Origin of the sequence: Pseudomonas sp. GW460-12-10-14-TSB1, from assembly GCF_017349775.1 — a bacterium.
In the GTDB taxonomy this organism is placed as follows: domain Bacteria; phylum Pseudomonadota; class Gammaproteobacteria; order Pseudomonadales; family Pseudomonadaceae; genus Aquipseudomonas; species Aquipseudomonas piscium.
The window spans coordinates 1-55,976 of record NZ_JACNAC010000034.1; the positions used below are offsets into that span (position 1 = coordinate 1).

Consider the following 55,976-nt stretch of genomic DNA (forward strand, 5'->3'; position numbering starts at 1 on the left):
GGCCCTTCGAGCCACCGTGTTTTGCTGGCGGACGACAGCTGGCAGGAGCGGCTCGACATCGACGGCTGGGCCCTGACCCTGATCAACCATGGCCAGACCCTGAGCCACTGCGAGCAATGCCTTTCACCGGATGGCCGGGTCGAGACACTCGACGCCTGGCAGCGCTACGGTACCGACCCGGTCAAACTCCTGAGCATCTGGGAACACCAGCAGTTGCAGCGCCTGCTGCAGGCGTTGTGAAGCCACGACTCCTGTACTGCACCCATCAATAGAGCCACGCCAATCCCCCGTCCGTCCGCACAAGCAAGCAAAAACCATGTCGTTCATCGGGATAATCGGAATCGGCCATGGCGTTTTTGCCAGGCTTCTATACTCAGTTCCGGAGAGGCGCGTACCAGCACTGCGGGTCTCATGAGCGCAGTTCCGCCGTGAACATGAAGTCGCCAGCGGCAAAGGATTGCGAGGGGTGTGGCGCCACACGCGCCACCCGGCCTGATGCTGCAAGGGAGGTGCATTCATGAACACGATTCGACAGGATGTGGCAACACTCGGCTCCGGATGGAACAACAAAGTCTTGCTCAACTACGCGCTGGCCATGCGCGAACTGGACAAACTACCGATCACCAACCGCAACAGCTGGAAGTTCCTCGGCGCCATCCACGGCTTCGATCGGCAGTTGTGGGTCGAGGTGAATGTCCTGGGCGATTCCGATCCGGTTCCCAAGGACCTGACCAACTTCACCTACGGCAGCCAGTGCCAGCACGGCAGCTGGTACTTCCTGTCCTGGCACCGCGGTTACCTGGCGGCCTTCGAGGCGATTGTCGCGGCCAAGGTGAAGGAACTGACGGGCGACGACTGGGCGCTTCCGTACTGGAACTACCTCAATGACAAAAACCCGGAAGCGCGGCGAGCCCCGGAGGCGTTCCTGGCAAACACCCTGCCTGACGGCAGCCCCAACCCGCTGAAGAAATACCCTCGCCGGCAGGGCTTTACCACGCTGCGGCCGAACTCCCTCGATGCCTTCAGCCTGGCGGCGATGCAGGAGAACGATTTCCAGGTCGGCAATGACGGCAGCATCGGCTTCGGTGGCGGGGTCACCGGCAATTTCGCCCAGTTCGCCCGCTGGACCGGCGACCTGGAGAACAACCCGCACAACACCGTGCATCGCCTGATCGGCGGTGGTGAAGGTTTCATGGCCGACCCGTACCTCGCCGCACTGGACCCGATCTTCTGGTTGCACCATTGCAACGTCGACCGGCTCTGGGAGGCCTGGATGAACACCCCGGGCAAGACCATGGTCCGCGATCCGCGCTGGCTCGACGGTCCGGCCGACCGCCGTTTCATCATGCCGGCGGTCGGTGGCAGTGACCCTGGCATGAAATTCACCGGCCGCGACACGTTGAAGGATGGCAAATTGCACCCGAGCTATGCCGACTTGAGCATCGGCACGGGCGTGAAACCAGGAGTAGAGGCTGTGACACGGGTCAAGATGGGTGCGCCGGAACAACAGAACATCGAACCTATCGGTGCCAACCGTTCAGTGGTCACGGTCGGCGGCGCGCCGGTGCGCACCCAGGTCGACCTCGACCGCCAGGCCACCAGCACCGGCATCGCCGCGATGGGCGCCACGGACCTGGGCCAGCCGGTGACCCGGCTGTACCTGGCGCTGGAATCGGTGCGCGGCTCCGCGCCCTCGCCGCAGCTTGCGGTCTACATCAACCTGCCGAAAGACAGCGATCCGCAGCAGCATCCCGAGTGCCATGCCGGCAGTCTGACGCTGTTCGGGCTGAACGTCGCCTCGCGCCCAGACGGTGGCCACGGCGGCCACGGGCTCGGCTATACCATCGACATCACCGACCTGGCCCAGCGCCTGACCGATGCTGGAGATTTCGATCCGGACTATCTGCGGGTGACCCTGGTCCCGGGCGAGCAGGTATCGGCGGATAAACCGGTGACCGTGGAGCGGATCAGCGTGCTCAAGCGCAGTGGTATCGTCAGCTGAGTAACGCCTCATGCAACCCGGACCGCTCTTGCTCAGCTTCACCCGGGCGCCCTGGCCGTTGCTGTTCGCGACGGCCGGGCTGGGCCTGGCCCTGTGCCTCTACACCACCGGGCACAGCACCCTTCCCGCCTTCTGCAGCGCTGTGGGTGGGCTGTCCATCGTCACCAGTTGGCCCACCGCGCTGAAAGCGGAGTTGGCCCTGAACCCGGCGCAGCACATGCTCGCGGACTGGGCCTTGATGCTGCTGGCGATGATGCCGCCCCTGCTGGCGATGCCGCTCCTGCATGTCTGGCACTCCAGCCTGCCGCGCCGGCGCATCCGTGCGGCGCTCGTGTTCCTGCTCGGCTACACCGCCTTATGGATGGCCGCCGGGCCGCTGCTGATGGTGCTCGCCTTGCTGCTGCAACTGAGCGTCGCCGGCGCGGCGCTGGCCACGGCCCTGCTGGTTGCCCTGCTGTGGAGTGCCAGCCCGTGGCAACGCGCGGCGCTCAACCGTGGCCACCGCATGCGCCGGATCGGTCTGTTCGGCTGGGCCGCCGACCGCGATTGCCTGGTGTTCGGCGCCACCCACGGGGCCTTGTGCATCGCTTCGTGCTGGGCCTGGATGCTGGTGCCGCTGCTGGGCGGAGCCTGGCACATTCCACTGATGCTGGTGGCCGGGGCAATCATGCTGGTCGAACGCCTGGCACCGGGCGATCGGCCGCGCTGGCACTGGCCAGTGATTCTCCCTCGACTCGATCTCTGGCTCCTTATTACGCGCAAGGTGGCGCACTCCCATGACTAGACGGACCTGCCTGACGATCGGCGTGAGCACGCTGACGCCGCTGCCAAACCAGACGTTGCGTTTCGCCTACCTGGACGGCGCCGTGCTCGCCGCCCGTTCGATCGGCGACTGGGCGTTGCGCTCGGGCTTCGGCGCCGACAACGTCAGGATCGTCGACGACGGCCCCATAGACGGCCAGGGCAATCCGGTCACCCGCGAGCGGGTGCAACAAGCGGTGGACGAGCTGTTCCCCTCGGGGGCCGAAGTGGTCGAGCAATTGATCCTGGCGTTTTGCGGCCATGGCCTGACCGACGCGAATATCGGCTCGATCTCCTGGCTGTTCAGCGATTCGCTGCGCCAGAAATACCGCGTCCTGGCCGACTCGTTCTACACCGAGTTGCTGCTGCATGGCGTACAGCGCATCACCCTGATTACCGATGCCTGCCGCGAAGCGCCGAAGAGTCTCGATCTGACGCGACTGGATCCGGTGCGCGGGATCGTCGTGCAAGGCACCCAAGTGGAAAACCCCAAGTTCGATCGCCTGGCCGCCTGCCAGGACGGGCAGCTGGGTTACATGGTCTCCGAGCCGATGTCTGGCGCTCCGGGCAAATGCGTGTTCTCCGGGGTGATCGCCGATGCGCTGTGGGGCATCGAGCCGACCGCCATCAGCAATGGCCTGATCACCACCGCGACCCTCGGCATGTGCGTGCGCTCGCGCACCACCGAGCGGGCGAAAGAGTATCGCCTCAAGCTCAATCCGCAGTGCCTGGTCGATCCGGAACCGGCCGTGCTCTACAACACCGCCCAGCCGTTGCCGGGCCCCGCCGGGTTGCAGCCCTGGCCAGCCGCGGGCAACGCCGCCACTATGGGCCCGTCCACGGCGGCCGGCCCGGTGGATTCCGCCGAGCATAACCTTGAGCGGGTACACAGCGACGCGGCCTTTCGCGAGCACATGCTCGGCGCCGATTTCGGGCTCAAGCAGCATGACCTGACGGTTCCCGCCGACCAGATGATCACCATTCCCGACTCCAGCAAGGAGCTGCTGCAGGATCTGGTGGTGCTTCGCCAGCAGAGCCCGCGTTTTCCCGAGAAGAAGCAAAAGGTCAAGGCACTGGTCCAGCAGCTGGAAGCGGATGCCGCCGCCGATATGCGTAAGTCCGCGGCCACCGAGGTTCGCCGCCGGATGAAACAGATCGGCGACCCGGGCGAGGCCAACCTGATCGTCTACGGCGAGGGCGCGAAGCTCCTGTCCCGGGCCCCGATCGAGCGACTGGACAGCACCTCGCTGTTCGAGACGTTCCGCGCCATCAGCGATCCCCAGGGGATGCCGGTCCTGGTGGCGCTAGCCGATGGCACCTTCACGCCGGTGGTGCCTTATGCGGGTCAGTACGCCGTGGTGATGCCCAGCCCCCTCGGCGATATTTTCCAGGCCTATGGAATGCCCAAGGCCCCCGACAGATACCTGGCGATGCTCGGCGCGATCGACGATTTCGCCGCTGGCCGGCTACAGGCCGAAGACATCGACCAGTTCGCCGCCGGCGTATGCCATAAAAAGCATGCCGACCCCATGCTGGGCGTGATCTGCGCCTACCTGTACCGCGCCGTTGCCGACTACGACAGCATCCGGCGCCTGGCGTATTTCTATGCCGCCCAGGGTCAGCCGGTGCCTTTCGACATTGCCTTGCTCGGGGCCATGCGGGTGACCCGGGAGGCAGACGGCACCCCAAGCTTGCAGATACCGGCCGTCAAGGCGCGCGCGCTCCGGCCCAAGGCGACCAAGGCCCCCGACTATATTCGGCGCGCGACACCCGCGGTACAGGCCTGGATCGGTGGACGCTGCCCCTGGCTGGGGCTGGGCTGGGACTATGTCAACGACCCGCGGCCGGAATGGGCTGCACTGGTCGACGGGCTTGCCGAGCATGCCAAGGCCGTGCGGCACAGCGGATCCACGGTGCTGCCAGGCAAGGTGGCGCGCAAGCTGGCAAAAGCCTGGCGCCTGCAGGCATCGGCCCGCGAAGACCTGACGCGACCCGCGGTAGCCCGCCAGGCGCCCGCCAAGGAAACGAACCGCCCCTCGCAGCGGTCTGAACAGTGATGGCATTGAGAATGGGGCAGCGCCACAAAGCCCCGACATTCACAATGGAGGTCTCACCATGAGCGCCCTGACGATCGAAGGCTGGTGCAAGTCCAGCGATGGGCAAAAATCCATGCCGCTGGGAGAGATCCATTTCTACGTCGATGGCCCCCTGCACCTGCGCCTGGAAGAAGCCGAGGAACGCCTGCAGAAAACCCATGAACAGGAGGCCATGGTCGATGTCGACATGGACACCATGGAGCTGATCATGCCCGAGGAGTACACCCCCCTGTCCGACTGCCGGATGCGCGTCTACCTGCAGCACGGCCGCGGCCAGTTCCACCTGGTGGGGCACCGAGCCAGCGATGGCAGCCTGATCTATAGCAATGCGGTGTTGATCGACCAACTGCTGTAGAGGCCCTCCCCGCCAGTGGCTTTACCCGGAGGCGCCGTGCCCTGGCGCCTCCCGGCCATTACCAGAGGCCGGGGAACAGTCGCCAGCGCACCCGTTGGCAATAGTCGGCATAGCCGGGCAACTCGGCCTGCAACAGCTGGTCCTCCCATGATGTGCGCAGGACCAGCAGCGCTGCGGCCAGCGCGGCGGGAACCAGCGCCCAGAACGAAGCCAGCGCCAATGCCATGCCGAAGAACAGGCACAGCGCCGCGAGATACCCGGGATGCCGCACAAAACGGTAAGGCCCGCTATCGATGACCCGCTGGTGCCGCTCGGACTGGATCCGCACACCCGGCTCGAAGAACGGGTTCACCGCCTGCGCCCAGCCGGTCACCGCGATGCCCGCCAGCATCGCGAGATACCCCACCAGCACCACCCAGGCCGGAACAGCCGAGCCATGCAGCCGCCCGGCATCGAGTGCGGCGACCGGCAGCACGGCCGCCATCGCCGGCAGGAGGATCGCCAGCAGTTTTTTGTCCCAGCTATTGGTGCCCGCCTGGAAGCGGCTGCGCGCGCGGTAGATCACCGGATTGACCCGGGCGAGCACCAGGGCCGAAACGCCAAAGCCCAGGGTCATGACGGCGAGGAATATCCAGCCGGGCCACCAGGCGATCGTGCCGGCCGGCAGGAAGATCAATCCCAGCAGCGCCAGCGGCAGGCCGATCGCATAGGCGATGGCCGTGCCGCGCGACATCGGGTCCGGATCCCGAGGTGTGGAAGGGGTTTGCATAACGTTCACCCATAGGCAGAGAGATGAAGCCTGGCCCGGTGAACCTCATGGATAGGCCTGGCATCTTCGAGCTGCGCTGAACCTGAAGCATAGAACACAAGCGCAGATCCCCTGCCCAACCCGGCGCCGACACACGCAGCTTGGCAACGCTCCTTCATATCCGTATATTCGGATAACCATATATTCACACCAATGACGCCTGTTCAGCGTCTTGGCCCAACCCTTCTGCCCGGAAACCTCGATGAAAATCCTCTTCATGTGCACCGCCAACAGCTGCCGCAGCGTTCTTTCCGAAGCCCTGTTCAACCATCTGGCGCCGGCCGCTCATCACGCAGTGAGCTCGGGCAGCTTCCCCAGCGGCACGCTCAACGCCCGCGCCCTGGCCACCCTGGAGCAAGCCGGCGTCAGCACCGCAGGCCTGTACAGCAAAGGTTCGGAAGCCTTCGCCGACAACCCGCCCGATATCGTCATCACCGTCTGCGACAAGGCCGGCGGCGAGCCCTGCCCGGTGTATTTCGGCCCGGCGCTGAAAAGCCATTGGGGGCTGGAAGATCCTTCGGAGGTCCAAGGCGATGAGCAAGCGATCCAGGCCGCCTTCGAGCAGACTGTGCAGAAAATCCGCCAACGCTTCGCCGTCTTCTTCGCCCTGGACCTCGACCACCTCTCGCCCACCGAGCTGAAAAACGCCCTCGACCGCATCGGAGCGCTGTGATGAACGACGACCAGAAGCGCAGCGAAGAACAGCTGTCCGCCCTCGATCTCGAACTGCTGCAAGCCTTGGCGCCGGAGCATCTGGAGACCCCGGCAACAGCCGCGCACAAACCGCGCATCCTGCTGCTCTACGGCTCCACCCGCGAGCGTTCGTTCAGCCGCCTGCTGACCCGGGAAGCGGCGCGCATTCTCGAATTCCTCGGCGCCGAAACCTATATCTTCGACCCCAGCGGCCTGCCGCTGCCGGACGATGCGCCAGTGGATCACCCCAAGGTCCAGGAACTGCGCGAACGGGTGCTGTGGTCCGAGGGCCAGGTCTGGTGCTCGCCGGAACGCCATGGCGCGATGTCGGCGGTGTTCAAGGCGCAGATCGACTGGATCCCCCTGACCCTCGGCGCGGTACGCCCGACCCAGGGCAAGACCCTGGCGGTGATGCAGGTCTGCGGCGGCTCGCAGTCGTTCAACACGGTCAATCAGCTGCGCGTGCTGGGTCGCTGGATGCGCATGTTCACCATCCCCAACCAGTCCTCGGTGCCCAAGGCCTTTCTCGAGTTCGATGACGACGATCGCATGAAGGCCTCGCCCTACTACGACCGGGTGGTGGATGTGATGGAAGAACTGATGAAGTTCACCCTGCTCCTGCGCGGCCGCGCCGACCTGCTGGTGGACCGTTATTCGGAACGCAAGGAAAGCGCCGCGGCGCTGTCCAGCCGGGTCAATCAGCGTTCGATCTAGCTCAGGGAATTCCAGCGCAAGAGACCGAGTGCAGCGTCGGGCATTGCTGGTTAATCTCTGGCGACGCCCTTGGTCCAGGACTTTCCATGCCCGATCCGTTTCTTGAGGCCCGTGCCTTTCTGGCCGGGCTCGACCCTGACTGGGCCCGTCACGTCGAGGCGGTCGGCCCGTGCCTGCACCAGGCCAAACCGACCCGCGAGCCCTATGAGGCGCTGGTGCGGGCGATTGCCTATCAGCAGCTGCACGCCCGCGCTGGCGATGCGATTCTCGGGCGTTTTCTTGGGTTGTATGGCCCGGCGTCCTTCCCCTCCCCCGAACAGATCCTCGCCACTGACTTCGAGCCATTGCGCGCCTGTGGTTTTTCCGCCGGCAAGATCGCCACAATCCGTGGCATTGCCGAGGCGACCCTGAGTGGTGTAGTGCCGGACTATGAAGCGGCCCGGGCCATGGACGACGAGGCACTGATCGAACGCCTGACCAGCCTGCGCGGCATCGGTCGCTGGACCGTGGAGATGCTGCTGATCTACAGCCTGGAACGCCTGGACATCCTGCCCGCCGACGACTTCGGCGTGCGCGAAGGCTATCGCCGCCTGAAGGGTCTGGAGCAGCAGCCGACGCGCAAGCAGATGATCGAGATCGGCCTGTCCTTGCGCCCGCATCGCACGGTGGCGGCCTGGTATCTGTGGCGGGTGCCGGCGCGTTGATCGAGGGTTGATCGCGGCAAGCCTGGCGCCCACAGAAGCGTGTCCATCTCGATTCCACGCCTCGCCCCCGTAGGAGCGAGGCTTGCCCGCGATGACGATCTCAAGAACAGCATCGCCCTCAAGGGCCCCATCGCCAGCAATCGAGCGTCGACCGGCTGCTCCTACAGAAGCGTATTGCGTCAGTTCATCCCCAGCCAGTTCGGCAGCGCCAGGGAAATGAACGGCACGTAGGTCACCAGGATCAGGAACGCCAGCAGGATCATCAGCCACGGCAGCGCCGCGCGGATGGTCTGGCCCAGGCTCAGGCCGGTCACCGCCGAGGTGACGAACAGGTTCAGGCCCACCGGCGGATGCACCAGGCCGATTTCCATGTTGACCACCATGACGATCCCCAGGTGGATCGGGTCGATGCCCAGCTTCATGGCGATCGGAAAGAAGATCGGCGCCAGGATCAGCACGATGGCCGAGGGTTCCATGAAGCTGCCCGCCACCAGCAGCACCACGTTGACCATCAGCAGGAAGCCGATGGGCGACAGCCCGGCATCCATGACGAAGGTGGTGATCTGCTGCGGGATCTGCTCGGTGGTCAGCACATGGGCGAAGAGCATGGCGTTGGCGATGATGAACATCAGCATGATCGACAGCCGGCCCGACTCCACCAGCACTTTCGGGCAGTCGCGCAGGCGCATGTCCTTGTAGACGAACAGCGCGACGAAGGCCGAATACACCGCCGCCACGGCCGCCGCTTCGGTCGGGGTGAACAGGCCGCTGTAGATGCCGCCGAGGATGATCACCAGCAACAGCAGGCCCCAGAAGGCCCGGCGCGCGGTGCTCAGCCATTCGCGGAACGACACCCGCGGTTGCGCCGGCAGCTTCTTGATCCGCGCGACGATGTAGATCACCACCATCAGGATCACGCCCAGCAGCAGCCCCGGGACGACCCCGGCCATGAACAGCTTGCCCACCGAGGTTTCGGTGGCCGCCGAGTACACCACCATGACGATCGACGGCGGGATCAGGATGCCCAGGGTCCCGGCGTTGCAGATGATCCCGGCGCCGAACTCCCGCGGATAACCGGAACGCACCATGCCGGCCACGGCAATCGAGCCCACCGCCGCCACCGTTGCCGGCGACGAACCCGACAGCGCGGCGAACAGCATGCACGCCAGCACCGCGGCAATCGCCAGGCCGCCGCGGATGTGCCCGACGCAGGCGTTGGCGAAATCGATCAGGCGCTGCGCCACGCCGCCGGTGGTCATGAAGGCCCCGGACAGCAGGAAGAACGGGATCGCCAGCAAGGTGTAGGCCTCGGAGGTTTCGAACAGCTTGATCGCCAGGGAACTCAGGGAGTCCGGGCTGAACAGCAGGATCGACGTGGCGCCGGCCAGCCCCAGGGAAATGGCGATCGGCACGCCAAGGAACATGAAGACGAACAGCATCAGAAACAGGCAGAGAATGGCCATCAGTGCTGATCCTCGTGGTGACTGGCAAGCTTGCTGGCCTCGGCCGCCTCATCGGCCAGGCCCAGGTTGATCTGCCCGCGCATGAGGATGCGCCACATGATTTCCAGGTAGCGGATCAGCACCAGGGCAAAACCGAAGGGCACGATCATCGCGATATGCGACAGGTGAATGCCGAACTGGTCCAGGTCCTCGGCTTCGATGCCGGCCTGGATCAGCGCCATCAGCCACTTGAAGCTGGCGACCATGAACAGCCCGGCGTAGACCATGCAGCACAGGCAGGCGATCACCGCCAGCAGGCGCTGGGCCGGGCGCGAGGCCAGCTTGACCAGCGCGTCCACCCCCAGGTGCCCGGCGGTGCGCACGCCGTAGGAAATGCCGAAGAAGATCAGCCAGCCAAACAGCACCTTGGTCAGCGCCACGCTCCAGACCATTTCCTGGGCCAGCTCCATGAGGAAGTCGCCGATCCCCAGGAACAGCGCGCTGCCCCCTTCCCAGGCATCACCGATGGAGTAGAACAGCGGGTAGAGGTTGTTGAGCACCACGTAGACGAAAGTCACCAGCGTCATGGCCGCCAGCAGGAAGGCGATGAACGCCTCTTCAAAATGTTCCCAGAACCGCCTCAGCCTGTGCATTGAGGTTCTCCGCGAGAATGCCAGTGGAGTGCAGCCCGATAACGGCTGCCGATGGGCCGCTGCGAGCGCAGCGGCCGGGATACAGGTCGTTATTGCGCCTGGTTGGCAGCTTCGGCGGCCTGGATCAAGTCGGCGCCGATATCGCCCTCGAACTTCTTCCACACCGGGCGCATGGCTTCGCGCCACTCGTTACGCTGCTCGGGAGTCAGGGCGACGATTTCGCTGGTCTTGGCGTCGATGATCTTCTGCCGGGACGTCTGGTTCAGGGCTTCGGCCTGTTTGTTCACTTCCACCGAGACCTCGGCCATGATTTTTTCCAGCTCGCCGCGCACATCCGGCGGCAGGCCGGTCCAGAACTTGGCGTTGGTGATCACCATGTAGTCGATCAGGCCGTGGTCGGTCTCGGTGAAGTACCTCTGCACCTCGTGGACCTTCTGGCTTTCATAGTTCGACCAGGTGTTCTCGGTGCCATTGACCACGCCAGTCTGCAGGCCCTGGTAGACCTCGGCGAAGCTCATCTTGCGCGGGTTGGCGCGCACCGCCTTGAACTGTTCCTCCAGCACGCTGGAGGCCTGCACGCGGAACTTCAGGCCACGGGCGTCCTTGGGTTCCACCAGTTTCTTGTTGGCCGACAGCTGCTTGAGGCCGTTGTGCCAATAGGCCAGGCCGAGGATGCCCTTGTCCTGCATGGCGGTCAGCAGTTGCTTGCCCTCGGCGTGCTGGAAACGGTCGACGGCGGCGAGGTTGTCGAAGAGGAATGGCAGGTCGTAGATCTGGATCTTCTTGGTGTACTGCTCGAACTTGGCCAGGGACGGTGCGAGCAACTGCACATCGCCCAGCAGCAGCGCCTCCATTTCCTTGCCGTCACCGAACAGCGAGGAGTTCGGGTACACCTCGACCTTGACCCGGCCCGGCAGGCGCTCCTCGGCGAGCTTCTTGAACAACAGGGCGCCCTGGCCCTTGGGGGTGTTTTCCGCCACCACGTGGGCGAACTTGATCACGATAGGGTCGGCGGCCTGCGCGAGACCGGCGCCCAGCAATGCGGCGGCACAGAACAACGCCCGAGAGAGCTTGAACATGGACTTCACCTTCTTATTGTTGTGGTTGATCGCAGAGTGCCTAAGGGCACGTGTATTGAGAATTTCGAATTTTTGATACCCGCGTTCGCCTCAGCCGAACGCCGCGCGCGCTCGGCAATCCCCCTCTGAAATTCCATTTCCCCTACGACGGAATCAGCACCTGCCCAGCCTCTTGCAGATTCCTCCTAAATCCATCGCCCGCCATTCCCAGTACGGTTTCCAGCGCCCCTTTCGCCTGAACCAGGACCACCCATGGCCAGCAACGGACCCGGGCCAATGCCCAGCCTTCTTCGGCCCGCCAACCCCAACCAGCACTCTGCTGAACGCTCCGCCGAGACCGAACAACCCAGCTACGGCGAACAGCTCTGGGCCCAATATGAGAAATACGCCAAGGAACCTGCGCCACCGCCTGAAAAGGTCCAGGTGGCGCTACGTATCGGAGTGTTCTTCGACGGCACCGGCAATAACGCCAGCAACTCGGCCATGGGCCAGATTTGCGGGGCGCAGAATCCTATCGAAGCCAGGGATATCGATGGCAGTTGCAAGCCGTATATGAGGGATCCGGAGAGTAGTTATGGGAATGATGTGAGCAATGTTAAGCGGTTGAGTGATTTGTACTTTTCCGAACAGGAATCTGAAGGTAAGGGCCTACAAAGACAGGCCTTTCGCTCCATCTATATCGAAGGTATCGGCACGCAAGCTGGCGAAAAAGATAGCGTGATCACCTCGGGAACGGGGCGTGGCGGTACGGGAATATCAGGATGTGTGCAGAAGGCATTTATCGAGATCAAGCAACGTCTTGGTATTTTCTTCGAGCAGAACCCTGACAGCGAAATTACCTCTCTGACCTTCGATGCCTTCGGCTTTAGCCGAGGCGCCGCAGCAGCCCGGCACTTTGCCAATGAAGTCGTGCGCTGGCTAGGGCCACTCGAGCTGATTCTGCACGACCACTCCAAGGCCTTCAGTCGCCGCTTCAACCGACAGTACGGCAACGACCTAGACATGGGCTTTATCGGCCTGTTCGATACGGTGCCGTCAGTTGCCGGGCTGAGCAATCTGGGCAACGTGCGCAGCGCCATTGCCCCAGGTATCAAGCTGCACCTCGACCGTCGCTACTTTCGCTCAGTGGTCCAACTGGTCGCCCGCGACGAGTACCGCGCCAACTTTGCCCTGAGCCGGGTCAAACCCGACCACATGGAGATCACCCTGCCCGGTGCACACTCGGATATCGGTGGTGGTTATCTGGATGAGGTGCAGGAGTGTGTACTGGTCAGTCCGATGCAGGCGCTGGAGGTGCCGCTCAATACTGATGTGACCCACACCCCGATTTACCGAGACGCGGTACAGGCAAAATCGCGCTGGCTGGACAAGGGCTGGCCCGCACAATGGCTGGAGATCGTCACACCGGAGCCTATGGTTCTGCCGCAAGATCCGCAGGACCGTCTCGGCTTACGACAAAAACGAGTGTATGCGGGCTTGCAGCTCAAGAGGCCAATGAGCAACAAGCTGTCGCGGGTATGTCTACGAGTCATGTATGAGCTCGCTAAACAACACGGTGTACGCTTTCAGGACATCCCAGACATACCCGAACATGAGATTCCGACCGAACTTCAATCGCTTTGTGACAGGTTTGTCGCAGGTGACTACAGTACGACTCCAACCGAGGAGACCATGCTCAAGCTGCGTTATATCCATCTCTCAGCTCACTGGAACCACCCACTTGGCAAACAGGATGGCGGCAGCCTTAAAGTTGTCTATATCAATGCCCCCACGGTGGATGCCGTGCGTGCGCAACATCCTCACGTACCTGACTGGACGCTTTGGTAATGAGAGTATTCATCGCCCTACTGGGCGCACTACTGCTAAGTGGCTGTCTGGCCAGCGATCCGCTATCCGCAAAAAACGATCCCAAAAACCCCTGGTGGGAGCTTGGCTTTACCGAACCCTACTACATGAAAGTCTGGGTCGAAGACAGCGCAGTAGAAGATATCAACGGAATGCTGTTTCGACGCACCGGTGGTGGAACTGCATCAGGCGGCAACCTCGGTTACCAAAAGGAATGGGCCAGAGGCTGGAGCGAAGTTGGTGGTGATGGCAAATCGGTGATCGGTGCCGACCTGCCCAAACGCATTTTCGTTCGCTGGCAATCGGTGGTTGAACCGCAAACCTATCGGGTATGGATCGACATCCCGGAAGAGGCCCGACAGATCATGCGCAAGACCACGGCCCGTCGGTGCCCGGAAACGCCACAGCAAACCGCCAGCTATATGGCCTCAGTCAATCTAGGGCTGGCACCGGGAGGCATTGTCCAGGTCTGGGTAAGAGATGAATGTCATCACCCAATCAAAGTCACCCGCGTCCAAGCTGAAGTTGAGCCTTTAGGGCCGAGCCAAGGCAAAACCAATGGCCGTTACGCCTACCAGATCAGTGAAGGGTCCAAACGCTACATAGAGAAATATGGCATTCCCTATGGCAGTTGGTAACGCGCAGACCAGGTTGCGGCTGTCACGGGTTCAGCGCCAGCAGTCGCTGCGCTCGCAGCAATACCGGCGCATCGACCATCTGGCCGTCGATCTGGTAGGCGCCGGCGCCGTGGCTGCCGGCGTCCACCACCCGTTGCGCCCAAGCCAGGTCCTCGGCGCTGGGGGCCAGGGCCTGGTGGATCACCGGCACCTGTTTCGGGTGGATGCACAGGGCGCCGCCGAAGCCCATTTCGTAGGCGTGACGGATGGAGCTGCGCAGACCTTGCGGATCGTCGATGGCCGGGTGCACGCCATCCAGCGGCGCGACCAGCCCGGCGGCGCGCGAATGCAAGATCAGCGCCAGCCGCGCCTGGTCCAGGGCGAACTGCGCCGCCGCCGAACCGCTGCTGAGGTTCAGGTCCAGCGCCAGGTCCAGGCCGCCGAAAGACAGGCGCTGCACCGCAGGAGCCCGGGCGATTTCCGCCAGGGCCAGTAGCCCGCGAGCGCTTTCGATGATCGGCCAGATCTGCTTGCCGGTGGCCGCTACCGTCGCCACCTGGGCGGCACTTTCGACCTTGGGCAGCAGGATGCCGACGACCCCGGCGTGACCTTTGCAGAACGCCAGGTCGGCGGCATGTTCGGCATGCTCCGGAGCATTGACCCGCACCCACAGCCTGACCTCGGGTTGGCTGTCGAGGAACTGGCCGAGGTTGTCCCTGGCCTGGCGCTTGAACGGCTCTTCCACGGCGTCCTCGAAATCGACGATCACCGCATCGGCGCCACTGGCCAGGGCCTTGCCGAAACGCTCGGGACGACTGCCCGGCACGAACAAGGCAGAGCGGACAATAGGGTTGGACATGTTGAATTCCTTGTAATGAACGCCAGGTCCACAGACCGTGTTATCGCGCCCCGGACACCAGGCCACGACAGATTCCCTCGTAGGAGCGAGCGGGCGGCGATCCGACTTGCCTGCGATGAGGCCCGCAAGATCGATGCAACCCCCAAGGGCCCCATCGCCAGCAAGCTTGGCTCCTACAGAAGCCGTGCAAGCCTGCGAATCTCAGATCACGCCATTGGCCTGCAACTGTTCGATGGCCTCGGTGGACAGGCCCAGTTCGGCGAGGATCGCGCCGCTGTGCTGGCCCAGTCCCGGGACGCCGTCCATGCGCGGTTCGAACGCGGCATTGCGCGCCGGCGGCAGCAGCGACGGCAGCTTGCCGGCCGGGCTGTCCACCTCGCGCCAGCCGTCGCGGGCCTTGAGTTGCGGGTGCTGCCACACGCCCTGCATGTCGTTGACCCGGGCGCTGGCGATCTGCGCCTGTTCCAGCCGGGCGATCACCTCCTCCACCGTCAGCCGGGCGAAGCTGTCGACAATGATCTGGCGTAGCGCCTCGCGATTGGCCGAGCGCTTGAAGTTGGCCGAGAAGCGCTCGTCGCCGGCCAGTTCCGGCAGCAACAGCACCTTGTCGCAGAACGCCGCCCACTCGCGTTCGTTCTGCAAGCCAAGCATCACCGTACCGCCGTCCCCCGCCGGAAACGGCCCGTAGGGGTAGATGGTCGAGTGCGCCGCGCCGGCCCGTGGCGGTGGCGGCGCGCCGTCGAAGGCGTAGTACATCGGGTAGCCCATCCACTCCACCAGGCTTTCCAGCATGCTCACGTCGATGCGGCTGCCCTGCCCGGTCCTGCCGCGCAGCAACAGCGCCGAGAGGATGCCGCTGTAGGCGTACATGCCGGCGGCGATGTCGGCGATCGAGCAGCCGGCCTTGGCCAGTTGCTCCTCGCCCGGGCCGCCGGTCACCGACAGGAACCCGCCCTCGCTCTGGATCAGCAGGTCGTAGGCCTTTTTCTTCTCATAGGGGCCGCCCTCGCCATAACCGGAAATGTCGCAGACGATCAGCCGCGGAAAACGCTGGTGCAGCGCCTCGAACGACAGGCCCATGCGCGCCGCCGCCCCCGGTGCGAGGTTCTGTACCAGCACGTCGGCCTGGGCCAGCAGGCTTTGCAGAATGTCGTCGGCGGCGTCCTGCTTGAGGTCCAGGGTCAGGCTCTCCTTGGAGCGGTTGGTCCAGACGAAATGCGAGGCCAGGCCGCGCACGCGTTCGTCGTAACCGCGGGCAAAATCGCCGCTGCCGGGGCGCTCGATCTTGATCACCCGGGCGCCCAGGTCGGCCAGTTGGCGGGTGCAGAACGGTGCGGCGATGGCGTGTTCCAGGCTGACCACGGTGATGCCGTCCAGCGGCCGGGGTTGTGCGGTATTGAGTGTCATAAGGCGTCCTCGGGCTGGTTCAGAGCAATTCGTTCAGTTGCGCGGTGTCGCGCAGGTGCCACACCTGGTGGATCAGGGCCTCGCCCTGCTCTGGCGTGCGTGCGCCGGAGAAGCGCAGCAGGCGCTGGAACTTGTCCGCAAGCTCCGCCCGCGACAGGCCATTGCCCGGATCGCCCTTGGGCTCGTCGATAGCGCCGTGCAAGGTACGGCCGTCGTCGGTGCTGACCACTACCCGGCCAAGCCAACGCTGCGGGTAGGCGCGGTCCACCTCGGGGTCGAGGACCATCGATACCTTGTCGCGAAACGCCGCCACCGCCGGATCCTTCAGCGCCAGCTCATGGAACTCCGGCAGCCCGGCCTTGCCATGCACGGCGATCAGGCCGAGCACAGTGCCCATGGAGAACTTGGCCTGGTGCACGGTCTGCGGCACCTTCACCCGCCCCAGCACATCGATGGCGCCCTGATGCACACGGGTTTCCACCCGGGCGATTTGTTCATGGCCCAGACCTTCGCGCTGCATCAGCGCCAGCAAGGCATCGGCGGCCGGGTGGGTATGGCGGCAGGAGGCGTGGTACTTGAACGAGGTTTCCAGCAAGGCCCAACGCGAACCGAGCCGATCGGACAGCCTGCTCGGCTCGGCATCCCAGGACATGCCCGCAGCCATGCCCTGCTCGCCTTCGAGAATATTGCGCGCGCCAGTCAGCCCGTCCCGGGTCAGGTAGGCGGCGAGCAAACCATCGGCCGCGGCCTTGGCCGTGTGCAACTGCTTGGAATCCGCGGCGTCGCGCAGGAACTCCCAGAGCCCGGCGGCCTGGGTCCCGGCGCTGCCCAGCAGGTTGATGAACTGCGCCTGGTCGAAGTCCATCAGCTTGCCCACCGCCACCGCCGCGGCGAGGGTGCCGACGGTGGCCGTGGTGTGGAAGATCCGGTAGTGGGAACGGCCCATGAACTCGCCGATGCGAATCCCCGCCTCATAGCCGGCCACCGCCGCCAGCAGCAACTCGCGGCCGGACTTGCCCAGGTCCTGGGCCGCCGCCAGGGCCGCCGGGAACACTACGGTGGCCGGGTGCAATACCGAACTGTTGTGCAGGTCGTCCTGCTCCACCAGATGGGAAGACGCGGCGTTCACCAGGGCAGCGAAATAGGCCGAGCTGCCGCGGCCGTTGACCAGGATCCGCGCCGGGCCATCGGCCGGGCCCATCTGTTGGGCGTAACGCTCGAACAATGGGATCGGATGCGCGCCCTGGCTGGCCAGGGCGGAGCCGAGCCAGTCGAGGAACAGCTCTTCGGTACGCGCCAGCACGCTGTCGGGCAGTTGCTGGTAACTCAGGCCGGCAAGGAACCCGGCCAAGGCTTGGGTATGGCTCATGCTCGGTTCCTCAGAAGCTGCGCGGCAGTTCGAGCAGGTGCTCGGCGACGTAGGACAGGATCAGGTTGGTGGAGATCGGCGCCACCTGGTACAGGCGGGTCTCGCGGAACTTGCGCTCGACGTCGTATTCGCAGGCGAAACCGAAACCGCCGTGGGTCTGCAGGCAGGCGTTGGCCGCCTCCCAGGAGGCCTTGGCCGCCAGGTACTTGGCCATGTTGGCGCTGGCCCCGGCGTTGCCGCCGCTGTCGTATTCCTCACAGGCGCGCCAGCGCATCAGGTCGGCGGCCTCGATTTCGACATGGGCTTCGGCGATGGGGAACTGCACGCCCTGGTTCTGCCCGATGGGCCGGCCGAACACCACGCGGTCGCGGGCGTACTGGCTGGCCTTTTCGATAAACCAGCGGCCATCGCCGATGCACTCGGCGGCAATCAGGGTGCGCTCGGCGTTAAGGCCGTCGAGGATGTACTTGAAACCCTTGCCCTCCTCGCCGATCAGGCTGTCGGCGGGGATTTCCAGGTTGTCGAAGAACAGCTCGTTGGTCTCGTGGTTGACCATGTTGGCGATCGGCTGCACGGTCAGGCCGTTGCCGATGGCCTCGCGCAAATCGACCAGGAAGATCGACATGCCTTCGGACTTCTTCTTGACCTCGGCCAGCGGCGTGGTGCGCGCCAGCAGGATCATCAGGTCGGAATGCTGGATGCGCGAGATCCACACCTTCTGCCCGTTGATCAGGTACTTGTCGCCGCGCCTGATGGCGGTGGTCTTGATCTTGGTGGTGTCGGTGCCGGTGGTGGGCTCGGTGACGCCCATCGATTGCAGGCGCAGTTCGCCGCTGGCGAGCTTCGGCAGGTAGAAGCGCTTCTGCGCCTCGCTGCCGTGCCGCAGCAGGGTAAACATGTTGTACATCTGCCCGTGCACGGTGCCGGAGTTGCCGCCGCAGCGGTTCACCTCCTCGAGGATCACCGAGGCTTCGGCCAGGCCCAGGCCCGAGCCGCCGTATTCGGCCGGGATCATCGCCGCCAGCCAGCCGGCGTCGGTCAGGGCCTTGACGAAGCTTTCCGGGAAACCTTTTTCCTCGTCGATCCGGCGCCAGTAGGCGGCATCGAACTCGGCGCACAACGCCCGCACGCCTTCACGGATGGCATTCAATTCTTCGTTGCTGTTGGGGTTCATCGAACGGCTCTCCGCCTGTGGTTATTGTTGTGGGATCGGGTCGAACAGCACTTCGCCGCGCTGGGCCAGGCCGGCGTCGTTGCCAGCCCAGAGTTCGGCGACGCCGGGACGGACGAGGCGCCCACCGACCTCGAACGGCTGCGGCGCGATCAACGGCCGCAGGCCGCGATAGGAGAAGCGCCGCAACCGGGCCCCGGGATGGGAGCGGCAGAACGCCCGCAGGCTGAGGGTGGCGATCAGCGGGCCGTGCACCACCAGCCCCGGATACCCTTCGGTCTCGGTGACGTAGGGAAAGTCGTAATGGATGCGATGGCCGTTGAAGGTCACCGCGCTGTAGCGGAACAGCAGGGTCGGGCTGGGCTCGACGGCTTCACGCCAGTCGCCCTGGATCAGTGGCTCGCCGCTGCCCTGCTTGGGCGGGCTCGGCTCGCGGTAGACAATGTCCTGTTCCTCGCGGATCGCCAGGCGACCGTCCTGGGAATACTCATGGCGCACCGTGACGAACAGCAGCGCGCCGGTGCGCCCGGTCTTTTCCTCGACATGGCTGATGGTCGACAGGCAGTGCGCGTCGAAACCGGCGCGCAACGGCTCGAAGAACTCCAGCCGGCCACCGGCCCACATGCGATTGCGATTGGCCGCCGGCGGCAGGAAGCCGCCACGGGCCGGATGGCCGTCGCCACCCAGGGCGCTTTCGGCCAGCGGCTCCTGGAAAAAGCACCATTGCCACAGCGGCGGCAAGGCCGCGCCATGGGCCGGCACGGGTTCGCCGAAGGTCGCGGCGATGCGCTTGAGCAGGTTGTCGCTGAGCAGGTCTCGGGCTTGCTGGCTACGGCCTATCCAGACGCTGGGGTCGGTCACGCTCATCGGGTCGGGTCCCTATTGCAGTGGTGGTGAGCCCGATCATGCAAGCCGCTGTGCGTTCTGAGAATTTGCATTTCAATAAACCGGCGTTCGGTTATGCTGAACGCCGCTTTGCCCCTCTTCCCTCCCAGGAGCCGCCCATGCATTTCGATCTGGCCGACCTGCGCCTGTTTATCCATATCGCCGAATCGCCAAGCCTGACCCAGGGTGCCAAGCGCGCCTTTCTCTCGCCGGCGGCGGCCAGCGCGCGGATCAAGGCCCTGGAAAGCCAGCTGGAAACCCGCCTGCTGTACCGCGACAGCCGCGGCGTCGAAGTCACCCCGGCGGGCGAGCGCCTGTTGCAGCATGCGCGGCTGATCATGCGCCAGGTGGACTACCTGAAAAGCGAGTTCACCCAGTACGGCGGCGATTCCACCGGGCATATGCGCATCTTCGCCAACACCACGGCGGTGACCGAATTCCTCCCGGAAATCCTCGCCGGCTTTCTGTCGAAACGCCCGGGGGTCACGGTAGACCTGCAGGAGCGCCTGTCCCGGGACATCGTGCGCGGCGTGCTCGACGGCACCGCCGACATGGGCATCATCGCCGGCCCGGTGGAAGCCAGCGGCCTGCAGGTCCTGCATTTCAGCACCGACCACCTGGTGCTGATCCTGCCGGTCGACCACCCGCTGGCGACGCAGCGGGCGGTGACCCTGGAGCAGACCCTGGCCTACCAGCACATCGGCCTGCACGAAGGCAGCACCTTGCTGACCTTCCTGCGCGAACACGTGGAGCGCACCGGCAAGCAGTTGTCGCTGCGGATCCAGGTATCGAGCTTCGAAGCGGTGTGCCGCATGGTCGAGGCCGGCGTCGGTATCGGCATCATTCCCGAATCGGCCGCCATCCGGCACAGCCGCACCATGCAGTTGGTGACGGTGAAACTCGACGAGGCCTGGGCCATGCGCGAACGCAGCATCATCGTCCGTGAGCTGGAGGCCCTGCCCGGCAGCGTGCGGGCGCTGATCGCCACCCTGATGCCCGAGGCCTGATTGCTCGGGGGCCAATCTACCCCCTGGCGCAAAACCTTCGCCGACACCGCGGCGCGTTGACCTGAATCAAGGGCCTGGCGCCTGACAGGTGTGAATGTTCAGGCAATCCTCTGCACCTTCACGGAGACTTGCCCATGACCAGCACCGCCATCCACACGCCTGCCCTGGCCGCCTTCGCCCAGCAGAAGGGCGAACACTGGATAGACGCCCTCAACGACGGCAGCCCGGTGCTGATCCGCCCGTTGCGCGCCGAAGACCGCGACCGGGAAAAGGCCTTTATCGAGAACCTCTCGCCAACCACCCGGCACCACCGGTTCCTCGGTGAAGTGAAGGAAGTCGGCGAGGCCCTGCTCAGCCAGCTGATGGATGTCGATGGCAGCGAGCGCGTGGCTTATGTGGCCCTGGTCCACGACAACGGCTCGCTGCGGGAAATCGGCATCAGCCGTTACGCCACCATCGGCGCGGACACGGACACCTGTGAATTTGCCGTGACCGTGGCCGACGAGTGGCAGCACCAGGGCCTGGACGCCTTGCTGATGCGCCACCTGGTCGCCCGGGCCAAGGACCAGGGCTTCAAGCAGATGTACTCGCTGGATTGCCCGGCCAATCACCGCATGCGCGAACTGGCCGCGACCCTGGGTTTCAATCGCGCCATCGATCCAGACGATGCGACTCAGGTCCGCTACCACCTGGCGCTGTAACCGGGCCTCAGCCCGCCGCCCCGCCACATTGCGCGCAAAACCGCGCGCCGGCGGCCAGCGTGCTGCCGCACTGGCGGCACGCGGCGGGTTGCAGCGAGGTCCCGCACTGCTGGCAAAACCGCGCCTTGGCCGCGTTGCTTGCCCCGCAGTCCGGACACAGCGGGCCGCCCGCTGGCGGCGCTGCGCCATCTGCGCGCTGGCCCTGCCCGCTGCCATGCCCATTACCGCCATGCCCATTACTGTGGCGCCCGCCCTGATAACCGCCATGCCCACGGCCCCGATGAGCGCCCAACAAAGGTTCGAAAAAGCTCATGTCGATCACTCCTGATAAAGAGAGTCGACAGTAAAAAGCCTGAAGTAGCTACAGGGTCAACTCAGTACCGACCAGCGCCCATGGAGAACGCTCCAGCCGACAACGACTAGGCTGACGGTCATAGTCCATGAATCGTCGGAGGCCATCATGCAACTCGAAGGTTCCTGCCATTGTGGCGCCGTCCACTTCAGCCTGAACAGCGCCCACCCCTACCCTTATCAACGCTGCTACTGCTCGATCTGCCGCAAGACCCAGGGCGGCGGCGGGTATGCGATCAACCTCGGCGGCGATGCCGCCAGCCTGAAGGTCCGCGGCCGCCAGCACATCTCGATCTACCACGCGCTGCTCAGGGAACCCGGCAAACGCGCCCGGCGCAGCAGCGCCGAGCGACATTTCTGCAGCCGCTGTGGCTCCGGGTTGTGGCTGTTCAGCCCGCAGTGGCCGGAGCTGATCCATCCCTTCGCCTCGGCCATCGACACGCCGTTGCCGATACCGCCGGAACATACCCACCTGATGCTCGACTCCAGGGCGCCCTGGGTGGAGATCGACTGGCATCCCCACGACCTGCAATTCGCCCACTACCCCGAGGAATCCATCGCTCAATGGCATGAGCGCCTGGACCTGCAACGCTAAGCGCCGGGCATTCACAGTCTTTGACAGTTTTCCGACAAAGCTGCCAAAGATTGCCCGCGCCCGCGTCCCTAGCATGAACGCATCCATTTCCCCACGGGTGCGTCATGTACGGTCGGTTCTCCACACTTTTCATTGGTGTGCTGCTCGGTGGCCTCAGCTGCCAGGGCACCCCGCCCGCGGCCCCGACGCCCAGCAGCGAAGCGCCGCCGGAAATCGCCACGCCACCTGAAACCACCATTCGCGCCGAACCGACCGCCGCCGCTCCGGCGCGCAAGGTCGCCCAGCGGCCGCGCGATGGCCTGGGCAGTTCCTATTCCAAAGCCAACGACCACTCCCACACCCTGCTGAGTTTCTAACCGCCGATGAAGACCTCGATCCGTCCGAAAACCCTGTGCCTGTCCCTTGCTTCCCTGCCCCTGGCTTCGCTGTGCCTGCTGACGCCCTGCGGCCCGCTCTACGCCGCGGACTGGCAGTACCACCTGCAAGCCGGCGCCGCCAGCCTGCCGCGCTACAGCGGCAGCGACGAACGCACTGTCGCCCCGATCCTGGGCGGCGAAATCGTCAGCCCCTACGGGGTGTTTCTCAACACCGAACAGGGCCTTGGCTGGGGCAATGAATGGGGCGACCTGGCGTTCAGCACCTGGGTCGGCCCCAGCGAGGCACGCAAGGACCGCAAGAGCGGCTACAAGGGTTCGGACCATCTGGCCGGCATGGGCTCGATCAAGTCCCGCGCGCAATTCGGCGCCCACCTGGGCTACACCCTGGGCGCCGTGGAACTCGGAGCCACGTTGCAGCATGCGCTGAAGAAGAACGACGACCCGGACACCGGCTCGGCCTACAACCACTTGCAACTGAGCATTGGCAGCACGCTGTATGAAGGCCGGTACGGGCGCCTCGAGGGCAGCCTCAACAGCCAGTTCGGCGATGGCGATTACCTGCGCACCTGGTATGGCGTCAGCACGGCCCAGGCCGGCAGGACCCGCTTCGGCGCCTATCGTCCCAAGGGCGGTTTTCTCAGCCGGGGCGGCGACCTGACCTGGACTGTGCCGATCGACGAACAGATGCAGGTTTCCACGGTGCTGGCGCTGCAGTATCTGGGGCGAGAGGCGGCGGACAGCCCGATTGTCGAGCGGCGGATGCAGACGTCGTTGGCGACGACCCTAGAGTACAGCTTCTAAGCAGCGTTGGCCGTTCTGACGCTATCGCGGGCAAGCCTCGCTCCTACAGAACCGCGTGCTTCTGTAGGAGCGAGCGGGCGGCGATCCGACTTGCCCGCGATAGCCACGACGCGGACCGCCTGATCCACCGCGTTATCGTTCATCGCGCGCAAGCTGCGCTCCTACAGAAGCAGAAGCCATCCGATCCCGCAGGAGTGTGCCCAGGTGTCCCGGTTATTCGACCTGCGCCCAGGTCATGCGAAACGACGCGCCGCCCCACTGCGAATCCGTCACCTCGACCTGGCCGCCGTGGGACTGCGACACCCGCCGTACCAGCGCCAGGCCGAGGCCGAAGCCGCCGGTGCGGCGGTCGCGGCTGGCATCGAGCCGGGAGAACGGTTCGAAGATCTTCTTACGCCCTTCCACCGGCACGCCCGGGCCGTCGTCGTTGACCTGGACTTCATAACCCTGCCCGACCCGTACCAGGGACACCTCGACGCGCCGCTCGGCGTAGCGAATGGCGTTGCGCAGCAGGTTGATCACCGCCCGCGCCATGAACCGCGGTTCGATGCTGATGCACTCGACCTCGCAGGCCCGGATCAGGATCTGCACCCCCGCCGCTTCCGCCTCCAGGGCGACACTGCCGACCACGCTGTCGAGCCAGCTGTGGGCCTGGATAGTCTCGCGGTTAATCACCGTGGCGCCGTGTTCCAGGCTGGCATAGGTCAGCAGTTCGGAGACCATTTCCTCCAGCTCGCCGAGGTCGGCGTACATGTCGGCGATCAGCTCGCGGTTGTGTTTCGGATCGGACTGCTTGAGCTGGTCGAGCTCGAACGACAAGCGGGCGATGGGCGTGCGCAGCTCATGGGACACCGCGTTGGTCAGCTCGCGCTGATTGGCGATCAGGCCTTCGATGCGGCTGGCCATGCGGTTGAAGTGCTCGGCCAGCTCGCGAATGTTCGAGCGCCGCGACAGGTGCAGGCGCGCACTCAGGTCGTTGTCGCCGAAACGTTCGGCCGCCAGCCGCAGTTGCTCCAGATCGCGCCAGTGCGGGCGCACCCAGAAATACAGGGCGATGCCCACCAGCGCAGCGAGAAAGACATAGGCGGTGATGGTATAGAAACGGGTCAGCGAGGGCTCTTCCGGCAACTTGATGCTGAGCAATTGCGGGCCCTGGTCGATGCTGGCGATAAACTCGGTGAACTCCTGCCGCACCACCAACTGATTGGATGCCAGCAAGGCCTGCTCCCGGGCGCTCAGGCCCAGCGCGTCGGCGTTCACCAGGCTCAACTGCAAGCCGTAATGCGGCTGCAGTCCCTGCAATTGCCGTTCGCGTTCGACGCTGTCGAACGGCCGCAACTGCTCCACCAGGCTGTAGGCCGGCCCGCGCACCGCATCGCGGTTGTAGGCTTCCAGCGGGTCTTCGAGGATGGCCGTGAAGATGTGATCGACCGCGGTGATTGCCCCGGCAAAACCTATGGCCAAGACAATGTACAAACCCAGAAACAGCCGCAGCATCTAGAGCTCCCACGCGAAGGGATTGAACAGATAGCCCTTGCCCCAGATGGTCTTGATGCACACCGGCTCGCGGGGGTTGTCCTGGAGTTTGCCGCGCAGCTTGCTGATATAGACGTCGACGCTGCGGTTGAGGCCGTCGAAGGCGATGCCGCGCATGCGGTTGAGGATGTCGTCGCGGGAGAGGATCTTGCCCGCCGAACTGGCCAGCAGCCACAGCAGCTCGAACTCCATGGTGGTCAGCTCGATCAGCTCGCCGGCCAGGCGCACTTCGCGGCAACTGCGGTCGAGGGTCAGGCGGCCGAATTCCAGCGCGCCGCGCACCGTCGGCTCCGGCAGCTGGCGCCGTTGCAGGGCGCGCAGGCGAGCCAGCAACACCGGCGGCTTGATCGGCTTGATCACGTAGTCGTCGGCACCGGACTCAAGACCCAGGATATGGTCCAGATCGTCTTCCTTGGCGGTGAGAATGACGATGGGCGTGTCCGACAGGTTGCGGATCTCCCGGCACACGTGCAGGCCGCTCTGGCCCGGCAGCATCAGGTCGAGGACGACGATTTTCGGCTTGAACTCGAGAAAGGCCGCCAGCGCCACATCGCCACGATGCACCACCCGTACCTCGAAACCGTGTTGGGACAGGAAGTGCGCGATCAGCCCGGCGAGCTTCTCGTCATCTTCCACCAGCAATACTTTGCCAAGACCCGGGTTATCCATAAATACCAGTCTGAGAGCGCACAATTGGGGTGCGCATTATAGGCGGCATCGGATAAGTCTGAGACCAGGCCAGACAGCAAAAACCGGCCCAGGTGGCCGGTTTTCAGTGATGTTTCATGCTTTTAAGAGTTTTTTACAATTTGCCCGTAGTTTTCAACCGACTTGGGCCGTTTTACAGAGTAGGCACGCCGCTGTGGAAGCGGAACTCGACGTCCGGCGACTCGATCAGTTCGCGCTCGGCGGCGCGCACCTTCTCGATCACCTGGGCGATGTCCTTGGCGTCGCCGTACTGATAGGCCAGCTTCAGGTAACCCTGGAAGTGCCGGGCCTCGCTTTTCAGCAGGCCGAAGTAGAACTTGCCCAGTTCTTCGTCCAGGTGCGGCACCAGCGCCTCGAAACGCTCGCAGCTGCGGGCCTCGATAAAGGCGCCGACCACCAGGGTGTCCACCAGCTTCACCGGTTCATGGCTGCGCACCACCTTGCGCAGGCCCGAGGCATAACGCCCGGCCGACAGCTGGCGCAGTTCGATCTTGCGCCGCTTCATCAGGCGCATGACCTGCTCGTGGTGCACCAGTTCTTCCCGGGCCAGGCGCGACATCATGTTGATCAGGTCGACATGGGAGTGGTACTTGGCGATCAGGCTCAGGGCCGTGCTGGCCGCCTTGAACTCGCAGTTCTTGTGGTCGATCAGCAGGGTTTCCTGATCCGCCAGGGCCGCCCGGACCCAGGCATCCGGCGTGCGGCAGCCGAGGAACTCATGGATTTCCGGCAGGTTCATGGCTGCCCCCCTGTTACGGCAGCGGGCGCGCAAGACAGGACGGTGGCGACTTCAGGGATAGATAACATGGGGCTCACGGCATAAGGGTTCACGGCGAAGGGCGCCGATTATACCGGCCGCGCCACAGACCACCAGCCGCGGCGCTTGATGTGCATCAACATCCACGGCGACGCGCAGCAACTATAGTTGTGCAAAGTAGCCTTCATCCCTCTCTGGAGATCCCGACCATGCAAGCCATCCGCAGCATCCTGGTGGTCATCGAGCCCGAGCATTCCGAAAGCCTCGCGCTCAAGCGCGCCAAGCTGATCGCCGGGGTGACCCAGGCCCATCTGCACCTGCTGGTGTGCGACAAGAAGCACGAGCATTCGGCGCTGTTGAGCGTGCTCAAGAGCAGCCTGCTGAGCGAGGGCTACAGCGTGACCACCGAGCAGGCCTGGAACGACAGCCTGCACAGCACCATCATCGACGTGCAGCAGGCCGAAGGCTGTGGCCTGGTGATCAAGCAGCACTTTGCCGACAACCCGCTGAAAAAGGCCCTGCTCACCCCCGCCGACTGGAAACTGCTGCGCTACTGCCCAAGCCCGGTGCTGCTGGTGAAAACCGCCAAGCCCTGGACCGGCGGCGTGATCCTGGCGGCCATCGACGTCGGCAACGCCGACGGCGAGCACCGCACCCTGCATGCCACCATCGTCGACCATGGTTTCGACATCGCCAGCCTGGCCAAGGCACAGCTGCATGTGATCAGCGCCCATCCGTCGCCGATGCTGTCGGCGTCCGACCCGGTGTTCCAGCTCAAGGAAACCATCGAGGCGCGCTACCGCGAACAGTGCAAGGCGTTCCAGGCCGAATTCGATATCGACGATACCCATCTGCATATAGAAGAAGGCCCGGCAGACGTGCTGATCCCGCACACCGCCCATGAATTGCAGGCGGCGCTGACCATCATCGGCACCGTGGCGCGCACCGGGATTTCCGGGGCACTGATCGGCAACACCGCGGAAGTGGTGCTCGACTCCCTGGAAAGCGACGTGCTGGTGCTCAAGCCGGAGGTCATCATGGACCACCTGGAAGAGGTGGCCAGCAAGCATTGAGTGATGGGGTGACTGATAGAACGCTATCGCGGGCAAGCCTCGCTCCTACAGGTTGCACATACCTTGTAGGAGCGAGCTTGCCCGCGATGCTTTTAGCGATCAGGCGCCAAAGGCGTCCTTGAGAAACCCCGGGGCGATATACCGCTGGTAGTGGGCTTCCGACAGGAGGAAAAACTCCCGATCGATGGCATCGCGCAATTCCGGCAGTTCCCAGTCGCGAAACTCCGGCAGCAACACCATCCCGTAGGCCTCCAGCTGGTTGATCACCCGCGCCCCGCGAGCGATCAGCTGATAGGCCCAGCAATATTCCGACTGGTGCGGCACGAAGCGGATCTTGCGCTGCTCCAGCTGCTCGCGCAGCCGCTGGGGATCGAAGACTTCCAGCTTGGCCGCCATCACCTGCACCAGCAATTGCTCGAGACGCAGCCACACCGCGCGCTTTTCTTCCTCGTTGTAGCCGTTCCAGTGGATCACTTCATGGTGGAAACGTTTGCAGCCACGGCACACCAGGTCACCGTAGACAGTGGAGCAGAGGCCGACGCAGGGGGTCTTGATCGTCTGATTGGGCATAAGTAGGCAATACGCGGAAAAAAGCGAAACAGGCCCGCATGTTAGCCCTTTGTCTAACATTGATCACCCCTCAAACTTCAGGGCCTAACTTACCTTTAATTTTTTTTTGCCGTAGAATCAGCCAGCCTTTTTAGGCGCCAATGTCCGTTAGAAGCTGTTTTCAAAGCGTCACGAGCACAGTCGTTCCTTCAGAGCGGTGTTGGGGATGGGTCTTTCCAGCGGGGAAAGCCCAGCGCCAACCCTCATCAGCTCCCGTTCTGCAGGCGTAAAACTTTGAAAGCAGCTTCTGTAAGGAATTGTCGGTAATTCTGGCCAAGTGACCCACAACGTCACGCAGCGCATGAGTACGGCAATTTCGGGATGAGCGTCCCGGACACCCATTTGGGACCACTGATGAGGGTAATACTGTGCTTGAAGCCTACCGCAAACATATCGAAGAGCGTGCAGCCCTGGGTATCGTTCCCCAGCCGCTAAACGCCGAACAAACTGCAGGCCTGGTCGAGCTGCTGAAGAATCCCCCCGCTGGCGAAGAAGCCTTCCTCGTTGACCTGATCACCAATCGCGTTCCGCCAGGAGTCGACGAAGCCGCCTATGTGAAGGCCGGTTTCCTCTCCGCGCTGGCCAAAGGCGAAGCCAAATCCCCTCTGCTGGACAAGAAGCGCGCCGTTGAACTGCTGGGCACCATGCAGGGCGGCTACAACATCGTGACCCTGGTCGAGCTGCTGGACGACGCCGAACTGGCTCCGGTCGCGGCCGCTCAGCTCAAGCACACCCTGCTGATGTTCGATGCCTTCCACGACGTCGCGGAAAAAGCCAAGAACGGCAACGTTCACGCCCAAGGCGTACTGCAATCCTGGGCCGACGGCGAGTGGTTCAAGAACCGCCCGGTACTGGCCGACAAGATCAGCCTGCGCGTGTTCAAGGTGACTGGCGAAACCAACACCGACGACCTGTCCCCTGCCCCGGATGCCTGGTCCCGTCCTGACATCCCGCTGCACGCCCTGGCCATGCTGAAAATGGCCCGTGACGGCATCGTTCCGGATCAGCAAGGCGCCATCGGCCCGATGAAACAGATCGAGCAGATGCGCAACGACGGCTTCCCGATCGCCTACGTCGGCGACGTGGTCGGCACCGGTTCGTCCCGTAAGTCGGCGACCAACTCCGTGCTGTGGTTCTTCGGCGACGACGTTCCTTACGTACCGAACAAGCGCGCAGGCGGCTTCTGCTTCGGCAGCAAGATCGCACCGATCTTCTACAACACCATGGAAGACGCCGGCGCCCTGCCGATCGAATTCGATGTGTCGAAGATGAACATGGGCGACGTGATCGACCTGTACCCGCACGCCGGTAAAGTCACCAAGCACAACAGCGACGAAGTCCTGGCCACCTTCGAAATGAAGACCCCGGTCCTGCTCGACGAAGTCCGTGCCGGCGGCCGTATCCCGCTGATCATCGGCCGTGGCCTGACCGAGAAGGCTCGCGCCGAACTGGGTCTGCCACCGTTCGACCTGTTCAAGAAGCCTGAAACTCCGGCTGAAAGCACCAAGGGTTTCACCCTGGCACAGAAAATGGTCGGCAAGGCTTGCGGTCTGGCAGAAGGCAAAGGCGTTCGTCCTGGCACCTACTGTGAACCGAAGATGACCACCGTAGGTTCTCAGGACACCACCGGTCCAATGACCCGTGACGAACTGAAAGACCTGGCGTGCCTGGGCTTCTCCGCTGATCTGGTGATGCAGTCCTTCTGCCACACCGCGGCGTATCCAAAGCCGATCGACGTGACCACCCACCACACCCTGCCCGACTTCATCATGACCCGCGGCGGTGTTTCCCTGCGTCCGGGCGACGGCATCATCCACTCGTGGCTGAACCGCATGCTGCTGCCAGACACCGTGGGTACCGGTGGTGACTCGCACACCCGTTTCCCGATGGGCATCTCGTTCCCGGCCGGTTCCGGTCTGGTCGCGTTCGCCGCTGCCACTGGCGTGATGCCACTGGACATGCCGGAATCGATCCTGGTGCGCTTCAAAGGCAAAATGAAACCTGGCATCACCCTGCGTGACCTGGTTCATGCCATTCCTTACTTCGCTATCCAGAACGGTCTGCTGACCGTCGAGAAGAAAGGCAAGAAAAACGCCTTCTCCGGCCGCATCCTGGAGATCGAAGGTCTGGAAGGTCTGACCCTGGAACAAGCTTTCGAGCTGTCCGACGCCTCGGCCGAGCGTTCGGCTGCCGGTTGCACCATCAAGCTGTCGAAAGAGTCGATCACCGAGTACCTGCAGTCGAACATCACCCTGCTGCGCTGGATGATCGGCGAAGGCTACGGCGATGCGCGTACCCTGGAGCGTCGCGCTCAAGCGATGGAAGCCTGGATCGCCAACCCTGAGCTGATGGAAGCCGATGCCGACGCCGAATACGCCGAAGTCATCGAAATCGATCTGGCCGACATCAGCGAGCCTGTACTGTGCGCGCCGAACGACCCGGATGACGCTCGCCTGCTCTCCAGCGTTGCTGGCGAGAAGATCGACGAAGTGTTCATCGGTTCCTGCATGACCAACATCGGTCACTTCCGCGCTGCCGGCAAGCTGCTGGATCAGGTCAAGGGTCAGCTGCCAACCCGTCTGTGGCTGTCGCCGCCGACCAAGATGGACGCTCACCAGCTGACCGAAGAAGGCTACTACGGCATCTACGGCAAGGCTGGCGCGCGCATGGAAATGCCGGGCTGCTCGCTGTGCATGGGTAACCAGGCACGCGTCGAGCCGAACTCCACCGTGGTTTCGACTTCGACCCGTAACTTCCCGAACCGTCTGGGTGACGGCGCGAACGTCTACCTGGCTTCGGCCGAGCTGGCGTCCGTTGCGTCCATCCTGGGTCGCCTGCCGACCGTCGAGGAGTACATGGAATACGCCGGCAAGATCGACAGCATGGCAGCGGACGTGTACCGCTACCTGAGCTTCGACCAGATCGCCGAGTTCCGTGAGGCTGCTGCGAACGCCAAGATTCCGGTGGTTCAAGCCTAAGGCTGCAAGGCAATGAAGAACGCCGCGTATCCCACGACGATACGCGGCGTTTTTTTATGCCGACGATTATCTCGCCAGTCGCTCTGGCAGCAGAATGCCAAGTGTCTTTACCTACCGGATCCGGTGGTTGTTACCCCTCCCCGCACCCACTAAAAATCACGCCACTGCCAACGGTGCCCGATGCTCGCCCGAATGCCGCGGACTCTTTCGCCCCGTCAAAAGCAACAAATGGAGGGGCCATGTGGCGTATTTACTGGATAAACGCGGCACTCTTAAGTCCATCGCGGGCAAGCCTCGCTCCTACAGTTTCCTTAACTGAATGGCATTAGCCCATGTGGCGTAACCATTGCGTGATCGAGAAAGCGTTCAACGGCTACTGTGTGCATGCCGAACAACTGGGCAACGGCGTCATGGCGCGGAGCCGGCTCGGCCAGCCGCAACGAGTCAACCGCGAGCACTGGCTGGCCCTGGACTTTCCGGCCGGCCAAAAAAACGGCCGCGCCGCGCTTTATACGCAGTCAGCGGCCGTGGCTTCGCTGAATCAGGCATTTCTGCGTGGCAACCCACCGCCAACGGGCGGTGGGTTGCCGGCGGGTCAGGCGCTCAGGGAGTAGACCAGCGCGGTGATGGCCACCAGGCCGACCAGGGTGACGAACACGTTGGAGGCCTGGCCGCGATAGCGAGCCATGGCCGGCACCTTGCGGATGGCGTACATCGGCATCAGGAACAGGATGGCCGCGATGATCGGGCCGCCCAGGGTCTCGATCATCCCGAGGATGCTCGGGTTGAGCGTGGCGACTATCCAGCACACCACCAGCATGAAGGCCGCGGTCATGCGGTCCAAGGCCTTGGCGCCCGGGCGGCGGCCGCTTTTCACGATCAGCCCCTTGAGGCCTTCGCTGGCGCCGATGTAGTGGCCCAGGAACGACTTGGCGATGGCCACGAAAGCGATCAACGGCGCGGCGAAGGCGATGGTCGGGTTGCTGAAGTGGTTGGCCAGGTACGACAGGATCGACAGGTTCTGCGCCTTGGCTTCGGCCAGTTGGGCCGGCGACAGGGTCAGCACGCAACTGAAGACGAAGAACAGCACCATCGCCACCATCAGCAGATGGGCGCGGGACAGGATCTGCGAGCTGCGCTCTTCGGCGTGCACGCCATAACGACGCTTCTGGTCCACGGCAAAGGCCGAGATGATCGGCGAGTGGTTGAACGAGAACACCATGACCGGGATCGCCAGCCACAGGGTGTGCAGGAACGCCGAAGGTTCAGGCAGGGTGCTGGCGGTGCTGAGGATGCCGCCGTTCCAGTGCGGAATCAGGAACACCGCGAGGAACAGCAAGGCGACGATGAACGGGTAGACCATCAGGCTCATGGCCTTGACGATCACCTGCTCGCCGCAGCGCACCACGGCCAGCAGGCCGAGGATCAGCACCAGCGACAGCACGGCGCGTGGCGGCGGCATGATGTGCAGCTGGTGTTCCATGAAGCTGCCCACGGTGTTGGTCAGGGCCACGCTGTAGATCAGCAGGATCGGGAAGATGGCGAAGAAATAGAGCAAGGTGATCAGGGCGCCGGCCTTGATCCCGAAATGCTCTTCCACCACTTCAGTGATGTCCGCACCGTCACGCCCGGAGAGCACGAAGCGGGTCAGGCCGCGGTGGGCGAAGAAGGTCATTGGGAAAGCCAGCAGCGCCAGCACCAGCAGCGGCCAGAAGCCGCCCAGGCCGGCGTTGATCGGCAAGAACAGGGTCCCTGCGCCGATGGCAGTGCCGAACAGGCCCAGCATCCAGGTAGTGTCATGGCGATTCCAGCTAGCTAGGGTCGCTGGGGCTGCCGCTTCAAAGCGTTGATCAACGCTGTTGGCCTGATCATTCATCCGGTGGGATCTCCACATTCCGGTCATTTGCCACTCGGCCAGGACGCGTCGGAATACCCGACAGACAGAGCCCTCGCCGAAACAGGGGCGCGATTGTCCGGGATTACTCACCAGAAGCAAAGACTTAGCTGAGGAACGGTTTGCCGGTGCAGCTGTCTGGAGCGCGGTTTTGCGGGGTCAGGCGCAGCGTTTCATTGATCTGCGGCAAGCGCTGGACTGAGGTTCAGGCAGGCCTTAGGGCTGGATGTGCCGATAAAACGCAGAAGCCAGGGCAAGGCCCTGGCTTCTGATTGGTTGCAACAACGCTAGATCTTCCCTTCCCCTTCCGTCAGCGCCGCCTGCACCAGGGGGTGCAGCGCCGCGCCGGGGTGTGTGGTCTGCCAGGCCGCCAGTTCTCTGCGCATGGCCGGCGTCCAGAAGCTTTGCAGGTGCTGGCGCACGCTACGCACCGCCTGGGCGTTGTCCGGTTCGCTGGCGAAGAACTGGGCGATCTGGTTGGCCATCTTGATCAGGCTTTCGCTGCTCATCGGCGCACCTCGGCTTTCTCGGCGTGACGACGCTCCCTCAGCAGGCGCCCCTGTTCATCGCTGAACGCCTGATAGCGTTTCTGCCATTCGGAAGGCTGGCTGACCCGCACCACCTCCACCGCCGTCACCTTGTATTCCGGGCAGTTGGTGGCCCAGTCGGAGTTGTCGGTGGTGATCACGTTGGCGCCCGATTCCGGGAAGTGGAAGGTGGTGTAGACCACCCCCGGCGCCACCCGCTCGCTGACCTTGGCGCGCAACACCGTCTGCCCGGCGCGGCTGCCGATACCGGCCCAGTCGCCGTCGGCGATGCCGCGGTTCTCGGCGTCGGTCGGGTGGATTTCCAGGCGGTCCTCCTCGTGCCAGGCCACGTTGTCGGTGCGCCGGGTCTGGGCGCCGACGTTGTACTGGCTGAGGATGCGTCCGGTGGTCAGCAGCAACGGGTAGCGGCTGTTGACCTTCTCCTCGGTGGGTACGTAGCCGGTGAGCATGAAGCGGCCCTTGCCGCGCACGAACTCATCGATGTGCATGGTCGGCGTGCCGTCCGGCGCGGCATCGTTGCACGGCCATTGCAGGCTGCCGTGACGGTCCAGCTCGGCGTAGCTGACGCGGTGGAAGGTCGGCGTCAGGCGCGCGATCTCATCCATGATCTCCGATGGATGGCTGTACTGCATCCGGTAGCCCAGGGCCTCGGCCAGGGCAATGGTGGCTTCCCAGTCGGCCTTGCCGGCCAGGGGCTCCATCACCTTGCGCACCCGAGAGATGCGGCGCTCGGCGTTGGTGAAGGTGCCGTCCTTCTCGAGAAAGGAGCTGCCCGGCAGGAACACATGGGCGAACTTGGCCGTCTCGTTGAGGAAGATGTCCTGCACCACCACGCACTCCATGGCCGTCAGGGCCGCGGTCACGTGCTGGGTGTTCGGGTCGCTCTGGGCAATGTCCTCGCCCTGGCAGTAGAGCGCCTTGAAGGTGCCGTCCAGGGCCGCCTCGAACATATTGGGGATGCGCAGGCCCGGGTCGGGTTGCAGGGTCACGTTCCAGGCCTGTTCGAACTGGGCGCGCACCGCCTCGTTGGAGATATGCCGATAGCCAGGCAGCTCGTGGGGGAAGGACCCCATGTCGCAGGAGCCCTGGACGTTGTTCTGCCCGCGCAGCGGGTTGACCCCGACACCCTCGCGGCCGATGTTGCCGGTGACCATCGCCAGGTTGGCGATGCCCATCACCGAGGTGCTGCCCTGGCTGTGCTCGGTGACGCCCAGGCCGTAGTAGATGGCCGCGTTGCCCCCGGTGGCGTAAAGCCGCGCGGCCTCGCGGATCTGTTTGGCCGGCACCCCGCAAATCGGCCCCAGGACCTCGGGGGAATTCTCCGCCAGGCTGACGAAGTCGCGCCAGCGGGCGAAGTCCGCCGTTTCGCAGCGCTGATCGACGAAAGGCTGGTTGACCAGGCCCTCGGTGACAATCACATGGGCCAATGCATTGAGCATGGCCACGTTGGTGCCCGGACGCAGCTGCAAATGCAGGTCGGCGCGGGCATGGGGCGAATCCACCAGGTCGATGCGCCGTGGGTCGATGACGATCAGCCGCGCGCCCTGGCGCAGGCGGCGCTTGAGCTGGGAGCCGAATACCGGGTGCGCGTCGGTGGGGTTGGCGCCCATCACCAGGATGACGTCGGCCTGCATCACCGAGTCGAAACTCTGGGTGCCGGCGGATTCGCCCAGCGTCTGCTTGAGGCCGTAGCCGGTGGGCGAATGGCAGACCCGGGCGCAGGTGTCGACGTTGTTGTTGCCGAAGGCGGTGCGCACCAGCTTCTGCACCAGGTAGGTCTCTTCGTTGGTGCAACGGCTGGAGGTGATGCCGCCGATGGAGTCGCGTCCGTATTTCAGCTGGATGCGGCGCAACTCACTGGCCGCGTAGGTAACCGCCTCTTCCCAACTGACCTCTTGCCACGGATCGCTGATGTGCTTGCGGATCATTGGCTTGGTGATGCGGTCCGGGTGGGTGGCGTAACCCCAGGCGAAGCGGCCCTTGACGCAGGAGTGGCCGTGGTTGGCCTGGCCGTTCTTGTCCGGGACCATGCGCACCAGTTGCTCGCCTTTCATTTCAGCGCGGAAAGAGCAGCCCACGCCGCAGTAGGCGCAGGTGGTGATGACGCTGCGCTCGGGCTGGCCGATTTCCACCACGCTCTTTTCCATCAGGGTGGCGGTCGGGCAGGCCTGCACGCAGGCGCCGCAGGACACGCATTCGGAGTCGAGGAAATTGTCGCCGCCGGCCGCCGCCACCCGGGAATCGAAGCCGCGCCCGCTGATGGTCAGGGCGAAGGTGCCCTGGGTTTCCTCGCAGGCGCGCACGCAGCGGTTGCAGACGATGCACTTGCTCGGGTCGTAGTCGAAATAGGGGTTGGAAACGTCCTTCTGTTCGTCCAGGTGGTTGGCGCCCTCGTAGCCGTAGCGCACTTCCCGCAGGCCCACCTGCCCCGCCACCGTCTGCAACTCGCAGTTGCCGTTGGCCGAGCAGGTCAGGCAGTCCAGCGGGTGGTCGGAGATGTACAGCTCCATCACGTTGCGCCGCAGGCTGGCGAGCTTGGAGGTCTGGGTGTGGACGACCATGCCCTCGGTCACCGGCGTGGTGCAGGAGGCCGGATAGCCGCGCATGCCCTCGATCTCCACCAGGCACATGCGGCAGGAGCCGAAGGCTTCCAGGCTGTCGGTGGCGCAGAGTTTGGGGATGGTGGTGCCGAGCAAGGCCGCGGCGCGCATCACCGAGGTGCCGGAGGCAACGCTGATTTCCCGGCCGTCGATGGTCAGGCTGACCTGCACCTCGCTTTCGCGGGCCGGGGTGCCGAGGTCGATATCACTGGTAGGGTCGAAGATATTGATCATTGGTCGGCCTCCGTGGTCGCCAGACCGAAGTCGGCGGGAAAGTGCTTGAGGGCGCTGGCGACGGGGTAGGAAGTCATCCCGCCCAGGGCACAGAGCGAGCCGTATTGCAGGGTGTCGCAGAGGTCTTGCAGCAGCAGCGCCTGTTCCTCACGGGCCGCGGCGTCGGTGCTGGCGATCAAGCGGTCCACCACCTCCACCCCGCGGGTCGAGCCAATCCGGCACGGCGTGCACTTGCCGCAGGATTCCTCGGCGCAGAACTGCAAGGCGAAACGGGCCATGCGGGCCATGTCCAGGCTGTCGTCGGCGACCACCACGCCACCGTGGCCGAGCATCGCGCCCATGGCGGCGAACGCCTCGTAGTCCAGCGGCGTATCGAACTGCGCGGGGGGCACCCAGGCCCCCAGCGGTCCACCCACTTGCGCCGCCTTCAATGGCCGGCCGCTGGCGGTGCCACCGCCATAACCTTCCACCAGTTCGCGCAGGCTCAGGCCGAAGGCGCGTTCTACCAGGCCCGCCTGGCGGACGTTGCCGGCCAGTTGGAACGGCATGGTGCCCAGGGAACGTCCCATGCCGAAGTCGCGATAGAACTGCGCGCCCTTCTCCAGGATGATCGGCACCGAGGCCAGGGTCAGCACGTTGTGCACCAGCGTTGGCAAACCGAACAGGCCCTGCAGGGCCGGCAGCGGCGGTTTGGCGCGGACCGTGCCGCGCTTGCCTTCGAGGGATTCCAGCAGCGCCGTTTCCTCACCGCAGATGTAGGCGCCGGCTCCCACCCGCACGTCCAGGTCGAAGGGCCGGCCGCTACCGCCCACGTTCGCCCCCAGGTAACCGGCCTCGCGGGCGATGCGCAGGGCCTCGTTCAGGGTGCCGATGGCGTCCGGGTATTCCGAGCGCACGTAGATATAGCCCTGGCTGGCCCCCACGGCGATGCCGGCAATGATCATGCCTTCGATCAGCAGGAAGGGGTCGCCCTCCATCAGCATGCGGTCAGCGAAGGTGCCGGAGTCGCCTTCATCGGCGTTGCAGACCACGTATTTCTGGGCCCCCGCGGCTTCGCGCACGGTGCGCCACTTGATGCCCGCCGGAAAGGCCGCGCCGCCTCGGCCGCGCAGGCCGGAGTCGAGCACGCTGGCGACCACCTGCGCACCCTCCATCTGGATGGCCCGGGCCAGGCCCTGGAAACCGCCCTGGGCGCGATACTCGTCCAGGGACAGCGGTTGGGTGATGCCGGCCCGAGCGAACAGCAGGCGCTGCTGGCTCTGCAGATAAGGGATCTGCTCCACCGGCCCCAGGGCCAGTGGATGGCTGCCGGGGTCTGCCACCAGGGCGTCGAGCAGGCTCGGCACGTCCTCCGCGGTCAGGGGGCCGAAACCCAGGCGGCCGTCGGCGCTGTCCAGCTCCAGCAGCGGCTCCAGCCAATAGAGGCCACGGGAGCTGGTACGGCACAGTTCCAATGGCAGTTGTCGACGTTCTGCCTCACGCACCAGCGCCACGGCCACCTTGTCCGCGCCCACGGCACGGGCCACCGAATCACGGGGGATATAGAGCTTCAGCATGCGCCATCCTCCAGGCAGCCACTCACCAGCTGGCGCAGGCGCTCGGGGGTGATCCGGGCGTGCAGCTCGCCGTCCAGTTCCAGGGCCGGCGAACAGGCGCAGGCCCCCAGGCAATAAACGGGACGCAGGTTGATACTGCCGTCGGCGGTGGTGCCATGGTCGTCCAGCAGCAGTTGTTCGCGCAGTTGCGCGGCCAGGTGTTCGGCGCCCCGGCTCTGGCAGGACTCGGCCCGGCACAGGCGCAGGGTATGGCGCGCGGGCGGCGTGGTACGGAAATCGTGGTAGAAGCTGATCACGCCGTGCACTTCAGCCAGGCTGAGGTTGAGGGCATGGGCGATCTCGGGAATGGCGGTGTCGGGGATGTACCCACAACCGTCCTGGATGGCGTGGAGAATGGGCAGCAAGGCACCGGGAGTGTCCTTTTCGCGCTCCAATACGCTGTGAATCAGAGGCAGGTGAAGCGTGTCATCAGACATAAACGTACCTCGGCATCTCGAACGCCACCGCCGCATAGCGGCAGCCGTCCGGAGTCTTCGGCTGCAGCGCCCGACCACGTCACGGAGGCGTGGATCCTCGGTCGCCATTCTTGCTCTCCGGCCAAGTGTCTTGGCGCACCGGGTCCGGGGCATCCTGGAAGCTTGCCCATCACCATAGCCCGGCGATTGCACCCAGGCGACCCATCGTGTCCTGAAAGCGACCTGCTGGTCTGGACCGCTGGACCGCCCCAGTTCCAGAAACTGAAGCAAGGTCAGCCTAGCCCACAGGTCCATCGATTATGCGCCCGCCCGGCTCACTGCTGCAGCACTGCAAAAGCGGCAGACCGCCGATGCCCGGCCCAAACCAGCATCCCCTCGGATTGACAGTGCTCGAACCCTGGCCCCATGATCGGCGCCATGAATCTTTTCCCGCGCCGCCTCACCCGCACTACCACCACGACCGCTTCCGGCGGGTCGTGTGGTCGCTGCATGAGCTGACAACAGCGCAGTCGAACCCAAGGCCCCGCCAGCAATGGACGGGGCCTTTTGTTTCTCCGTCCAGCTGGCCCACAAGGAGAAACACCATGCCGTCACCCCAGGCCCAGCGCCCCGCCCTGCTGATCGTCGACATGCAGATCGGCCTGTTTCACGGACCGCAGCCGCCCTTCGAGGGGCAGCGCGTACTCGACAACATCAACCAGTTGATCCACCGTGCCCGGCAGGCCGGCGCGCCGGTGATCGCCGTGCGCCATACCGGCCCGCAAGGCTCGCTCATCGCCGCCGGCAACGCGCCGTGGCACCTGCTGCCGCAATTGCAGCTCGAGGCCAGCGACCAGCGGCTGGACAAAACCCGCCCCAATTGTTTTGTCGGCACCGGGCTGGCCGAACACCTGCGGGCGGCGCAGGTCGATGAGCTGGTGATCGTCGGCATGAAAACCCAGTACTGCATCGACGCCACCTGCCGCGCCGCCCTGGACCTGGGGTTCGCCGCCGTGCTGGCGGAGGATGCCCATACCTGCATGGACACCCCGACGCTCCCGGCCCGGGCGATCATCGACCACCACAATGCGACCCTGGACGGCGCCTTTGTCCGGCGAATGAAAACTGCCGATATTCGTTTCTGAGCATTCCCCCTGCTGGCGTTCAGGACCTTGAAGGCAGTGGCGCCCTCCAGGCCGTCATCGCGGGCAATCGAACGTCGACCGGCCGCTCCTATAGAAGAAGTATCAGGCTCGCCGCCGCTTCTGTAGGAGCCAGGCTTGCCGGCGATCAGGCCCTCAAGGGCAGCGATGCATTCCAGGCCGCAGCCGCGGGAAAAACCCGTGACTGCGCCTTGCCAAAGCGCCCTGCAATCCGCAATCTTGAGCCCTTGAGTGGTTTATCACGGTACAGCAGCTCCAGGAGCTGTACGCCGGTTGCCGTCGATGTGCCGTACGCCGTCCGTCCCTCTTCAGTCCTTCAGGAGACACGCATGCCCGCCACCGTTCTGGTCCTCGTCGAAACCATCAATGACTACCTGTGGATCCTGGAAAACCAGGGGTTCCACCTGATTCTCGCGCCGACGCCCAGCGAACGGGCGGACGCCATCAAGGCCCATGCCGGGCAGATCAACGCCGTGCTCACCCGTGGTCCGCTGGGCCTGACCGCCGAAGAAATCGCCGCCCTGCCGCACCTGGAAATCATCTGTGTGATCGGTGCCGGCTACGAGCAGGTCGACCTGCAGGCGGCGAGCAACCGCGGGATAGCGGTGAGCAACGGCGCCGGGGTCAACGCCTCGTCGGTCGCCGACCACGCCATGGCCCTGCTGCTGTCCCTGGTGCGTGACATCCCCCGCGCCGATGCCGCCGTGCGTCGTGGCGAATGGCCGAAAGTCATGCGCCCGTCCCTGGCCGGCAAGCGCCTGGGCATCCTTGGCCTTGGCGCCGTCGGCCTGGCCATCGCCAAGCGCTGCGCCAACGGCTTCGACATGAGCGTCAGCTACCACAACCGGCAGATCCGCAGCGACGTGCCTTACAGCTTCTGCCCGACCCCGACCGAACTGGCGCGGCATTCGGACTTCCTGGTGGTCGCCACGCCTGGCGGCATAGGCACTCGCCAACTGATCGACAAGGCCGTGCTGCAGGCCCTGGGGCCGGAGGGTTTCCTGGTGAACATCGCCCGCGCCAGCGTGGTCAATACCGCCGACCTGCTGCAGGCCCTGGAACAACGCAGCATCGCCGGCGCGGGCCTGGACGTGTTCGACGACGAGCCACGGGTGCCGGATGCCTTGAAGACCCTGAACAATGTGGTGCTGACACCCCACGTCGCCGGGCTGTCGCCGGAAGCGACCCAGGCCACGGTGGAGCTGGTGGGCAAGAACCTCGTCGCCCACTTCAGCGGCCAACCGCTGTTGACCCCCATCGCCCTGCCTGCCCCGAACTGAACCAGGCGCGCTACGAAAGGCGCCTGCGCGCTGCGCGCAAACAGGCTGATGCGCGAGCCCGGTCGGAATGCTCATTCAGGCCCGGCGAACTGGACTAGAGTGAAGCCGGGCACATTCAAACGCTTGTATCAAAAGCAATGATTGTCCGGCAACACGCTCACCTATAAAGGCCTGCGGCGATTGTGGCACTCAGGTGGGCACATTAGATTAGCCAATAATCTCTGGCCTCCAGAATAAGCAGAAGGGATAAGCATGGCGCTTACTGACCAGTCCACCCGTACTCGCTCCGGCGAGGAACTCGATGCCAACCTGATCGATCCGTACCTCAAGGCACATATTCCGGGCCTGACCGGCACCCCGCAGATCAGCCAGTTTCCGGGCGGCGCTTCGAACCTGACCTACCTGCTGGAATACCCGGGACAGGAATTCGTCCTGCGCCGCCCGCCCTTCGGCCACAAGGCCAAGTCGGCCCACGACATGGGCCGCGAATACCGCATCCTCAACCAGCTCAAGGACGGCTTTCCCTATTGCCCGAAAGCCTATGTGCACTGCACCGACGAATCGGTGATCGGCGCCGAGTTCTATGTGATGGAGCGGGTCAAGGGCATCATCCTGCGCTCCGACCTGCCGCCGGAACTGGGTTTCGACGCGGCCAGGACCGAGGCCCTGTGCAAGAGCTTCATCGATAAGTTCGTCGAGCTGCACCGTGTCGACTACCAGGCCTGCGGCCTGAGCGACCTGGGCAAGCCCGAAGGTTATGTGCAACGCCAGATCAAGGGCTGGAGCGACCGCTACGAGAAAGCCCTGACCCCGGACGCGCCCAAGTGGGAAGCGGTCAGGGCCTGGCTCAACGACAAGATGCCGGCCGATCACCCGACCTCCAGCATCGTGCACAACGACTACCGCTTCGACAACGTGATCCTCGACCCGGCCAACCCGATGCAGATCATCGGCGTGCTGGACTGGGAACTGACCACCCTGGGCGACCCGCTGATGGACCTGGGCAACACCCTGGCCTACTGGATCGAAGCCGGCGACCCAGCGCCGGTGCAACTGATGCGCCGCCAGCCGAGCAATGCCCCGGGCATGCTGACTCGCCAGCAGTTCGTCGACTACTACGCCGAGCGCGCCGGCATCCAGATCGGCAATTTCGACTTCTACTACACCTACGGCCTGTTCCGCCTGGCCGGCATCGTGCAGCAGATCTACTACCGCTTCTTCCATGGCCAGACCCAGGACAAACGCTTCGCGCAGTTCATCCACATGAACAAGCTGCTGGAGCAGATGAGCCTGCAAGTCATCCAAAAATCCAGCCTCTGATCGTCCCGGCGCCAGGCACACAATAAGGAAAAACCATGTCCAAGACTCAGTTGTTCGACCTCGACGGCAAGATCGCTTTCGTCTCCGGCGCCAGCCGCGGCATCGGTGAAGCCATCGCCAAGCTGCTGGCCCAGCAAGGCGCCCATGTGATCGTCTCGAGCCGCAAGCTCGAAGGCTGCCAGCATGTGGCCGACGCCATCGTTGCCGCTGGCGGCAAGGCCACCGCCATCGCCTGCCATATCGGCGAGATGGAGCAGATCAGCCAGGTGTTCGCCGGCATCCGCGAACAGTTCGGGCGCCTGGACATCCTGGTCAACAACGCCGCCACCAACCCGCAGTTCTGCAACGTGCTGGACACCGACCTGGGCGCCTTCCAGAAGACCGTCGACGTCAACATCCGCGGCTACTTCTTCATGTCGGTGGAAGCCGGCAAGCTGATGCGCGACAACGGCGGCGGCAGCATCATCAACGTGGCTTCGATCAACGGCGTGTCCCCGGGCATCTTCCAGGGCATCTACTCGGTGACCAAGGCGGCGGTGATCAACATGACCAAGGTCTTCGCCAAGGAATGCGCGCAGTTCGGCATCCGCTGCAACGCCCTGCTGCCGGGCCTGACCGACACCAAGTTCGCCTCGGCGCTGGTGAAGAACGACGCCATCCTCAAGACCGCCCTGGCGCAGATCCCCCTCAAGCGCGTGGCCGACCCGAGCGAAATGGCCGGCGCCGTGCTCTACCTGGCCAGCGATGCCTCGAGCTACACCACGGGCGTATCGCTGAACGTGGACGGCGGTTTCCTTTCCTGAGCGATCCTCGGCGTACAACAAAGGCAGCCTGCGGGCTGCCTTTTTATTGCCCGGCACCCACACCTCGCCCCAACCTTTCTCAAACAGAAAACCAAACCTGTCACAGTTTTGGTATCAAGCTCGTAGCACTCTATAAATATTTTGTTACAAGCTCATTTGTCATGCTATAACCCTCTCGCAGTTATTTTTCTGCAACACCACTCATGTGAAACACCATTGTTTGAAAACAGCAGAGGCCGATGTGTTCCTTAAAGAAAAACAACTTGAGGATCAACAACTGACCATTCGGTGATTGTCGACTTCTTAATATGTACCACCTAGTGAGTATCAGGCGAACAGTAACGACAACCGAGACTGAACTCCCTATTGCTCAGTAAAAACAATAAGTACACCAGGTATTTCCAAACAGCACCTTTGTTTCAGCCCATCATTTAAACCCTGCCTATTACAAGAGATCGAAACATCAGTTTCGACCAAGGACATATCTCAAGGAAAAGGAACATGGACGTAGCAGGTATCGATTCAGGCAAACGCAGCAACCCTTTAAAACCAGCTTCCCTGAGCCCTGTCGCAATGGCCATCGCCTTGTGGCTGGGCCAGGGCCAGATGGCTCTGGCAGATAATCCGCCCACCGGCTCGCCCTATACGCCCCAGGTATTGGAGGCCGCGTTCAGGAGCGCCGCTGCGTCATTCGCGCCGGGCAGCGCCGTGTATACCAACTTGCGTTTTGGTGTAGGCAATACCCTGGACCTGGCAGCCAAAGAGTTTGCCGCACAATCGACAAAGTTCGACTCGTTGCTCCAGCAGAACTACGAGTTGCAGGCGGAAAACCTGTCGATCAGTGCAATGCTCGGCGATACGAGCAAGCCACTTGATTACAACAACAATCTGGATCGCTATAAAAGCCGCCTGTTCAGCAACTCCGGCCGTTATACCCAGAACATATTCGACTTCGCCAAAGCGATTATTGCCAACCTGCCGGCGGCCCAACCTTATACCTATATAGAGCCGGGTGTGGCCACGGACCTGCACAAACAACTCAATGCCGGACAGTCATGGTCCGCCGCGACCGGCAACTGGAGCAATAACGCGCAAACCTGGAAGACTCCGGAAGCCCAGGTCAACTCCGGCCTGGACCGGACCAACGCCTATTACGCCTATGCCCTGGGTATCACCGGGAAAGGGGTAAACGTCGGCGTGCTGGACTCGGGCATCCTCAGTGAACATTCGGAATTCCAGGGCAAGAACGCCGCAGGCGAAAACCGTGTGCAGGCGGTCACCTCGACCGGCGAATACTACGCAACCCATCCGCGCTATCGGTTGGAGGTGCCTGCCGGCGAGTTCCACAAAGGTGAGCACTTCAGTATCCCGGGTGAGTACGACCCGAGCTTCAACGACGGCCACGGCACGGAAATGTCCGGCGTACTGGCGGCCAGTCGCAATGGTACCGGCATGCACGGCATCGCCTTCGACGCCAATCTGTTCGTGGCCAACACCGGCGGCAGCGACAACGACCGTTATCAAGGCTCCAACGACCTCGACTACAACGCCTTCATGGCCAGCTACGACGCGCTGGCGGCGAAAAAAGTGTCGATCGTCAACCAGAGCTGGGGGCAGAACTCGCGTAATGAGGTAGAGAACCACTTCGGCACTGTCGGCGACAGCCCGCAGGATATCCTCAGGGACATGACCGCCGCCTACCGGCCGTTCTGGGACAAGGCCCACGCGGGCCAGAAGACCTGGATGGATGCCATGGCCGACGCCGGCCGGCAGTACTCGTTCATCCAGATCATCTCTGCCGGCAACGACAGCCATGGCGCCAACCCGGACACCAACGCCAACCTCCCCTATTTCAAGCCGGACCTGGAATCCAAGTGGCTGTCCATCACCGGTTATGACGAGACCGGCGCCCAGGTCTACAACCGCTGCGGCACCTCCAAGTGGTGGTGCGTCATGGGGGTTTCCGGCATTCCGTCCGCAGGACCGGAAGGCGAGATCATCCCCAACGCCAACGGCACCTCGGCGGCCGCCCCCAGCGTTTCCGGCGCCCTGGCCCTGGTGATCCAGCGCTTTCCCTACATGACCGCGAGCCAGGCCCGCGATGTCTTGCTGACCACCTCCACCCTGCAAACCCCGGACGGCCCGGACACCCCGGTCGGCGACCGGACGGGCGGACGCACCTACGACAACCTGCAACCGGTGCACGACGCCGCTCCCGGCACCCCGCAGGTGCCAGGCGTGGTCAACGGCTGGGGCCTGCCCAACCTGAAAAAGGCCATGCAGGGCCCGGGACAGTTCGTCGGTGCACTGGCCGTGGCGCTGCCCGCCGGCACCCGCGATATCTGGGCCAACGACATCTCCGACGAAGCGATCCGTGCCCGACGCAGCGAAGACGCTGCCGAACAGGCCACCTGGAACGCGATCAAGCAGCAAAAAGGTTGGGGCAAGGGTCTACCGGCCGGGGCCTCGGCGGACGATCAATTCCAGTACGAGATCGGCATGGCCCGGGAACAGGCAACGCTGACCCGCGGCCTGGACCCTCTGACCGGCCAGACCTATGTCGGCAGCCTGACAAAGTCCGGGGATGGGGAACTGGTACTCGAGGGTCAGAGCAGCTATTCGGGCAGTACCTGGGTCCGTGGCGGCAAGCTCTCGGTGGACGGCAGATTGACCTCCAGCGTGACGGTCGATGGCAGCGCCGTGGGCACCGTCGATGCCAATAACCAGGTGGTCACCCGCATCGGCGGCACCCTGGCGGGCAACGGCAGCATCGGCAGCCTGCTGGTGAACAACGGCGGTACTGTGGCCCCCGGCCATTCGGTCGGCACCCTGCACACCGGCGACGTCACGTTCAACCCGGGTTCGGTGTACGCGGTGGAAGTCGCCGCCAACGGGCAGACCGACACCATCCAGAGCACGGGCGTGGCGACTCTCAACGGCGGACAGGTCACCCTCTCCATGGAAAACAGCCCCAACCTGCTGTCTGCGGCCCAGGCCAGCAGCTACCTGGGCCAGCAGTTCAACATCCTCAGCGCCAGCCAGGGTATCAACGGCCAGTTCGCTTCCATCGCCCCCAGTTTCTTGTTCCTCGGCACCCGCCTGGACTACCAGCCGAACCAGCTGAACCTGGGCATCTACCGCAACCAGACCGCGTTCGCCAGCGTAGCCTTGACCCGTAACGAGCGTGCCGTCGCCAGCGCCATCGACACATTGAGCGCAGGTAATCCGGTGTACGAGAGCATCCTGGCCTCCGACTCGGCGGAACTGGCGCGACAAGCCTTCAACCAGCTCGATGGCCAGGTGCACGCCGACATCGCCGCTGCGCAGATCGCTGACAGCCGTTACCTGCGTGACGCGGTCAACGGCCGCCTGCAACAGGCTCAGGCCCTGGGTACCGATATGGATATCCAGGCCAGCAGCAATGGTGGCTGGGTGCAATTGCTCGGTGGCCACAGGCAAGTCGACGCCGATCACAACGCCACGCGCTACAGCACTTCCACCACCGGCGTCCTGCTCGGCCTGGACACCGACGTCGGCGATGGCTGGCGCGTCGGTGCGGCAACCGGCTACACCAGAACCGATCTGAACGGAGCCTCCAGGACTTCCGCCGACAGCGACAACTATCACCTGTCGATCTATGGCGGCAAACGTTTCGACAGCATCGCCCTGCGCCTCGGCGGAGCCACCACCTGGCACCGCTTCGACACTTCCCGTGACGTGGTGTACGGCAACCAGTCGAGCCATGAAAAAGCCAACTACAACGCACGTACCGATCAGGTGTTCGGCGAAATCGGCTACACCCGGTGGGCGGCTTTCGAGCCTTTCGCCAACCTCAGCTACATCAACTTCCAGAACGACTCGTTCAAGGAACGCGGCGGTGCGGCAGCCTTGCATGGCAGCAAGCAAAGCCAGGACGCCACGCTCTCGACCCTTGGCCTGCGAGGTCATACGCAATTGCCGGTGAGCGCCACCCGCTCGGTGACCTTGCGTGGCGAGCTGGGCTGGGAACACCAGTACGGCGACCTGGACCGTGAAACCTCATTGAAATTTGCTGGCAGTGCGGCGGCCTTTGCGGTGAACGGCGTGCCGGTGTCTCGCGATGGCGCGGTGGTCAAGGCCGCTGCGGAAATGGCCATGAGCAAAGACACCCTGGTGTCGCTGAACTACACCGGGCTGGTGTCCGGTCATGGCGGTGGCAGCGCGGTCAACCTGGGGTTCACCTTCCAGTTCTGACCCTGCTCAGGTGATCGGCCTATGGGTGCAATGACTGTTCATTGCACCCTTTTTTATTTGCGCCCTTGGGCTTTTCCCGGTCGGGTTGCCGAGCAGCAGCGGCGCGTTACTGAAAATTTATTCTACAGATTGCAATTACCGAATTTTTATTCCATAAAGAGCCTTCCTTAAAACAACAATTCTGCAAGGGGTCGGCTATGGGTGAACTGGGAATAGGCTTGATCGGCACCGGCTTCATGGGGCGGGCCCATGCGCTGGCGTTTCGTAATGTCAGCGCGGTATTCGAATTGCCGGTGCGCCTGCACCTGGCGGCGCTGGCCGATGCCGACCGCCAGCGCGCCGAACACTGCGCCGCGGCCTGGGGTTTCGCCCGGGCCCACGACGACTGGCAACGGCTGATCGACGACCCCAGGGTCGACCTGGTGGCGATCACCACGCCCAATCATCTGCACTTCCCCATGGCCATGGCCGCCTTGCAGGCCGGCAAGGCGGTGTACTGCGAAAAGCCGCTGGCGGTCAGCGTCGAGCAGGCCGAACAGATGCAACAAGCGGCCAAGGCCGCCGGGGTGGTCACCCGGGTCGGCTACAACTATCAGCACAACCCGATGATCCTGCAGGCCAAGGCGCTGATCGACAGCGGCGAACTGGGGCAGATCCTCAGCTTCCAGGGCGAGTTCAGCGAAGACTTCATGGCCGACCCGGCCTCGCCCTTCTCCTGGCGCTGCGACCCGCAGCATGCCGGTGGCGCCCTGGCCGACCTGGGCAGCCATCTGCTGGCCATGGCGCGGTATCTGCTGGGCGAGGTCGAGGCGGTCTGCGCCGACAGCCAGACCGTACACCACCAGCGCCCGGCCAGCGCCGGCAGCCAGGAGCAGCGCCCGATCGCCGTGGACGACCAGGCCCACGCCCTGCTGCGTTTCACCAGCGGCGCCCGCGGCACCTTCAGCAGCAGCTGGCTCAAGCACGGCTACAAGAATCACCTGAGCTTCGAGATCAGCGGCACCCGCGGCACCCTGGCCTTCGACCAGGAACGCCTCAACGAACTGCGCCTGTACCGTGCCGGCGACCAGGGTTTCCAGCGCCTGCTGGCCGGGCCCGCCCTGCCCGGCTACGCCGCCTTCAGCCCGGCCCCGGGGCACCAGTTGGGCTACAACGAGCTGAAGACCCTGGAGGTGCATGAACTGATCATGGCGCTTGGCGGCCAGGGGCACGGCGGGACGGATTTTGAGGAGGCCTGGCAGGTGGAGCGGTTGGCGGCGGCGATCCGGGTTGCGGCGCGGGAGCAGCGTTGGGTGAGGGTCGAGACGGTTTGATCGTAAGTGTGATGGCGTCAGAAAGGACGCCATCGCGGGCAAGTCGGATCGCCGCCCGCTCGCTCCTACAGAAGCGCGTGTTTATCGCCGTGGCGGAAACGACGCGAACGTGTAGGAGCGAGGCTTGCCCGCGATAGCCGCGCAGCGGCGACGGTGGCGGTTACGCCAACCCCACCAACCGCGCCGCCAACGCCTTGGCCTGGCTGGCCACGTCGGTCACCGCGGTGCTTTCCCACCACATGCCGCGTAAGGGCGGCCCCATGGCGAACAGCCGGCTGCCCACCTGCCCTTCGGCGTCCACCACCGCGCCGCCGGCGTCGGCCCGGATCCCCAGGGCCAGTGGTCCCGGCTTGATCAGGCCACGGGCCAGCAGCTGCTGCGGCAATGGCCGGGCCACCCGGCGCCAGTCGTATTCGATGCCGCTGGAGTTGATCAGCGCATCCCCCGCGACCCAGCTGGTTTGCGCTTCGCCGCGGCGGCGAATGCGAATCGCCAGGCGCCCATCCGCCGAAGGCTCCAGGCCCTGGAACGAGGCGGCCTGGATGCGCAGCCGCCCTTCCCCGTGCAAACGCGCCACCAGCTCGGCGCTCAGGGGCGGCGAACGGTGGTGATGGCTTTCCCACCACGGCCGCACATGGCGCACGAACTGCCGGCGCTGCCCATCCGTGGCCTGGCTCCACAAGCGCCCGATATGGGCGCGCACCGTGTCCAGCGGCGCCTGCCAGTCCACGCCGTCCGCCAGCGCCTGGCGGCACTGGCGGCGCAGCTCGTGCAACAGCTGGCGCGGGGTGCGGATGCTGGGGTCTTCGGCGAGGAAGTCGACCCAGGCCGGTGGCTGGCGCCGCACATGGGGCAACAGGCCGTGGCGCGAGAACACCTCGATCGGCCCGCGATGCCCGGCCTGCTCCAGGGACACCACGGCGTCGACCATGGTCAGCCCGGAGCCGATGATCAGCACGGTCGCCTGCGGGTCGAGCCGGCTCATGGCCGAGACATCCCAGGGGTCCAGCGCGGCGGCGTTGAGGCCGCTGGATTCGGTCTGCGGCGTGCGCGCCGCCGGGAACATGCCAGTGGCCAGCACGGCAAAGGCGCCGCGCAGTTGCTGGCCGTCGTCGAGGCTCAGCCAGGCACCCTCGGCGTCGGCCTGCAAGTCCACCACCTCGGCGCGCACATGCTCCACTGTCGAGCCCTGCAAGGCGCCTATCGCCTGGGCTTCGGCCAGCCGCTGCTGCACATAGAGGCCGAAGATCCCGCGAGGCGGGAACAACTCGCTGACCGGCACCGGCTGCTGCTCCGACTCCGGCCAGCCGCCGGCGGCGATGTAGTCGCGCAGCCACTGGGTCAGGTCGTCGGCGTTGTCCGGGTCGACGCTCATGCGCGCGGCGTTGCCGTTCAGGGTGTGGCCCAGCTCGACGGCGCTGTAGGCCTCGCCGCGCCCCAGCTCGCTGCGCGGCTCGACCACCAGCACCTGGCGCCGGCCCGGCAGGCGCAGCAGTTGGGCGGCGAGCAAGGCGCCACTCAGGCCGCCGCCGACGATCAGTACATCGGCATCACGGGTGGCGCCGTTCGCCCGTCCGTTGGGTGTTTGGCTCATGGGGTTCTCACGGGTCAGTGTCGGCCTAGGTAGAAGTCCTGCAGATCGCCCCGGGCCAGCAGTTCATCGGCCGTTCCCGACCAGGCCACGCGCCCGGTGTCGAGTACGTAGGCCCTGGAAGCGTACTTGAGCGCCACATTAATGTTTTGTTCGGCGATCAGGAAGCTCACCCGCGCCTCGCGATTGAGTTGCGCGACGATTTCGAAAATCTCCTGGACGATGATCGGCGCCAGGCCCATGGACGGCTCGTCCAGCAGCACCAGGCGCGGCCGGGTCATCAGCGCGCGGCCGAGGGCGACCATCTGCTGCTCGCCGCCCGAGGTCAGCCCGGCCCGGGTGCCGCGCTTGGTCTTCAGGCGCGGGAACCAAGCGTAGATGCGCTCCAGGTCGGCGGCCAGTTCCCGGCGGCTCAGGCCACGGACAAAACCACCGCTGCGCAGGTTGTCCTCCACCGTCAACTGCGGGAACACATGGCGCCCCTCCAGCACATGGACCATGCCCTGGCGCACCCGCTGGCTGGGGTCGACACCGGCGCTGTCCTGGCCGAGAAAGGCGATCGAGCCCCGGCTGACCTCGGCCCGCTCGGCGCGCAGCAGCCCGGAGATGGCCTTGAGGGTGGTGCTCTTGCCGGCACCGTTGGCCCCCAGCAAAGTGACGATGCCGCCCTCGGGCACGCCCAGGGAAACCCCGGCCACCGCGAGAATCGCTCCGTCGTAGATCACCTCGATATCGCGCACCTGCAACAGGTCGTCGGCCGTGGCGGCCGGAGCGGTCTGACTCATGTGTCATTCATCCCCGGTGCAGCTGCGTGGCGTGAGGTTCTTCTCCTTGGCGAAGGCCGCCGACTTCTCGTCGATCAGCGGCCGCAGCAAGGCGCGGTCGGCGGCGATCCAGTCGCTGATCAGGGTCCAGTGGGCGCCGTCCCACTGCTGCACCCGCGCCGAACCGCCGCCCTCGTGATCGCGGCAGGACAGCTTGAGGTTCTGCATCAACCCCAGGTAACCCATGTCCTTGAGCCGGGCGTCGTCGATGTTCAGGTGCTCCAGGCCCCAGCGCCCTTCTTCGCCATTGAGCGGGCGCTTGCCGAACTTGCCCTGGGCGGTGCGGATCGCTTCGACCGCCACCGCGGCGTTCACCAGCCCGGAGTTGTAGTACACGCTGCCGAAGTTCTTCAGGTCCTTGAGGTCGCTCTTGCCCTGGTCGAGGATGTGCTGCTTGAGGCGCTGGTGGATGTCGAAATCGCTTCCCGCCGGATACGGCGTCAGCGCCAGATAGCCTTTGGCCGCCGCGCCGGCCGGCAATACGTCTTCGCTGGAGCTGGCCCAGATATCGCCGATGATGTGGTCCACCGGGAAGCCGAAGCGCGCGGCGGTCTTCACCGCCACCGGGGTCGAGACGCCCCAGGTGCGCAGGAACACCCAGTCGGGGTTCTGCTGGCGCACCTGGCGCCATTGCGCCGACTGCTCGTTACCCGGATCGGCCACTGGGATCTGGATGTTCTCGAAGCCGTATTTTTCCGCCAGCAGCTTCAGCGGGCCGAGGGTTTCCCGGCCATAGGCCGAGTCATGGTAGACCGTGGCGATCTTCTTGCCCTTGAGCTTGTCGAAGCCGCCCTCGCGCTCGGCGATGTAGTTCACCAGGGTCGAAGCCTCGCTGTAGAAGGTCAGCATCACCGGAAAGTTGTAGGGAAACACTGTGCCGTCGGTGGCCTCGGTGCGGCCGTAGCCCAGGGTGATCAGCGGGATCTTGTCGACCTCGGCGCGCTCGCTCAGGGCATAGGCCGCCGGGGCGCCGTTGGGCTGGTAGACCGCCACCGGCGCGCCATCCAGGCCGTTCTTGAAGCGCTCGTAGCACTCGATGCCCTTCTCCGCCGTCCACTCGGTCTCGCACTCCTGCCAGACCAGCTTGACCCCGTTGATCCCGCCTTCCACCTGATTGATGTAGTTCAGGTAGTCGATCATGCCGGCCCACACCTGCACCCCGCTGGAGGCATAGGCACCGACCCGGTAGGTGGCCAGCGGGAAGAACTGCTGGTCCGCCGCGGCCTGCGCCACGGGCACCGCACTGCCGAGGATCGCCAGCGTCACCGCGACGCCGGCCAGGGAAGATTTCAAGGATGCACGCATGGAGTCTCTCTACTCAGGAGTGGAATTCAGAAACGCAGCGGCCAGTGGCTTAGCCGTTGCCGGAGATTGCCCAGCAGGCGGATCAGGCCCTCCGGCTCCTTGATCAGGAACAGGATGATCAGCACGCCGAAGATGATTTTCTGCAGGTTCTGCAACTGCCCGGCATCCACCGCACCACCCGACAGGGCTTGCCCGGCGTGGCTGAGCAGGATCGGCAGCAGGCTGATAAAGGCCGCGCCGACGAAGTTGCCGGCCACGCTGCCCATGCCGCCGATAATGATGATGAACAGGATCTGGAACGAACGATTGATATCGAAGCTGCTGGCGCTGGCCGTGCCCAGGTAGGCGAAGGCCCACAGGGCGCCGGCGATGCCCAGGTAGAAGGAACTGACGGCGAACGCCAGGCGTTTGTAGCGCGCCACCGGGATGCCGATCACCGCCGCCGCGGTGTCCATGTCGCGAATCGCCATCCAGTTGCGCCCGACCTGGCTGCGCACCAGGTTCAGCGCCACCCAGGTCAACAACAGCACACAGGCCAGGGTCAGCAGGTAACGCCCCACCGGGGTGTTCAGGTCATGGCCGAACAGGCTCAGGCTGGGCGCCGAGATGGTCCCCGAGGAGCCGTAGTTGTAGAACCAGGGAAACTTGACGAACAGCCACTCCAGGAAGAACTGCGCCGCCAGGGTGGTGACCATCAGGTAGAAGCCCTTGATCCGCGAACTGGGCAGGCCGAACAGCCAGCCCACCGCCGCGCTGATCAGCCCGCCGCCGAGCAAGGCCAGGGGCAGCCCCAGCTCCGGCAGGCGCAGCAGGAACCCGTAGGTGGCAAAGGCCCCGACCGCCATGAAGCCGGCGGCGCCGACCGAGGTCTGGCCGGTGTAGCCGGTCAGCAGGTTGAGGCCGAGCCCGGCCAGGGACAGCACCAGGAACGGAATCAGAATGGCGTTGAGCCAATAGTCGTTGCCCACCAGGGGCACGCCGACCAAGGCCAGGAGCAACAGGCCGCCCAGGCCCCAGGGCAGACGTCGCGGGATCAACAGCACAGGCGCGGTGGCCTGGGTCAGGGGAATGGACATGGATTCAGACTCGCTCGATGGCGCGCTCGCCGAACAGGCCGGCGGGACGGATATAAAGGAAGGCCAGGGCCAGCACATAGGCGAACCAGGGGGTGATGCCGCCGCCGATCAGCGGGCCGATGTAGACCTCGGCCAGGTTCTCCGCGGCGCCGACGATCAGCCCGCCGACAATCGCCCCGCCGATCGAGGTGAAGCCACCGATGATCAGCACCGGCAGGGCCTTGAGCACCACCAGCGACAGCGAGAACTGCACGCCCTGGCGCGCGCCCCAGAGCAGCCCGGCCACCAGCCCGACGATGCCGGCCACGGCCCAGACGATCTGCCAGATGCGGTTGAGGTTGATGCCGATCGACAGCGCGGCCGTGGTGTCGTCGGCCACCGCCCGCAGCGACACGCCGATCCGGGTCTTGTTGAACAGCAGCGCCAGCACCGTCACCAGCACCACGGCCGTGGCCGCGGCGATCAGGTCGAACTGGCTGAGCATCAGCGGCCCGAGAAACAGCGGCACGTCATCGATGCCCAGGTCCAGCGCCCGGACCTGGGAACCCATCAGCCCCTGGGCCAGGCCTTCGATGATGAACGACAGGCCCAGGGTGGCCATGAACAGGGTGATCTGCGAACGATTGACCAGCGGCCGCAGCACCAGCCGCTCGATCAGCCAGGCGCCGGCAATCATCACCAGCACGGTCGCCAGCAGCGCCAGGACAAAGGGCACGCCCTGGTCATGCAGGCTGACGAAAGTCAGCGCGGCGAACAGCAGCATCGCGCCCTGGGCAAAATTGAACACGCCGCTGGCCTTGTAGATCAGCACGAAGCCGATGGCCACCAGCGAATACATGGTGCCGGCCAACAGGCCACCCAGCAGGGTTTCGAAGAAAAAGCCCATCAGTGCACCACCCCCAGGTAGGCGGCGATCACCTCGGGGTCGGCCTGCACTTCGGCCGGGGTGCCGTCGCCGACCTTGCGCCCGTAGTCCAGCACCACCACATGGTCGGACAGGTCCATGACCACGCTCATATCGTGCTCGATCAGCACCACAGTGGTGCCGAGGTCGCGGTTGATATCGGCGATGAAGCGCGCCATGTCCTGTTTTTCCTCGGCGTTCATCCCCGCCATGGGCTCGTCCAGCAGCAACAGGCTGGGCCCGGCGATCAAGGCCCGGCCCAGCTCGACGCGCTTTTGCAGGCCATAGGACAGGTTGCCCACCGGCACCTCGCGCTGGGCCTGCAAGTCGAGGAACTCGAGAACGCCCTGGGCCAGCTGCCGATGGGCCTCGGCCTCGCGCCGTGCCCGGGGCAGCCCCAGGGCCTGCTCGATAAAGCTGGCGCGGGTGTGCCGCGACAGGCCGCTGAGCAGGTTGTCGATCACGCTCATCTGCTTGAACAGCGCGTTGTTCTGGAAGGTGCGGCCAATGCCCCGGCGCGCAGCCTGCAAGGGGTCGATGCGCTGGAACGCCTCGCGCTCGAAGACAATCGAGCCGGCATCGAAGCGATAGACGCCATTGAGGATATTGAGCAAGGAACTCTTGCCGGCGCCGTTGGGCCCGATCAGCGCGCAGATCTCGCCGCGCGCAACGGCGAAGGACAGCTGGTTGATCGCCTTCACCCCCTTGAACGACAGGGAGATGGCATTGACTTGCAGGATGGGGTCGGCGGCGCTCATGCAATGTTCCGTTTGAATTCGGCCAGCCATACCGGCGCCGAAGGTTTCGAGGGGCTGCCGGGGGCCTGCCAGATGTAATCCAGGCGCTGGAACCCCAGGAGCCGGCGCACCCGATTCTTCAGCAGCCGTTGCAGGGGGCGGTGTGGCTGGGCAATGGCCCAGTCGCACAGGCGGCGGCGCCAACTGCCGGGAGGCGCCAGGCGGCTTTCGATGTCGTCGGCCAGGCGTTGCAGGCAAGGGCCCGAGAGCAGCAGGCCACTGGGGGCGACATCGCGGCGGTCGCGGCTGGCCGAACCACGGCTTTCCGGAAAAGCCAGGCTATGGCCGCTGTGCAGCCACTGGTGCAGCAAGACCCTCAGGCCTTCCGGCCATTGCGTGCCCTCCTCGCTCCACAGCTGCGCGGCATGGGCCGGATGCCGCCAGTAGTTCTGGCGCTGGGGCTTTTCCCGGCTGCCCAGCAGCTCGCTGAAGGCCAGCACCGGCTGGCGCGAACCCTGGGGCAGGCGCGGAACTGCCTGGTGGGCAATCAATAATTGCGGGGCCATGCTGTGTTCGCCGGCGGCGACCCAGCGCAGCAGTTGCTGGCGCGAATGCACGAAGGCATGGCTGGGGCGCAGGTTCCACAGGGCCTGGCGCAAGGCTTGCGGGTCGAGTTCATCGCTCAGGGTCAACACCTGGCCGCCCACCCGTTGCGCGGCCAGGGCCAGAAGCAGCAGGTTGGGCTCGAACAGGCCGCTCAACGCCAGCCGCGAGCCTTCGTTGAAACCCTGTTGCCGCAGGCCGTCGGCCAGGCGCTCGACATCCCGCGCGGCATCGATCCAGCGCCAGTTGTACCAATGGCCGTGGCGCTTGTGGCGCAACGCGCTGGCCAGCGGGCTGACCTGCGCCCAGTGCTGCAACAGCTCCAGGGCAGCGGGCAGCAGCGCGGTGTTTTCCAGTGTTCGTGCATCCGCCGGGGGCGAACGCTTGAGTTCATGCACGCTCATGGACTGACCTCGATTCCTTGGGCAAAAGCGTGCGGTGGTCCGCTGGCTGTTTTTTGGTTTGCACCGCACCTGTAGCCGCTGCCGCAGGCTGCGATAGGTCCGGAGGACCTCCGGCGTTAGTGCCATCGCCGCGACCGTTG

50 protein-coding genes are annotated in these 55,976 nt (G+C 64.5%); 24 read left to right on the plus strand and 26 right to left on the minus strand.

Translation table 11 applies throughout. From position 1 onward, the window contains the following. The 5 genes from J4D52_RS19155 to J4D52_RS19175 form a co-directional block, all read left to right on the plus strand. Positions 1–240, plus strand: a 240-nt coding sequence (locus tag J4D52_RS19155; RefSeq protein WP_207272148.1) for a hypothetical protein, incomplete at its 5' end; no start/stop codon positions are given. A 277-nt stretch (positions 241–517) separates the two neighbouring features. After that, positions 518–2,002, plus strand: coding sequence for a tyrosinase family protein (locus tag J4D52_RS19160; protein ID WP_063430031.1), 1,485 nt, complete (start codon positions 518–520; stop codon positions 2,000–2,002). 10 nt (positions 2,003–2,012) lie between these two features. Further along, positions 2,013–2,786 (plus strand): DUF2182 domain-containing protein, encoded by a 774-nt coding sequence (locus J4D52_RS19165; RefSeq protein WP_102677428.1) that lies wholly within the window; start codon positions 2,013–2,015, stop codon positions 2,784–2,786. Then, positions 2,779–4,860, plus strand: coding sequence for a hypothetical protein (locus tag J4D52_RS19170; protein WP_102677429.1), 2,082 nt, complete (start codon positions 2,779–2,781; stop codon positions 4,858–4,860). Before J4D52_RS19165 ends, J4D52_RS19170 begins: the two co-directional genes overlap by 8 nt. Positions 4,861–4,918: 58 nt before the next feature. Next, a complete protein-coding gene (locus tag J4D52_RS19175) occupies positions 4,919–5,254 on the plus strand; it encodes a hypothetical protein (protein ID WP_025809381.1) in 336 nt (111 codons plus the stop codon). 58 nt (positions 5,255–5,312) lie between these two features. Here the strand turns inward: J4D52_RS19175 and J4D52_RS19180 are convergent, their stop codons facing one another. After that, positions 5,313–6,023 (minus strand): isoprenylcysteine carboxylmethyltransferase family protein, encoded by a 711-nt coding sequence (locus tag J4D52_RS19180; protein ID WP_231103233.1) that lies wholly within the window; start codon positions 6,021–6,023, stop codon positions 5,313–5,315. A gap of 241 nt (positions 6,024–6,264) precedes the next feature. Between J4D52_RS19180 and J4D52_RS19185 the strand changes: the two genes are divergently transcribed. The 3 genes from J4D52_RS19185 to J4D52_RS19195 all read left to right on the plus strand — a co-directional run bounded on the left by J4D52_RS19185 (position 6,265) and on the right by J4D52_RS19195 (position 8,173). Continuing rightward, a complete protein-coding gene (locus J4D52_RS19185; protein WP_063430023.1) occupies positions 6,265–6,735 on the plus strand; it encodes an arsenate reductase ArsC in 471 nt (156 codons plus the stop codon). After that, a complete protein-coding gene (gene arsH, locus J4D52_RS19190) occupies positions 6,735–7,469 on the plus strand; it encodes an arsenical resistance protein ArsH (protein ID WP_063430021.1) in 735 nt (244 codons plus the stop codon). The genes J4D52_RS19185 and arsH overlap by 1 nt, the downstream gene beginning before the upstream one ends. An 86-nt stretch (positions 7,470–7,555) precedes the next feature. After that, the gene (locus J4D52_RS19195) at positions 7,556–8,173 is read left to right on the plus strand and encodes a DNA-3-methyladenine glycosylase (protein WP_063430020.1); all 618 of its coding nucleotides are present in this window, start codon (positions 7,556–7,558) and stop codon (positions 8,171–8,173) included. A gap of 179 nt (positions 8,174–8,352) precedes the next feature. On the opposite strand, the gene dctM is transcribed toward J4D52_RS19195, so the two are convergent. From dctM to dctP, 3 genes are all read right to left on the minus strand, one after another. Then, on the minus strand, positions 8,353–9,636 hold the full coding sequence (gene dctM, locus J4D52_RS19200; protein ID WP_025809386.1) for a C4-dicarboxylate TRAP transporter large permease protein DctM: 1,284 nt from the start codon (positions 9,634–9,636) through the stop codon (positions 8,353–8,355). Next, a complete protein-coding gene (locus J4D52_RS19205) occupies positions 9,636–10,268 on the minus strand; it encodes a TRAP transporter small permease (protein WP_063430018.1) in 633 nt (210 codons plus the stop codon). The genes dctM and J4D52_RS19205 overlap by 1 nt, the downstream gene beginning before the upstream one ends. 89 nt (positions 10,269–10,357) lie before the next feature. Further along, a complete protein-coding gene (dctP, locus tag J4D52_RS19210) occupies positions 10,358–11,347 on the minus strand; it encodes a C4-dicarboxylate TRAP substrate-binding protein DctP (RefSeq protein ID WP_102677430.1) in 990 nt (329 codons plus the stop codon). A gap of 252 nt (positions 11,348–11,599) precedes the next feature. Between dctP and J4D52_RS19215 the strand changes: the two genes are divergently transcribed. Both J4D52_RS19215 and J4D52_RS19220 read left to right on the plus strand, forming a co-directional pair. Further along, positions 11,600–13,174 carry a phospholipase effector Tle1 domain-containing protein gene (locus J4D52_RS19215; protein WP_063430012.1) on the plus strand — a complete coding sequence of 525 codons (1,575 nt, stop codon included), beginning with the start codon at positions 11,600–11,602 and terminating at the stop codon, positions 13,172–13,174. Further along, positions 13,174–13,830: a DUF2931 family protein gene (locus J4D52_RS19220; RefSeq protein ID WP_063430011.1), complete on the plus strand. Its 657-nt coding sequence runs from the start codon at positions 13,174–13,176 to the stop codon at positions 13,828–13,830. Before J4D52_RS19215 ends, J4D52_RS19220 begins: the two co-directional genes overlap by 1 nt. Before the next feature lie 22 nt (positions 13,831–13,852). On the opposite strand, the gene J4D52_RS19225 is transcribed toward J4D52_RS19220, so the two are convergent. From J4D52_RS19225 to J4D52_RS19245, 5 genes are all read right to left on the minus strand, one after another. Beyond that, positions 13,853–14,668, minus strand: a complete 816-nt coding sequence (locus tag J4D52_RS19225) for a CoA ester lyase (RefSeq protein WP_063430009.1) — start codon at positions 14,666–14,668, stop codon at positions 13,853–13,855. Between the two features lie 201 nt (positions 14,669–14,869). Continuing rightward, positions 14,870–16,075: a CaiB/BaiF CoA-transferase family protein gene (locus J4D52_RS19230; RefSeq protein WP_102677431.1), complete on the minus strand. Its 1,206-nt coding sequence runs from the start codon at positions 16,073–16,075 to the stop codon at positions 14,870–14,872. 19 nt (positions 16,076–16,094) lie between these two features. Next, entirely contained in the window at positions 16,095–17,444 is a 1,350-nt protein-coding gene (locus tag J4D52_RS19235; RefSeq protein ID WP_102677432.1) for an MmgE/PrpD family protein, read from the minus strand. A gap of 10 nt (positions 17,445–17,454) precedes the next feature. After that, a complete protein-coding gene (locus J4D52_RS19240) occupies positions 17,455–18,618 on the minus strand; it encodes an acyl-CoA dehydrogenase family protein (protein ID WP_102677433.1) in 1,164 nt (387 codons plus the stop codon). A gap of 21 nt (positions 18,619–18,639) precedes the next feature. After that, positions 18,640–19,482, minus strand: a complete 843-nt coding sequence (locus J4D52_RS19245; protein WP_173678557.1) for a MaoC family dehydratase N-terminal domain-containing protein — start codon at positions 19,480–19,482, stop codon at positions 18,640–18,642. Positions 19,483–19,619: 137 nt separating this feature from the next. Between J4D52_RS19245 and J4D52_RS19250 the strand changes: the two genes are divergently transcribed. Both J4D52_RS19250 and J4D52_RS19255 read left to right on the plus strand, forming a co-directional pair. After that, positions 19,620–20,507, plus strand: a complete 888-nt coding sequence (locus J4D52_RS19250; protein ID WP_102677434.1) for a LysR family transcriptional regulator — start codon at positions 19,620–19,622, stop codon at positions 20,505–20,507. 134 nt (positions 20,508–20,641) lie between these two features. Beyond that, on the plus strand, positions 20,642–21,208 hold the full coding sequence (locus tag J4D52_RS19255) for a GNAT family N-acetyltransferase (protein WP_102677435.1): 567 nt from the start codon (positions 20,642–20,644) through the stop codon (positions 21,206–21,208). Positions 21,209–21,215: 7 nt separating this feature from the next. Here the strand turns inward: J4D52_RS19255 and J4D52_RS19260 are convergent, their stop codons facing one another. Then, positions 21,216–21,521 (minus strand): double zinc ribbon domain-containing protein, encoded by a 306-nt coding sequence (locus tag J4D52_RS19260; protein WP_102677436.1) that lies wholly within the window; start codon positions 21,519–21,521, stop codon positions 21,216–21,218. Positions 21,522–21,668: 147 nt separating this feature from the next. Here J4D52_RS19260 and J4D52_RS19265 point away from each other — a divergent pair, with 147 nt between their 5' ends. The 3 genes from J4D52_RS19265 to J4D52_RS19275 all read left to right on the plus strand — a co-directional run bounded on the left by J4D52_RS19265 (position 21,669) and on the right by J4D52_RS19275 (position 23,332). Then, entirely contained in the window at positions 21,669–22,154 is a 486-nt protein-coding gene (locus J4D52_RS19265) for a GFA family protein (RefSeq protein WP_009048526.1), read from the plus strand. 104 nt (positions 22,155–22,258) lie between these two features. After that, positions 22,259–22,510, plus strand: a complete 252-nt coding sequence (locus J4D52_RS19270; RefSeq protein WP_025809397.1) for a hypothetical protein — start codon at positions 22,259–22,261, stop codon at positions 22,508–22,510. Positions 22,511–22,516: 6 nt separating this feature from the next. Further along, entirely contained in the window at positions 22,517–23,332 is an 816-nt protein-coding gene (locus tag J4D52_RS19275) for a MipA/OmpV family protein (RefSeq protein WP_102677437.1), read from the plus strand. 213 nt (positions 23,333–23,545) lie between these two features. Here J4D52_RS19275 and J4D52_RS19280 read toward each other — a convergent pair whose 3' ends face one another. The 3 genes from J4D52_RS19280 to J4D52_RS19290 all read right to left on the minus strand — a co-directional run bounded on the left by J4D52_RS19280 (position 23,546) and on the right by J4D52_RS19290 (position 26,315). Beyond that, positions 23,546–24,829 carry an ATP-binding protein gene (locus tag J4D52_RS19280; RefSeq protein ID WP_102677438.1) on the minus strand — a complete coding sequence of 428 codons (1,284 nt, stop codon included), beginning with the start codon at positions 24,827–24,829 and terminating at the stop codon, positions 23,546–23,548. Then, a complete protein-coding gene (locus J4D52_RS19285; RefSeq protein ID WP_063429993.1) occupies positions 24,830–25,537 on the minus strand; it encodes a response regulator in 708 nt (235 codons plus the stop codon). It abuts the gene before it with no gap. Between the two features lie 172 nt (positions 25,538–25,709). After that, the gene (locus J4D52_RS19290; RefSeq protein ID WP_062825533.1) at positions 25,710–26,315 is read right to left on the minus strand and encodes a tRNA-(ms[2]io[6]A)-hydroxylase; all 606 of its coding nucleotides are present in this window, start codon (positions 26,313–26,315) and stop codon (positions 25,710–25,712) included. A 227-nt stretch (positions 26,316–26,542) separates the two neighbouring features. On the opposite strand from J4D52_RS19290, the gene J4D52_RS19295 reads away from it, so the two are divergent. Beyond that, positions 26,543–27,406 carry a universal stress protein gene (locus J4D52_RS19295; RefSeq protein ID WP_025809402.1) on the plus strand — a complete coding sequence of 288 codons (864 nt, stop codon included), beginning with the start codon at positions 26,543–26,545 and terminating at the stop codon, positions 27,404–27,406. 99 nt (positions 27,407–27,505) lie between these two features. On the opposite strand, the gene J4D52_RS19300 is transcribed toward J4D52_RS19295, so the two are convergent. Beyond that, positions 27,506–27,976, minus strand: coding sequence for a DUF1289 domain-containing protein (locus tag J4D52_RS19300; RefSeq protein WP_025809403.1), 471 nt, complete (start codon positions 27,974–27,976; stop codon positions 27,506–27,508). A gap of 407 nt (positions 27,977–28,383) precedes the next feature. Here J4D52_RS19300 and acnB point away from each other — a divergent pair, with 407 nt between their 5' ends. Together acnB and J4D52_RS19310 are read left to right on the plus strand one after the other, a co-directional pair. Beyond that, positions 28,384–30,993 (plus strand): bifunctional aconitate hydratase 2/2-methylisocitrate dehydratase, encoded by a 2,610-nt coding sequence (gene acnB, locus J4D52_RS19305; RefSeq protein ID WP_063429989.1) that lies wholly within the window; start codon positions 28,384–28,386, stop codon positions 30,991–30,993. A gap of 332 nt (positions 30,994–31,325) precedes the next feature. Continuing rightward, on the plus strand, positions 31,326–31,607 hold the full coding sequence (locus tag J4D52_RS19310; protein ID WP_063429987.1) for a hypothetical protein: 282 nt from the start codon (positions 31,326–31,328) through the stop codon (positions 31,605–31,607). Here the strand turns inward: J4D52_RS19310 and J4D52_RS19315 are convergent. The 5 genes from J4D52_RS19315 to J4D52_RS19335 all read right to left on the minus strand — a co-directional run bounded on the left by J4D52_RS19315 (position 31,589) and on the right by J4D52_RS19335 (position 38,301). Beyond that, positions 31,589–32,869 carry a serine/threonine transporter gene (locus J4D52_RS19315; protein WP_063429985.1) on the minus strand — a complete coding sequence of 427 codons (1,281 nt, stop codon included), beginning with the start codon at positions 32,867–32,869 and terminating at the stop codon, positions 31,589–31,591. The two genes, J4D52_RS19310 and J4D52_RS19315, sit on opposite strands and share 19 nt — an antisense overlap. 305 nt (positions 32,870–33,174) lie before the next feature. Further along, a complete protein-coding gene (locus J4D52_RS19320) occupies positions 33,175–33,396 on the minus strand; it encodes a formate dehydrogenase subunit delta (protein WP_025809406.1) in 222 nt (73 codons plus the stop codon). After that, complete coding sequence (gene fdhF, locus J4D52_RS19325) at positions 33,393–36,269, minus strand: formate dehydrogenase subunit alpha (RefSeq protein WP_063429983.1); 2,877 nt, start codon at positions 36,267–36,269, stop codon at positions 33,393–33,395. The genes J4D52_RS19320 and fdhF overlap by 4 nt, the downstream gene beginning before the upstream one ends. Further along, positions 36,266–37,825 (minus strand): NADH-quinone oxidoreductase subunit NuoF, encoded by a 1,560-nt coding sequence (locus J4D52_RS19330; RefSeq protein ID WP_063429981.1) that lies wholly within the window; start codon positions 37,823–37,825, stop codon positions 36,266–36,268. Before J4D52_RS19330 ends, fdhF begins: the two co-directional genes overlap by 4 nt. Next, the gene (locus tag J4D52_RS19335) at positions 37,819–38,301 is read right to left on the minus strand and encodes a formate dehydrogenase subunit gamma (RefSeq protein ID WP_009048511.1); all 483 of its coding nucleotides are present in this window, start codon (positions 38,299–38,301) and stop codon (positions 37,819–37,821) included. Before J4D52_RS19335 ends, J4D52_RS19330 begins: the two co-directional genes overlap by 7 nt. Positions 38,302–38,885: 584 nt before the next feature. On the opposite strand from J4D52_RS19335, the gene J4D52_RS19340 reads away from it, so the two are divergent. From J4D52_RS19340 to J4D52_RS19365, 6 genes are all read left to right on the plus strand, one after another. Continuing rightward, on the plus strand, positions 38,886–39,425 hold the full coding sequence (locus J4D52_RS19340) for a cysteine hydrolase family protein (protein WP_102677439.1): 540 nt from the start codon (positions 38,886–38,888) through the stop codon (positions 39,423–39,425). A 347-nt stretch (positions 39,426–39,772) separates the two neighbouring features. Continuing rightward, positions 39,773–40,723, plus strand: a complete 951-nt coding sequence (locus tag J4D52_RS19345; RefSeq protein ID WP_053278693.1) for a 2-hydroxyacid dehydrogenase — start codon at positions 39,773–39,775, stop codon at positions 40,721–40,723. 252 nt (positions 40,724–40,975) lie between these two features. Beyond that, positions 40,976–42,043, plus strand: coding sequence for a phosphotransferase family protein (locus J4D52_RS19350; RefSeq protein WP_102677440.1), 1,068 nt, complete (start codon positions 40,976–40,978; stop codon positions 42,041–42,043). Between the two features lie 35 nt (positions 42,044–42,078). Beyond that, complete coding sequence (locus tag J4D52_RS19355; RefSeq protein ID WP_007923881.1) at positions 42,079–42,846, plus strand: SDR family oxidoreductase; 768 nt, start codon at positions 42,079–42,081, stop codon at positions 42,844–42,846. 501 nt (positions 42,847–43,347) lie between these two features. Further along, a complete protein-coding gene (locus J4D52_RS19360; RefSeq protein ID WP_102677441.1) occupies positions 43,348–47,079 on the plus strand; it encodes an autotransporter domain-containing protein in 3,732 nt (1,243 codons plus the stop codon). Positions 47,080–47,276: 197 nt separating this feature from the next. Further along, positions 47,277–48,392: a Gfo/Idh/MocA family protein gene (locus J4D52_RS19365; RefSeq protein ID WP_102677442.1), complete on the plus strand. Its 1,116-nt coding sequence runs from the start codon at positions 47,277–47,279 to the stop codon at positions 48,390–48,392. Between the two features lie 160 nt (positions 48,393–48,552). Here J4D52_RS19365 and J4D52_RS19370 read toward each other — a convergent pair whose 3' ends face one another. The 7 genes from J4D52_RS19370 to J4D52_RS19400 are packed head-to-tail and all read right to left on the minus strand — an operon-like array spanning position 48,553 to position 55,836. Further along, complete coding sequence (locus J4D52_RS19370) at positions 48,553–49,986, minus strand: FAD/NAD(P)-binding protein (protein WP_102677443.1); 1,434 nt, start codon at positions 49,984–49,986, stop codon at positions 48,553–48,555. A 14-nt stretch (positions 49,987–50,000) separates the two neighbouring features. Continuing rightward, positions 50,001–50,768 carry an ABC transporter ATP-binding protein gene (locus J4D52_RS19375; protein ID WP_009048500.1) on the minus strand — a complete coding sequence of 256 codons (768 nt, stop codon included), beginning with the start codon at positions 50,766–50,768 and terminating at the stop codon, positions 50,001–50,003. Between the two features lie 3 nt (positions 50,769–50,771). Continuing rightward, positions 50,772–52,112, minus strand: a complete 1,341-nt coding sequence (locus tag J4D52_RS19380) for an ABC transporter substrate-binding protein (protein ID WP_102677444.1) — start codon at positions 52,110–52,112, stop codon at positions 50,772–50,774. Between the two features lie 26 nt (positions 52,113–52,138). Next, positions 52,139–53,188, minus strand: coding sequence for a branched-chain amino acid ABC transporter permease (locus tag J4D52_RS19385; protein WP_063429961.1), 1,050 nt, complete (start codon positions 53,186–53,188; stop codon positions 52,139–52,141). A gap of 4 nt (positions 53,189–53,192) precedes the next feature. Beyond that, on the minus strand, positions 53,193–54,074 hold the full coding sequence (locus J4D52_RS19390) for a branched-chain amino acid ABC transporter permease (RefSeq protein ID WP_102677445.1): 882 nt from the start codon (positions 54,072–54,074) through the stop codon (positions 53,193–53,195). Then, the gene (locus J4D52_RS19395) at positions 54,074–54,850 is read right to left on the minus strand and encodes an ABC transporter ATP-binding protein (protein ID WP_102677446.1); all 777 of its coding nucleotides are present in this window, start codon (positions 54,848–54,850) and stop codon (positions 54,074–54,076) included. Before J4D52_RS19395 ends, J4D52_RS19390 begins: the two co-directional genes overlap by 1 nt. Then, positions 54,847–55,836 (minus strand): AMP-binding protein, encoded by a 990-nt coding sequence (locus J4D52_RS19400; protein ID WP_102677447.1) that lies wholly within the window; start codon positions 55,834–55,836, stop codon positions 54,847–54,849. The genes J4D52_RS19395 and J4D52_RS19400 overlap by 4 nt, the downstream gene beginning before the upstream one ends. Positions 55,837–55,976: the final 140 nt, after the last annotated feature.

What these genes read in the sequence shown, in the direction of transcription:
- J4D52_RS19160 (WP_063430031.1), top strand. Translation starts at nt 518, where the DNA reads ATGAACACGATTCGACAGGATGTGGCAACACTCGGCTCCGGATGGAAC.
- J4D52_RS19165 (WP_102677428.1), top strand. Translation starts at nt 2,013, where the DNA reads ATGCAACCCGGACCGCTCTTGCTCAGCTTCACCCGGGCGCCCTGGCCG.
- J4D52_RS19170 (WP_102677429.1), top strand. Translation starts at nt 2,779, where the DNA reads ATGACTAGACGGACCTGCCTGACGATCGGCGTGAGCACGCTGACGCCG.
- J4D52_RS19175 (WP_025809381.1), top strand. Translation starts at nt 4,919, where the DNA reads ATGAGCGCCCTGACGATCGAAGGCTGGTGCAAGTCCAGCGATGGGCAA.
- J4D52_RS19180 (WP_231103233.1), bottom strand. Translation starts at nt 6,023, where the DNA reads ATGCAAACCCCTTCCACACCTCGGGATCCGGACCCGATGTCGCGCGGC.
- J4D52_RS19185 (WP_063430023.1), top strand. Translation starts at nt 6,265, where the DNA reads ATGAAAATCCTCTTCATGTGCACCGCCAACAGCTGCCGCAGCGTTCTT.
- arsH (WP_063430021.1), top strand. Translation starts at nt 6,735, where the DNA reads ATGAACGACGACCAGAAGCGCAGCGAAGAACAGCTGTCCGCCCTCGAT.
- J4D52_RS19195 (WP_063430020.1), top strand. Translation starts at nt 7,556, where the DNA reads ATGCCCGATCCGTTTCTTGAGGCCCGTGCCTTTCTGGCCGGGCTCGAC.
- dctM (WP_025809386.1), bottom strand. Translation starts at nt 9,636, where the DNA reads ATGGCCATTCTCTGCCTGTTTCTGATGCTGTTCGTCTTCATGTTCCTT.
- J4D52_RS19205 (WP_063430018.1), bottom strand. Translation starts at nt 10,268, where the DNA reads ATGCACAGGCTGAGGCGGTTCTGGGAACATTTTGAAGAGGCGTTCATC.
- dctP (WP_102677430.1), bottom strand. Translation starts at nt 11,347, where the DNA reads ATGTTCAAGCTCTCTCGGGCGTTGTTCTGTGCCGCCGCATTGCTGGGC.
- J4D52_RS19215 (WP_063430012.1), top strand. Translation starts at nt 11,600, where the DNA reads ATGGCCAGCAACGGACCCGGGCCAATGCCCAGCCTTCTTCGGCCCGCC.
- J4D52_RS19220 (WP_063430011.1), top strand. Translation starts at nt 13,174, where the DNA reads ATGAGAGTATTCATCGCCCTACTGGGCGCACTACTGCTAAGTGGCTGT.
- J4D52_RS19225 (WP_063430009.1), bottom strand. Translation starts at nt 14,668, where the DNA reads ATGTCCAACCCTATTGTCCGCTCTGCCTTGTTCGTGCCGGGCAGTCGT.
- J4D52_RS19230 (WP_102677431.1), bottom strand. Translation starts at nt 16,075, where the DNA reads ATGACACTCAATACCGCACAACCCCGGCCGCTGGACGGCATCACCGTG.
- J4D52_RS19235 (WP_102677432.1), bottom strand. Translation starts at nt 17,444, where the DNA reads ATGAGCCATACCCAAGCCTTGGCCGGGTTCCTTGCCGGCCTGAGTTAC.
- J4D52_RS19240 (WP_102677433.1), bottom strand. Translation starts at nt 18,618, where the DNA reads ATGAACCCCAACAGCAACGAAGAATTGAATGCCATCCGTGAAGGCGTG.
- J4D52_RS19245 (WP_173678557.1), bottom strand. Translation starts at nt 19,482, where the DNA reads ATGAGCGTGACCGACCCCAGCGTCTGGATAGGCCGTAGCCAGCAAGCC.
- J4D52_RS19250 (WP_102677434.1), top strand. Translation starts at nt 19,620, where the DNA reads ATGCATTTCGATCTGGCCGACCTGCGCCTGTTTATCCATATCGCCGAA.
- J4D52_RS19255 (WP_102677435.1), top strand. Translation starts at nt 20,642, where the DNA reads ATGACCAGCACCGCCATCCACACGCCTGCCCTGGCCGCCTTCGCCCAG.
- J4D52_RS19260 (WP_102677436.1), bottom strand. Translation starts at nt 21,521, where the DNA reads ATGAGCTTTTTCGAACCTTTGTTGGGCGCTCATCGGGGCCGTGGGCAT.
- J4D52_RS19265 (WP_009048526.1), top strand. Translation starts at nt 21,669, where the DNA reads ATGCAACTCGAAGGTTCCTGCCATTGTGGCGCCGTCCACTTCAGCCTG.
- J4D52_RS19270 (WP_025809397.1), top strand. Translation starts at nt 22,259, where the DNA reads ATGTACGGTCGGTTCTCCACACTTTTCATTGGTGTGCTGCTCGGTGGC.
- J4D52_RS19275 (WP_102677437.1), top strand. Translation starts at nt 22,517, where the DNA reads ATGAAGACCTCGATCCGTCCGAAAACCCTGTGCCTGTCCCTTGCTTCC.
- J4D52_RS19280 (WP_102677438.1), bottom strand. Translation starts at nt 24,829, where the DNA reads ATGCTGCGGCTGTTTCTGGGTTTGTACATTGTCTTGGCCATAGGTTTT.
- J4D52_RS19285 (WP_063429993.1), bottom strand. Translation starts at nt 25,537, where the DNA reads ATGGATAACCCGGGTCTTGGCAAAGTATTGCTGGTGGAAGATGACGAG.
- J4D52_RS19290 (WP_062825533.1), bottom strand. Translation starts at nt 26,315, where the DNA reads ATGAACCTGCCGGAAATCCATGAGTTCCTCGGCTGCCGCACGCCGGAT.
- J4D52_RS19295 (WP_025809402.1), top strand. Translation starts at nt 26,543, where the DNA reads ATGCAAGCCATCCGCAGCATCCTGGTGGTCATCGAGCCCGAGCATTCC.
- J4D52_RS19300 (WP_025809403.1), bottom strand. Translation starts at nt 27,976, where the DNA reads ATGCCCAATCAGACGATCAAGACCCCCTGCGTCGGCCTCTGCTCCACT.
- J4D52_RS19310 (WP_063429987.1), top strand. Translation starts at nt 31,326, where the DNA reads ATGTGGCGTAACCATTGCGTGATCGAGAAAGCGTTCAACGGCTACTGT.
- J4D52_RS19315 (WP_063429985.1), bottom strand. Translation starts at nt 32,869, where the DNA reads ATGAATGATCAGGCCAACAGCGTTGATCAACGCTTTGAAGCGGCAGCC.
- J4D52_RS19320 (WP_025809406.1), bottom strand. Translation starts at nt 33,396, where the DNA reads ATGAGCAGCGAAAGCCTGATCAAGATGGCCAACCAGATCGCCCAGTTC.
- fdhF (WP_063429983.1), bottom strand. Translation starts at nt 36,269, where the DNA reads ATGATCAATATCTTCGACCCTACCAGTGATATCGACCTCGGCACCCCG.
- J4D52_RS19330 (WP_063429981.1), bottom strand. Translation starts at nt 37,825, where the DNA reads ATGCTGAAGCTCTATATCCCCCGTGATTCGGTGGCCCGTGCCGTGGGC.
- J4D52_RS19335 (WP_009048511.1), bottom strand. Translation starts at nt 38,301, where the DNA reads ATGTCTGATGACACGCTTCACCTGCCTCTGATTCACAGCGTATTGGAG.
- J4D52_RS19340 (WP_102677439.1), top strand. Translation starts at nt 38,886, where the DNA reads ATGCCGTCACCCCAGGCCCAGCGCCCCGCCCTGCTGATCGTCGACATG.
- J4D52_RS19345 (WP_053278693.1), top strand. Translation starts at nt 39,773, where the DNA reads ATGCCCGCCACCGTTCTGGTCCTCGTCGAAACCATCAATGACTACCTG.
- J4D52_RS19350 (WP_102677440.1), top strand. Translation starts at nt 40,976, where the DNA reads ATGGCGCTTACTGACCAGTCCACCCGTACTCGCTCCGGCGAGGAACTC.
- J4D52_RS19355 (WP_007923881.1), top strand. Translation starts at nt 42,079, where the DNA reads ATGTCCAAGACTCAGTTGTTCGACCTCGACGGCAAGATCGCTTTCGTC.
- J4D52_RS19360 (WP_102677441.1), top strand. Translation starts at nt 43,348, where the DNA reads ATGGACGTAGCAGGTATCGATTCAGGCAAACGCAGCAACCCTTTAAAA.
- J4D52_RS19365 (WP_102677442.1), top strand. Translation starts at nt 47,277, where the DNA reads ATGGGTGAACTGGGAATAGGCTTGATCGGCACCGGCTTCATGGGGCGG.
- J4D52_RS19370 (WP_102677443.1), bottom strand. Translation starts at nt 49,986, where the DNA reads ATGAGCCAAACACCCAACGGACGGGCGAACGGCGCCACCCGTGATGCC.
- J4D52_RS19375 (WP_009048500.1), bottom strand. Translation starts at nt 50,768, where the DNA reads ATGAGTCAGACCGCTCCGGCCGCCACGGCCGACGACCTGTTGCAGGTG.
- J4D52_RS19380 (WP_102677444.1), bottom strand. Translation starts at nt 52,112, where the DNA reads ATGCGTGCATCCTTGAAATCTTCCCTGGCCGGCGTCGCGGTGACGCTG.
- J4D52_RS19385 (WP_063429961.1), bottom strand. Translation starts at nt 53,188, where the DNA reads ATGTCCATTCCCCTGACCCAGGCCACCGCGCCTGTGCTGTTGATCCCG.
- J4D52_RS19390 (WP_102677445.1), bottom strand. Translation starts at nt 54,074, where the DNA reads ATGGGCTTTTTCTTCGAAACCCTGCTGGGTGGCCTGTTGGCCGGCACC.
- J4D52_RS19395 (WP_102677446.1), bottom strand. Translation starts at nt 54,850, where the DNA reads ATGAGCGCCGCCGACCCCATCCTGCAAGTCAATGCCATCTCCCTGTCG.
- J4D52_RS19400 (WP_102677447.1), bottom strand. Translation starts at nt 55,836, where the DNA reads ATGAGCGTGCATGAACTCAAGCGTTCGCCCCCGGCGGATGCACGAACA.